The organism is Campylobacter gastrosuis (assembly GCF_030249845.1).
Classification (GTDB): Bacteria; Campylobacterota; Campylobacteria; order Campylobacterales; family Campylobacteraceae; genus Campylobacter_A; species Campylobacter_A gastrosuis.
Map to the genome: position 1 here is coordinate 1 of NZ_JANURM010000014.1, position 52,012 is coordinate 52,012.

The 52,012-nt window shown below is 38.9% G+C and carries 55 protein-coding genes, 1 other RNA gene and 1 pseudogene; 31 read left to right on the forward strand and 26 right to left on the reverse strand.

The features are described from left to right. Positions 1-124: 124 nt before the first annotated feature. Genes NYG85_RS08960 through NYG85_RS09015 form a run of 12 tightly spaced genes read right to left on the reverse strand, consistent with a single transcriptional unit; the run spans position 125 to position 10,205 of the window. Positions 125-586, reverse strand: a complete 462-nt coding sequence (locus tag NYG85_RS08960) for a nitrous oxide reductase accessory protein NosL (RefSeq protein ID WP_284938165.1) — start codon at positions 584-586, stop codon at positions 125-127. Next, entirely contained in the window at positions 583-1,410 is an 828-nt protein-coding gene (locus tag NYG85_RS08965) for an ABC transporter permease (RefSeq protein ID WP_284938166.1), read from the reverse strand. Before NYG85_RS08965 ends, NYG85_RS08960 begins: the two co-directional genes overlap by 4 nt. Further along, on the reverse strand, positions 1,407-1,826 hold the full coding sequence (locus NYG85_RS08970) for a nitrous oxide reductase accessory protein NosL (RefSeq protein WP_284938167.1): 420 nt from the start codon (positions 1,824-1,826) through the stop codon (positions 1,407-1,409). Before NYG85_RS08970 ends, NYG85_RS08965 begins: the two co-directional genes overlap by 4 nt. After that, positions 1,810-2,448 carry an ATP-binding cassette domain-containing protein gene (locus NYG85_RS08975; protein WP_284938168.1) on the reverse strand — a complete coding sequence of 213 codons (639 nt, stop codon included), beginning with the start codon at positions 2,446-2,448 and terminating at the stop codon, positions 1,810-1,812. The genes NYG85_RS08970 and NYG85_RS08975 overlap by 17 nt, the downstream gene beginning before the upstream one ends. A gap of 8 nt (positions 2,449-2,456) precedes the next feature. After that, complete coding sequence (locus NYG85_RS08980; RefSeq protein ID WP_284938169.1) at positions 2,457-3,353, reverse strand: NapH/MauN family ferredoxin-type protein; 897 nt, start codon at positions 3,351-3,353, stop codon at positions 2,457-2,459. Continuing rightward, the gene (locus NYG85_RS08985; protein WP_284938170.1) at positions 3,346-3,780 is read right to left on the reverse strand and encodes a c-type cytochrome; all 435 of its coding nucleotides are present in this window, start codon (positions 3,778-3,780) and stop codon (positions 3,346-3,348) included. Before NYG85_RS08985 ends, NYG85_RS08980 begins: the two co-directional genes overlap by 8 nt. Then, entirely contained in the window at positions 3,777-4,307 is a 531-nt protein-coding gene (locus NYG85_RS08990) for a hypothetical protein (RefSeq protein WP_284938171.1), read from the reverse strand. The genes NYG85_RS08985 and NYG85_RS08990 overlap by 4 nt, the downstream gene beginning before the upstream one ends. A gap of 9 nt (positions 4,308-4,316) precedes the next feature. Then, positions 4,317-4,928, reverse strand: a complete 612-nt coding sequence (locus tag NYG85_RS08995; RefSeq protein WP_284938172.1) for a 4Fe-4S dicluster domain-containing protein — start codon at positions 4,926-4,928, stop codon at positions 4,317-4,319. Then, positions 4,918-6,135 carry a nitrous oxide reductase family maturation protein NosD gene (gene nosD / locus NYG85_RS09000; protein WP_284938173.1) on the reverse strand — a complete coding sequence of 406 codons (1,218 nt, stop codon included), beginning with the start codon at positions 6,133-6,135 and terminating at the stop codon, positions 4,918-4,920. The genes NYG85_RS08995 and nosD overlap by 11 nt, the downstream gene beginning before the upstream one ends. Beyond that, on the reverse strand, positions 6,132-6,902 hold the full coding sequence (locus NYG85_RS09005; protein WP_284938174.1) for a cytochrome C: 771 nt from the start codon (positions 6,900-6,902) through the stop codon (positions 6,132-6,134). Before NYG85_RS09005 ends, nosD begins: the two co-directional genes overlap by 4 nt. 38 nt (positions 6,903-6,940) lie before the next feature. Further along, complete coding sequence (gene nosZ, locus NYG85_RS09010) at positions 6,941-9,505, reverse strand: Sec-dependent nitrous-oxide reductase (protein WP_284938223.1); 2,565 nt, start codon at positions 9,503-9,505, stop codon at positions 6,941-6,943. A gap of 31 nt (positions 9,506-9,536) precedes the next feature. Beyond that, positions 9,537-10,205 carry a hypothetical protein gene (locus tag NYG85_RS09015; protein ID WP_284938175.1) on the reverse strand — a complete coding sequence of 223 codons (669 nt, stop codon included), beginning with the start codon at positions 10,203-10,205 and terminating at the stop codon, positions 9,537-9,539. A 139-nt stretch (positions 10,206-10,344) separates the two neighbouring features. On the opposite strand from NYG85_RS09015, the gene map reads away from it, so the two are divergent. Continuing rightward, positions 10,345-11,103: a type I methionyl aminopeptidase gene (map, locus tag NYG85_RS09020; RefSeq protein ID WP_284938176.1), complete on the forward strand. Its 759-nt coding sequence runs from the start codon at positions 10,345-10,347 to the stop codon at positions 11,101-11,103. 109 nt (positions 11,104-11,212) lie between these two features. Here the strand turns inward: map and NYG85_RS09025 are convergent, their stop codons facing one another. Next, entirely contained in the window at positions 11,213-11,656 is a 444-nt protein-coding gene (locus tag NYG85_RS09025; RefSeq protein WP_284938177.1) for an isoleucyl-tRNA synthetase, read from the reverse strand. Positions 11,657-11,777: 121 nt separating this feature from the next. Between NYG85_RS09025 and argH the strand changes: the two genes are divergently transcribed. Further along, positions 11,778-13,166 (forward strand): argininosuccinate lyase, encoded by a 1,389-nt coding sequence (gene argH / locus NYG85_RS09030; RefSeq protein ID WP_284938178.1) that lies wholly within the window; start codon positions 11,778-11,780, stop codon positions 13,164-13,166. Between the two features lie 825 nt (positions 13,167-13,991). Here the strand turns inward: argH and gdhA are convergent. From gdhA to NYG85_RS09045, 3 genes are all read right to left on the reverse strand, one after another. After that, complete coding sequence (gene gdhA, locus NYG85_RS09035) at positions 13,992-15,350, reverse strand: NADP-specific glutamate dehydrogenase (RefSeq protein WP_284938179.1); 1,359 nt, start codon at positions 15,348-15,350, stop codon at positions 13,992-13,994. A 78-nt stretch (positions 15,351-15,428) separates the two neighbouring features. Then, positions 15,429-15,851, reverse strand: a complete 423-nt coding sequence (locus NYG85_RS09040) for a Sua5/YciO/YrdC/YwlC family protein (protein WP_284938180.1) — start codon at positions 15,849-15,851, stop codon at positions 15,429-15,431. Then, positions 15,848-18,667, reverse strand: coding sequence for an FAD-binding and (Fe-S)-binding domain-containing protein (locus NYG85_RS09045; protein ID WP_284938181.1), 2,820 nt, complete (start codon positions 18,665-18,667; stop codon positions 15,848-15,850). Before NYG85_RS09045 ends, NYG85_RS09040 begins: the two co-directional genes overlap by 4 nt. Positions 18,668-18,767: 100 nt before the next feature. On the opposite strand from NYG85_RS09045, the gene NYG85_RS09050 reads away from it, so the two are divergent. From NYG85_RS09050 to NYG85_RS09060, 3 genes are read left to right on the forward strand one after another with little or no spacing between them, the layout of a single operon-like run. Beyond that, on the forward strand, positions 18,768-19,790 hold the full coding sequence (locus tag NYG85_RS09050) for a ribonucleotide-diphosphate reductase subunit beta (RefSeq protein ID WP_284938182.1): 1,023 nt from the start codon (positions 18,768-18,770) through the stop codon (positions 19,788-19,790). Then, on the forward strand, positions 19,780-20,439 hold the full coding sequence (locus NYG85_RS09055; protein WP_284938224.1) for a carbon-nitrogen hydrolase family protein: 660 nt from the start codon (positions 19,780-19,782) through the stop codon (positions 20,437-20,439). Before NYG85_RS09050 ends, NYG85_RS09055 begins: the two co-directional genes overlap by 11 nt. Beyond that, positions 20,436-21,065: a protein-L-isoaspartate(D-aspartate) O-methyltransferase gene (locus tag NYG85_RS09060; protein ID WP_284938183.1), complete on the forward strand. Its 630-nt coding sequence runs from the start codon at positions 20,436-20,438 to the stop codon at positions 21,063-21,065. The genes NYG85_RS09055 and NYG85_RS09060 overlap by 4 nt, the downstream gene beginning before the upstream one ends. Here NYG85_RS09060 and NYG85_RS09065 read toward each other — a convergent pair. Beyond that, entirely contained in the window at positions 21,062-22,102 is a 1,041-nt protein-coding gene (locus tag NYG85_RS09065) for an AI-2E family transporter (protein WP_284938184.1), read from the reverse strand. The genes NYG85_RS09060 and NYG85_RS09065 overlap by 4 nt on opposite strands. A 108-nt stretch (positions 22,103-22,210) precedes the next feature. Here NYG85_RS09065 and NYG85_RS09070 point away from each other — a divergent pair, with 108 nt between their 5' ends. Together NYG85_RS09070 and NYG85_RS09075 are read left to right on the forward strand one after the other, a co-directional pair. After that, complete coding sequence (locus NYG85_RS09070; protein ID WP_284938185.1) at positions 22,211-22,447, forward strand: AbrB/MazE/SpoVT family DNA-binding domain-containing protein; 237 nt, start codon at positions 22,211-22,213, stop codon at positions 22,445-22,447. Beyond that, on the forward strand, positions 22,447-22,755 hold the full coding sequence (locus tag NYG85_RS09075) for a type II toxin-antitoxin system PemK/MazF family toxin (RefSeq protein ID WP_284938186.1): 309 nt from the start codon (positions 22,447-22,449) through the stop codon (positions 22,753-22,755). Before NYG85_RS09070 ends, NYG85_RS09075 begins: the two co-directional genes overlap by 1 nt. Here the strand turns inward: NYG85_RS09075 and ruvB are convergent. Both ruvB and panB read right to left on the reverse strand, forming a co-directional pair. Continuing rightward, positions 22,752-23,762: a Holliday junction branch migration DNA helicase RuvB gene (gene ruvB, locus NYG85_RS09080; RefSeq protein ID WP_284938187.1), complete on the reverse strand. Its 1,011-nt coding sequence runs from the start codon at positions 23,760-23,762 to the stop codon at positions 22,752-22,754. The genes NYG85_RS09075 and ruvB overlap by 4 nt on opposite strands. A gap of 2 nt (positions 23,763-23,764) precedes the next feature. Next, positions 23,765-24,550: a 3-methyl-2-oxobutanoate hydroxymethyltransferase gene (panB, locus tag NYG85_RS09085; RefSeq protein WP_284938188.1), complete on the reverse strand. Its 786-nt coding sequence runs from the start codon at positions 24,548-24,550 to the stop codon at positions 23,765-23,767. A gap of 84 nt (positions 24,551-24,634) precedes the next feature. Between panB and NYG85_RS09090 the strand changes: the two genes are divergently transcribed. Together NYG85_RS09090 and ssrA are read left to right on the forward strand one after the other, a co-directional pair. Further along, on the forward strand, positions 24,635-25,039 hold the full coding sequence (locus NYG85_RS09090) for an Hpt domain-containing protein (RefSeq protein WP_284938189.1): 405 nt from the start codon (positions 24,635-24,637) through the stop codon (positions 25,037-25,039). A 34-nt stretch (positions 25,040-25,073) separates the two neighbouring features. Next, positions 25,074-25,432, forward strand: a transfer-messenger RNA (tmRNA) gene (gene ssrA, locus NYG85_RS09095). A 172-nt stretch (positions 25,433-25,604) separates the two neighbouring features. Here ssrA and NYG85_RS09100 read toward each other — a convergent pair. Both NYG85_RS09100 and NYG85_RS09105 read right to left on the reverse strand, forming a co-directional pair. After that, positions 25,605-26,144: a type II secretion system protein gene (locus NYG85_RS09100; protein WP_284938190.1), complete on the reverse strand. Its 540-nt coding sequence runs from the start codon at positions 26,142-26,144 to the stop codon at positions 25,605-25,607. Positions 26,145-26,535: 391 nt separating this feature from the next. Beyond that, positions 26,536-27,081 (reverse strand): YbaK/EbsC family protein, encoded by a 546-nt coding sequence (locus tag NYG85_RS09105; RefSeq protein WP_284938191.1) that lies wholly within the window; start codon positions 27,079-27,081, stop codon positions 26,536-26,538. A 106-nt stretch (positions 27,082-27,187) separates the two neighbouring features. Here NYG85_RS09105 and NYG85_RS09110 point away from each other — a divergent pair, with 106 nt between their 5' ends. The 9 genes from NYG85_RS09110 to NYG85_RS09150 all read left to right on the forward strand — a co-directional run bounded on the left by NYG85_RS09110 (position 27,188) and on the right by NYG85_RS09150 (position 34,036). Further along, on the forward strand, positions 27,188-27,580 hold the full coding sequence (locus NYG85_RS09110; RefSeq protein WP_284938192.1) for a DUF1104 domain-containing protein: 393 nt from the start codon (positions 27,188-27,190) through the stop codon (positions 27,578-27,580). A 12-nt stretch (positions 27,581-27,592) separates the two neighbouring features. Then, positions 27,593-28,252, forward strand: a complete 660-nt coding sequence (locus NYG85_RS09115; RefSeq protein WP_284938193.1) for a response regulator transcription factor — start codon at positions 27,593-27,595, stop codon at positions 28,250-28,252. Continuing rightward, entirely contained in the window at positions 28,245-29,321 is a 1,077-nt protein-coding gene (locus NYG85_RS09120) for a sensor histidine kinase (protein ID WP_284938194.1), read from the forward strand. The genes NYG85_RS09115 and NYG85_RS09120 overlap by 8 nt, the downstream gene beginning before the upstream one ends. A 93-nt stretch (positions 29,322-29,414) precedes the next feature. Continuing rightward, entirely contained in the window at positions 29,415-30,818 is a 1,404-nt protein-coding gene (locus tag NYG85_RS09125; protein ID WP_284938195.1) for an alanine/glycine:cation symporter family protein, read from the forward strand. A gap of 78 nt (positions 30,819-30,896) precedes the next feature. Further along, positions 30,897-31,109, forward strand: coding sequence for a 30S ribosomal protein S21 (rpsU, locus tag NYG85_RS09130; RefSeq protein ID WP_284938225.1), 213 nt, complete (start codon positions 30,897-30,899; stop codon positions 31,107-31,109). A 45-nt stretch (positions 31,110-31,154) separates the two neighbouring features. Further along, the gene (locus NYG85_RS09135; protein WP_284938196.1) at positions 31,155-31,787 is read left to right on the forward strand and encodes a MerR family transcriptional regulator; all 633 of its coding nucleotides are present in this window, start codon (positions 31,155-31,157) and stop codon (positions 31,785-31,787) included. After that, positions 31,784-32,392 (forward strand): UPF0323 family lipoprotein, encoded by a 609-nt coding sequence (locus NYG85_RS09140; RefSeq protein WP_284938197.1) that lies wholly within the window; start codon positions 31,784-31,786, stop codon positions 32,390-32,392. The genes NYG85_RS09135 and NYG85_RS09140 overlap by 4 nt, the downstream gene beginning before the upstream one ends. A 1-nt stretch (position 32,393) precedes the next feature. Then, a complete protein-coding gene (locus tag NYG85_RS09145; RefSeq protein ID WP_284938198.1) occupies positions 32,394-32,852 on the forward strand; it encodes a GNAT family N-acetyltransferase in 459 nt (152 codons plus the stop codon). An 8-nt stretch (positions 32,853-32,860) separates the two neighbouring features. Beyond that, on the forward strand, positions 32,861-34,036 hold the full coding sequence (locus tag NYG85_RS09150; protein ID WP_284938199.1) for a glutathionylspermidine synthase family protein: 1,176 nt from the start codon (positions 32,861-32,863) through the stop codon (positions 34,034-34,036). Between the two features lie 81 nt (positions 34,037-34,117). Here NYG85_RS09150 and NYG85_RS12260 read toward each other — a convergent pair. Beyond that, positions 34,118-34,405 (reverse strand): annotated as a pseudogene (locus tag NYG85_RS12260) (hypothetical protein); the annotation flags it as partial. A 207-nt stretch (positions 34,406-34,612) separates the two neighbouring features. Here NYG85_RS12260 and NYG85_RS09160 point away from each other — a divergent pair. The 3 genes from NYG85_RS09160 (at position 34,613) to NYG85_RS09170 (ending at position 37,475) form a co-directional block, all read left to right on the forward strand. Next, positions 34,613-35,542: a D-2-hydroxyacid dehydrogenase gene (locus NYG85_RS09160; protein WP_284938201.1), complete on the forward strand. Its 930-nt coding sequence runs from the start codon at positions 34,613-34,615 to the stop codon at positions 35,540-35,542. Then, positions 35,532-36,029, forward strand: coding sequence for a YajQ family cyclic di-GMP-binding protein (locus NYG85_RS09165; protein ID WP_284938202.1), 498 nt, complete (start codon positions 35,532-35,534; stop codon positions 36,027-36,029). The genes NYG85_RS09160 and NYG85_RS09165 overlap by 11 nt, the downstream gene beginning before the upstream one ends. A gap of 90 nt (positions 36,030-36,119) precedes the next feature. Further along, positions 36,120-37,475: a coproporphyrinogen III oxidase family protein gene (locus tag NYG85_RS09170; RefSeq protein WP_284938203.1), complete on the forward strand. Its 1,356-nt coding sequence runs from the start codon at positions 36,120-36,122 to the stop codon at positions 37,473-37,475. Between the two features lie 732 nt (positions 37,476-38,207). Here the strand turns inward: NYG85_RS09170 and prfA are convergent. Together prfA and rpsT are read right to left on the reverse strand one after the other, a co-directional pair. Next, positions 38,208-39,275 (reverse strand): peptide chain release factor 1, encoded by a 1,068-nt coding sequence (gene prfA / locus NYG85_RS09175; protein WP_284938204.1) that lies wholly within the window; start codon positions 39,273-39,275, stop codon positions 38,208-38,210. An 8-nt stretch (positions 39,276-39,283) separates the two neighbouring features. After that, entirely contained in the window at positions 39,284-39,553 is a 270-nt protein-coding gene (gene rpsT, locus NYG85_RS09180) for a 30S ribosomal protein S20 (RefSeq protein ID WP_284938206.1), read from the reverse strand. Positions 39,554-39,868: 315 nt separating this feature from the next. Between rpsT and glmM the strand changes: the two genes are divergently transcribed. The 10 genes from glmM (at position 39,869) to NYG85_RS09230 (ending at position 50,411) form a co-directional block, all read left to right on the forward strand. Continuing rightward, complete coding sequence (glmM, locus tag NYG85_RS09185) at positions 39,869-41,209, forward strand: phosphoglucosamine mutase (RefSeq protein WP_284938208.1); 1,341 nt, start codon at positions 39,869-39,871, stop codon at positions 41,207-41,209. After that, on the forward strand, positions 41,202-41,654 hold the full coding sequence (lspA, locus tag NYG85_RS09190; protein ID WP_284938210.1) for a signal peptidase II: 453 nt from the start codon (positions 41,202-41,204) through the stop codon (positions 41,652-41,654). The genes glmM and lspA overlap by 8 nt, the downstream gene beginning before the upstream one ends. Then, on the forward strand, positions 41,647-42,009 hold the full coding sequence (locus tag NYG85_RS09195) for an NINE protein (RefSeq protein WP_284938211.1): 363 nt from the start codon (positions 41,647-41,649) through the stop codon (positions 42,007-42,009). The genes lspA and NYG85_RS09195 overlap by 8 nt, the downstream gene beginning before the upstream one ends. Before the next feature lies 1 nt (position 42,010). After that, complete coding sequence (gene hemJ, locus NYG85_RS09200) at positions 42,011-42,445, forward strand: protoporphyrinogen oxidase HemJ (RefSeq protein WP_284938212.1); 435 nt, start codon at positions 42,011-42,013, stop codon at positions 42,443-42,445. 66 nt (positions 42,446-42,511) lie between these two features. After that, entirely contained in the window at positions 42,512-43,864 is a 1,353-nt protein-coding gene (gene ccoG, locus NYG85_RS09205; RefSeq protein WP_284938213.1) for a cytochrome c oxidase accessory protein CcoG, read from the forward strand. After that, positions 43,830-44,456: a TetR/AcrR family transcriptional regulator gene (locus tag NYG85_RS09210; RefSeq protein ID WP_284938214.1), complete on the forward strand. Its 627-nt coding sequence runs from the start codon at positions 43,830-43,832 to the stop codon at positions 44,454-44,456. The genes ccoG and NYG85_RS09210 overlap by 35 nt, the downstream gene beginning before the upstream one ends. 86 nt (positions 44,457-44,542) lie before the next feature. Next, positions 44,543-45,670, forward strand: a complete 1,128-nt coding sequence (locus NYG85_RS09215; RefSeq protein ID WP_284938215.1) for an efflux RND transporter periplasmic adaptor subunit — start codon at positions 44,543-44,545, stop codon at positions 45,668-45,670. Continuing rightward, a complete protein-coding gene (locus NYG85_RS09220; RefSeq protein ID WP_284938216.1) occupies positions 45,670-48,786 on the forward strand; it encodes an efflux RND transporter permease subunit in 3,117 nt (1,038 codons plus the stop codon). The genes NYG85_RS09215 and NYG85_RS09220 overlap by 1 nt, the downstream gene beginning before the upstream one ends. Then, positions 48,779-50,131 (forward strand): efflux transporter outer membrane subunit, encoded by a 1,353-nt coding sequence (locus NYG85_RS09225; RefSeq protein WP_284938218.1) that lies wholly within the window; start codon positions 48,779-48,781, stop codon positions 50,129-50,131. The genes NYG85_RS09220 and NYG85_RS09225 overlap by 8 nt, the downstream gene beginning before the upstream one ends. Positions 50,132-50,174: 43 nt before the next feature. Next, positions 50,175-50,411 (forward strand): hypothetical protein, encoded by a 237-nt coding sequence (locus tag NYG85_RS09230; protein WP_284938219.1) that lies wholly within the window; start codon positions 50,175-50,177, stop codon positions 50,409-50,411. Here the strand turns inward: NYG85_RS09230 and NYG85_RS09235 are convergent. Beyond that, positions 50,408-51,055 carry a tRNA threonylcarbamoyladenosine dehydratase gene (locus tag NYG85_RS09235; protein WP_284938221.1) on the reverse strand — a complete coding sequence of 216 codons (648 nt, stop codon included), beginning with the start codon at positions 51,053-51,055 and terminating at the stop codon, positions 50,408-50,410. The genes NYG85_RS09230 and NYG85_RS09235 overlap by 4 nt on opposite strands. After that, positions 51,048-51,824, reverse strand: coding sequence for a 5'/3'-nucleotidase SurE (surE, locus tag NYG85_RS09240; protein ID WP_284938222.1), 777 nt, complete (start codon positions 51,822-51,824; stop codon positions 51,048-51,050). The genes NYG85_RS09235 and surE overlap by 8 nt, the downstream gene beginning before the upstream one ends. Between the last annotated feature and the right edge of the window lie 188 nt (positions 51,825-52,012).

The following is a 52,012-nucleotide window of genomic DNA, read 5'->3' on the forward strand; positions in this document are numbered from 1 at the left end:
GCCACAATTTATTGCAAATGCACTTGGGCATTCAAGCCTAAATCACGTAAATAATACCTACTCGCACCTGATTTTACAAAAATCACAGCTAAAAAAGGCACAAAAGGTGCTTGATTTTGGGTAGTTACCTTAAATAATCAATCAATTTTTTGTTGATTTGCTCAAATTTTAAGATTTTATGTCCAGAGTTTGCTAATTTAAAATTTTCTGCATCAAACTCATTTTTAAATGGTATCAAATCATCGCCTTTTGCGCTCACGATGCGACTACCAAAGACGTAAAATCCGCTACTTGCACTAAACACATCGCCACTTTTAAAATCGGTAACTAAAAGCTCTTTTATGCCAACATCGTTGTGTTTTAAGCCAACTTCATAAAAATATAAAAGCATTGATTTAACCGAGCTAAATACCAAAATTTCGCCGTTATTTAGCTCAATGTAAGCACGAAATTTTGGCATATTTGTCGTGTCAATACCAAACTGCTTACAAACCAAATCGCTATTATTTAGCCAGCTAGCGACATCTTTTTGTAAAATTTCGCCGTGCAAAAATAGCACGAAAAATAGCACGAAAAATTTTCTCACGCTAAATCCTTTTTTCTAAACAGATAAAAGCCAAAAACAAGGCAAGCTAGCCCTAAAATCACAGGATAAATGAGCGAAAAAGCAATAATACCACTGCTACCAAAGCTATCAAGCACAAAGTAAGCCGTGCTACCTAACACCGATAAATCAGGGTCAAAAAGGCTAATGGCTGAAATTCTAAACAGCTCAATTGGGTTGATTAAAGCCACGCCAAAGATGAAATTCTCACTAATATCTGTTTTGCTTAAAATTCCAATTAATGCAATATCTAAAAAAGCAAGGGCTAAAATCCACACAAAAAAGCATAGCCCAAGCCCCATTTCTTGCGATTTTGAAACGCTACAAATCAAAAAAGCAATACCTAAAAACGCCACACACATACTAAAAAGTATGCCAGTATAGACTAGACAGAGCAAAACTGGCACACTAGCACCCTTAAAAATACCAAAAATAATAGCCAAACAAAGCGATAAAAACAGCGGAGCACTCACGCCAAAAAGTCGCCCAAGTGCCTTGCCAAAATAATACTGACTTTGTGAGATTGGATAGCTTAGAAGGTATTCAAGTATATTTAAATCCCTGTCTTGTAAAATCGTCCTGCTTGTGCTAATTAACACAAAAATCGGCACGATAATGATACAAATTTGAATAAAAAGCAATAAAAGCCGTGAGAGTCCGCTAAATCCAAGCACACGAGACTCCATAACTCCGCTTATAAAAAAACTAGCCACAATGCCACTAAAAATGAAAAGATATATCAAAAACCAACGTGAGCGAAAGGACTCTTTAATGTCTAAGAGTGCGATTGTAAGTAGAGTTTTCAATGGTGTGCCTTTGAATTTTTTAAATGCTTAATTAGCTCGTCAAAATTTAGTGCCTCTTTGCCATTTAGTGGCTGTTTAAAAGCAGCGTAGCCAAACATCATCGGTGAGCCGTATCCGTGGTAAAAATATGCTGTTCTTGCCTCTATAAACTCGCCACTTTCGTAGTCATTTACGTAAATTTTCGCCTTTGAGATGAGCTCTGGATTTTGCTTAACAGCGTAGCTTACAAAGCAACCAATATCATCAAAATAGAGATTTTTGCCATTAAAAACCACATCAACGCTAAATTTATTATCGCTAATTATCATTTGGCAGTGTTTGCAAGGCTCTCTATCAAAATGCACCTTGCCGTAACTCTCGCCATCACAACCGACTAAAAATAGCAAAATCGCTAAAATTTTAAACACGTTTATCATCAACAACCCTCCCTAAATCCATATTTATTGCACGATTTATCAGCCCAGCGACCTCATCTAGTCGGTGAGAGATAAAAATAAAGCTCTTTTTGTTTTTGTAATTTGTTAGAATTTCTTTAAATTTTAGCCTTGCTTCTGGGTCAAGATTTGCCGTTGGCTCATCAAAAATCATCGTTTTTGCAGGGCGTGAAAATGCAAGTGCGATTAAAAATTTCTGCTTCATACCGCCTGAGAGTTTAAAAAATGGCTTGTGCAAATTCTCATTAATATTAAAATTTAGCTCACCACAAATTTCGTTTATGATGCTTAAATTTGCATTTGAGCTTTGCTTGGCAAACCATATCATTTCGCTTAGATTAAGCTTAAAAGGCGGTGGGGTTTGAGGCACGAAGCTGACGTTTTTTAGGGCATTTTGCCTGTCTTTAAAGGCGTTAAAGCCATTAATCTTAACAAATCCGCTACTTGCTACGTATTCGCCTAAAATCACACGCATAAGCGAGCTTTTGCCAGCGCCGTTTTGCCCTGTAAAAAGCACGTTTTCATCATCTTTGATGAGTAAATTTATATTATCAAGGACGAGTTGGTCTTTGATTTTTTTGCTTACATTTGAAATTTCAATCATAAAAAGTCCTAAATCATATCTTTTAATCTATTTTTTACACTTAATGCGTCGTGGTGACAAACATCAATACAACGCCCACACAAGGTGCAATCAACCCCACTTAGTCTAAAATTTTCGCCCTCTTTTAGCTTTGCGTTTTTCTTTGTGATTTTAAGCACGTCGCTAACAAAACAAACATCCATACAAACGCCACAATGGTCGCACTTTTGTTTATCCCACGAAATTTTATTTAGGCTAAAAAATGAGATTAACGAGTAGGTCGCCCCAAGCGGACAGAGATTTTTACACCAAAATCGCCTAGCAAAAAATATCTCAAAAATAAAAACAAAAACTACCCAAAAAATAGCAAAGCTAAATCCATAAATGATAAACCTTGACAAAATGGCAGCTACGTTAAAAATCTCAAACACCAAAAGTGAGCTAAACGCCGAAAACACAAGGCATAATGCCATAAAAATGTATCGTGTTTTTGATGAAAATACGCGCTCTTTTATTAGCTTTTTTGCGACTAAATTTGCGTGAATTTTCTCTGCAATTTCGCTAAAAATCCCGTAAGGGCAAATCCAAGCACAAAAGGCACGACCGCCAAAAATCAGGTAAAAAGCGATGATTGAGATTGAGCCAATTAGCAGGTTTGGCACTAAAATTTTATAGCTTGCTAGCACTTCAAGCGTGATAAATGGGTCTGCTAGATGAAAGCCAAAAATTCTTGAACCGCTAATATCGCCTTCTAAAATTTGCAAATTTGCATAAAACGAAAGCACAAAAACAAGATGGATAAAAATCACGCAAAAATAGCGAAAAGCACGGATACTTGGGTGTTTTTTACCCTCTTTTGTGGTGGCAAAAAAGGTGCTTAAAAAGCTCGTGTCTTTTAGCGTTTGGCGGTTTTGATACTTATTCACGTTCGCTCTTAAATTTTGAAATTTCATCGGCTAAAAGGGTTAAATTCTCATCACTAACGTTGCTTAAAATGCCATTCATCAGGCTATTTTTAACCCTGCCTTGCTTGTAATCGTTTAGTCTTGCTAAAATTTCATCTTTGCTTTTTGAGCCGATTGGTGGAGCGATTTTGCCCCTGCCGTCATCGCCGTGGCAGGGCGAACAACTCACTAAATACAGCCTAGAAACTGCAAATTCACGCTCTTTTATGCCACTATTTAGTTCGTTTAAAATTTGCTCTTCTTTGCTGATTTGTGGCTTTAAATTTTGCGGTTTTTCTTGTGCTTTTTCTTGCGGTTTTAACGGGACATTTTCTTGACTAATCATAAAAAACATAAGTCCTAAAAGCCCTAAAACTGCGATTATTGCGATGATTTTGCCACTTTTCATTGTTTTTGCCTTAGTTGTTTGTTAAACTCAAAAATTTCACTTGCAAGAGCGTTTATCTCATCATCGCTCATATTTGCCACAAGCTCTTTCATCAGCACGTTTGGCTTTTGTTTTAGCTTGTATTTTCTTATCATATCAGCAATTTGCGTATCTGTTTTTTCAAGCAAAGATGGTCCGATTATACCGTTTGCGTAGTCGTTGTGACAAGCGGAGCATTTAACGATAAAATTCCTGCTTAGCGTCTTTTTAATCAGGGCTAGGTTTATCGTTTCAAGAGGTTGTTTTGTGCGTGAGTGGGCTACGATTTGCTTTGTTGTGTCATCATTTTGGTTATTTAGCGTCCAATCAACCTTTCTAACGCCATCCATATCGTAAGCTATGAATTTATCATCGTTTTTTACGGCATTGCCAGATTTTATTGTGATTTTTGGTGTTTGGGTGCTGTTTGTTTCGCTTGATTTTTGCTTTTCATCGCTACAACCAAAAAACAGGGCTAAAATCGCAACTAAGAGTAAATTTTTTCTCATAAAATTCCTTTATTTTGGGATTACTTTTATTATTTTTGCAGGGCAAAGCTCAACGCAAACCCCACAACCAACGCAATTAGCTAAAATTTCAGGCGTGTTGTTTTCTATCTTTATGGCTTTATCTTCAAGCGGACAAAACTGCACGCATAAATCGCAAATTTTACCAACGCTTTGGCTTAGCTTTTCGTTTAAATTTCGCGTGAGTTCGTTTTTTGCCTTTTTTAAATTTACGCTACTTACATTTTGATTTTTAAACGCAAAACAAGGGCTAATCTCATCAATCACTGCCCTGCCCATAAAAACGCTCTTTACCTCGCTTACTTCGTGATTTAACGCCCCACTTGGACAGGCTAAAACGCAAGGCAACGCCTGACAAAGATAACAACCTCTATTTTCAGGGCTAATATAAGGTGCGCCAATACCAAAAATATCGCTAATATCTGAAAGTTTAATGCTATCATAAGGGCAAACTTGCAAGCACTGACCGCATTTTATGCAACTTGACAAAAACGCCCCTTCATCTAATGCGCCGGGCGGACGTAGCTTGAATTTTGTTTCGTTTGCATTTAGGCTAACGGCACAAAGTGCTATAAATTTTAAGAAATTTCGCCTAGTTTTCATCTTTTGCCTTTGTTCTTGGTCTTTCATCTTTTAAGATAAACTCTGGCTCTGAAAATGGGGCGAGTTTAGCGATGAAATTTAAAAGCGAAATGGCGTTTGAGCCGTAAAAAAATCTAACACTTGGGCGGTGCTGCCAGAGCTTATCAGCATAAGAGTAGCTAAGATATGGCGTGTCGCCAAAGCCATCCTTGTCTAAATCAAAGCCATCATAATCATCAAAGTAGTTATTGCTCCACTCGTTTTTGTTCATATTTACGCCCGGTGTGTCATTTAGGGCGACTTCAATGTTTGATTTAAAGGTGTTATCTTTAAAAATGCTCTTTTCTAAAAGTGCGTGAAACTGCACGGCAACGCTGTTGTAAGCGATTAGGTTGCCAACAAATTCATTAATTGTATTTGGCTGATAAGGCGACTGGTCTAGGTAAAATCCACGTGCGTTGTAGATGATTTTGTTGTTAATTATTTTTAAATTTGAGCTATCTTTCATACCGATTGCAACGCCGTAAGCACCGATTGAATTTTTAATTAGATTATCTTTTAGCGTGGTGTCTTTTGAAAACATAAAAAATATACCGACTTTGTTGCTATCAAATGTGTTATTTTGGATTAAATTATCGCTTGAATACATAAAATGAAGCGAATATCGGCAGTTTTTGCCGTGGTTGTTTTTGATTAAATTTTTACTTGAATACCAAAAAACGGCATCTCGTGAGTTTGTGATATTGTTATCTATTATTTTATTATCGTGGCTATACCAAAATTTTAAGGCATCGCCTTTAAACGCCGTAACGCTATCATAAGATGAAATTTCGTTGCCAATTACCTTTGCGTTATTTGATTTTAAAAATGTAACGCCAAAGAGTGTGTCTTTGATTTTATTATTTAAAATTTCTACGTTGTTTGAGTTTGTAATTTTTATGGCACTATCTTCATCGGCGTGAATTTTGCCACTATTTGTTATGGTTAAATTTTTAATCACTACATTTGGCGAAGTTATGTTTATGACGCTGCCATTTTCATCGCCTACGATTATGGCAGTTTTGTTAATGCCGTCAATCGTAAGCGGTTTATTTATCGTAATATTGCCCTTATAAACGCCACTGCCTAGCTCTATCGTGTCGCCATTTTTAGCGTTGTTTATGGCTTCTTGAAGTTCATTTGAGGCTAAATTTAAAACTATTAGCGTTAAAAATATAAATTTTCTCATTTTTGTTTTAAAAATTTAAATTTTGAAAACAACGCCAAAGCCGAAAACGCCGACAGGGCGATCATAAGATAAAAGCCAAAAGCTGGGTATGAATGAGTGGTAAATTGTGCCACTTTGCCGTCGCCAAAGGCTGTTGGCATAAATGGCTTAATCTTAAACGCACCCCACTCTTGCAAATTATGCCCAAACCAGTAAAGCCACCCAACATAACACGCCAAAAACAAAAACGGAGCGATGATAGGTAAAATCATCAAAAGTGTCTGCCCCTTGCCGTCATAATACAAAAAGGCAATCATTAAAATCGTAGCGATTATTAAATAATAAGGCGACATAGCGTGCTCAAATGCCCCACCACGCTTAACTGGATACATACCAATATAGTGATTTAGTGTATTCATCTCGCCGACATCGCCACTAAATCCATCAATATGTACATAAATTGGTATGCCGTTTGGAAACGCCTCTTTTGGGTAGTTTGGTGCTTCAAGCGAGATTTGCCACACCGGCACACTTGGTGCACCTACTTCAAATCTATTCTCCACCATTTTTAAAAGGTCGTTTTTTACCTCATCAGAGATTAGATGATTTTTGTAATAAAATTTCGTGTAAAAATTCCAAACCGCACTTGCGTAAGCTGGGATTTGTTCGCTTGTTATTTGTGAGTTTTCAATCCTATTTTGAAGTTTAAAAAATCCAAGTGTTGGGATTGTAAAAAACAGCGTCATAATCGCTAAGGCAATGAGCGTGTAAATTTTGTATTTTGGCATCTTTTATCCTTTTAAACCCCCAAAATTTGGGGGCTTTATTAATTTAGACCGGCGTTTTCGTCAATCCATTTTAAATACTCAATGATATCTTTAATCTCATTATCTTTCATATGCTGATTTGGCATACGTAAATTAAAGTAGTTTATCATTGATTTTATGTATTCATCTTCGTAAAATTTCGCTGGGTCTTTTATGAAGTCAAATACGAATTTCTCGCCGTTTTCGTGTCTTAAAAGCACACCTGTTAAATCTGGGCCTGAGCTTACTTGACCTATTACGTGGCAACCATTACAACCGCCTGTTAAATACGCCTTCTCGCCTCTACTAGCAGCCTCGCTCATCGGCGTTGAAAGCTCACGTACAAGGTTGTTTTTAGCCCTAAGTCCAACATCAGCGGTCTTAACTAAATACTGCCAAACTTGATACTCCCATAAAATGGCGTTGTTTAAGTCGCCACTCTTTGCAGCAGCGTCGGCTTTTGCCTTAACTTCGCCGATTTTGCCGTATTGATCAAGCGCGTCAATTACTAGCTCTTTTACCCTTGGATATTTCTCATAACCCTTTTCTTTTAGGAATTTAACGACCGATTGGATTACATCATCAGTGGCTTTATTTGTAGCAATTACCTTTTCATATTCGGCTTTTAGGGCGTCTGGACTTAGGGTTTTTAGTTGTGAATTTTTAGCTGATTCATACTTTTTATTTGGGTCTTTTACGTATAAATAACCCATCATTTCAAGGTGAAGTGCAGAGCAAAATTCGGTGCAATAATATGGGAAAACGCCCTCCATATCGGCGATGAAATTTACACTTGCTGTTTTACCCGGCTCAATTGAGGCGTGGATATTATAAAGGTCAATGCCAAAGCCGTGAGTCTCATCTTGTGCGCGCTCTAAATTTGTTAGATAAATCGTTACATTATCGTCTTTATTAACCTCAATATGCTCTGGATTTATGTGGCTTCTTACCACCGTGGCATAGACTTTTACGTTTTTGCCATCTCTTTCAACTCTTTCTTGACCAGCTAGTGTCATCGCTTCGTGCTGTTTGCCAGTGCGTGAGTTTGTGCCCATTTTGTAAGTCATCGCTGGTTTTAGCTTACTTGCACTAATTGAGATAACATCGTGAGGCTCGCCAAGCGGGATAGGCATATCGTAAGTTAGCTCCATTTTAGCGCCGCTAATGTCAATTAGCTGGTGGTTTTGTGGATGAAGTGGGCCAACTGGGTTAAAGCGGTCAATTGATAGCTTATCAAGCGCGATTGCGTATTTGCCGATAGGTTTTGCCGATTTACCCTCCATTGTATCAAGGTGTCCGATGTTATAATGCACATTAACTCTATCAAGCACCTTTAAATTTTTATAATCCCACTTAACGACCTGACTATCAACGTAAAGCGAAGTATAAACTATGCCATCTTTTGCGTCAAAAGTCGTGTGAAGTGGCCCAAGACCAAGCTCTACTTGTCCGTGAAGTGCCTTTTTTAGATCCAAAATCGGTATGCCAAATGGGTCTTTTGCCGCAAATTCTTTCTTATCAATCATCTGCTTAATCTTTTTAAAATCATAAACTGATGCGTGAGTATCAAGCTTACCGCCAACGATAATGTATCTGCCATCAGGCGTTACATCCACGCCGTGCGGGCTTTTTGGTTCTGGGATTAAAAATAGAGCGCCAGCATCAACAGCAGCCTTTATGCTAATAACCTTGTGTCCGTTAATTATTTTGTAGTTTTTGCTATCTTTGGCTAGTTTTTCTAAAATTTGCCAGTTATAAATATGCATAAAGTCGGTGTCGTTTCGGCTAACTCCCGCTTCAAATGGTGGCAAACCTTTCTCAATGCCTCCGGTATACATCTCTGAATTTATAGAGTTTGTAAATGCCCAGCCAAAGCTCTCGCCCTTGCCAGCGTCGCTTAAATCCTGCCAATATGGTGGTAGTTCAAGCGTAAATGAGTTTTTCTCATCAATCCTGCCGTTAGCATAATCAAACTTCCAAAGCGTAACCGCGCCACGATAAACCGCCTCGTATTCATCAATCGGATGATATTCGTTATCAAGTGGCGAGGCGTATTGAGATGCTTCAATTACGTATTCTGTATTTGGCGTTACAAAGCTACCGCCGTGTTCGCTCTTAATTACTGGGTTTGCTACGATTTGTGTCGTTTCAAAATCGTGTAAATTTATAACCGCAACACGTGGATTTGCCTTGTCATTAATGAAAAGAAAATCACCGACATATTCGCCATTTTTCTCGCTAAAATTTGGGTGATGAGTGTCGCCCCAAGTGATCTGTTTGCCCCTGATATTGCCACCTGCTAGGACTTTCTTTGACTCCTCATCATAGCCATACCCTTGCCACGGCTCTGGCGTAAAAACGCCTATGTATTTTAAAATTCTCATACTTGGCACGCCATAAACGATAACTTGACCGCTCTGACCGCCTGATGAAAACACGATAAAATCGTCCTTTCTACCGCTTGGCTGGTAGGTTTTTGCCGCTGCTAAAATGTCTTTTTCGCTTAAATTTCGCTCTTTCATTATCGTTTCAAGCTCACTTGCACCAAAAAGCACAGAGCCAAAAAACAACGAGCCAAAAAGCATAGGTTTAAAACTTTTTAACATCTTTTCTCCTTTAAAATCTTTGTTTAGTTTTATCTTTAAAAATAGCAATAAATTCGCCACTTTTTACGCTTACAAACGCAATCTCTTTTTTCGTATTTAACACCTCCTTTATGCCTTTTTCATCTTTTTTTAAAATAAAATTATCAAATACCAAAAAAATTGTCTCATCTACGCACTCTATCTGTTTTATTGGGTGTTTAAAATTCTCGTTAGAATTTATTAAATTACCATTTAAATCACCAAGCAAAACCTTGCTACAACGACCAAGTGCTGTTAAAATTACATTAAAATTTTTAGCACTAATTAGATTAAAATCATCATCATAACAGCTTAAATTTTTATCCCAGCCGACCAAACAAATCTCATTTTTTAAAATTTTAAAGTCATTAATTCGCCCAAATTTTTTATCAATAAAGGCTAAAATTTTGCCATTTTTATCTATTTTATAAAATTTATTTTTATCAAAAATTCCGTAAATTTTATCATCAAAAACAGCTATTTTGTCGGCATTTTTAAGCGTTTTATTAAAAAACAAAATCTCTTTTTGGCTTAAATTTTCATCTATTTTTACAAACAATCCAGATTTTTTTACACCAAGTAGATTTTCATAATCAACTGCCACAATCTCATCATTTGCAAATAAAAACACAACAAAACACAAAAAAAGGTAAAATCTCAAAATCACTCTTTTTAAAGACAAAATTAAAAAAGTATTTTATTGCAAATTTATTTATCATTTATTGATTTATATCAAGCCAATTTTTATAGCTTTAAAAGCAAAATTTTGATATAAGTTTGCAAAAAATCAGGATAAATTTATGGCAATAACACTAAAACGCCCACAAGAGATACAAAAGCTAAGAGAGGCAAATATAATCGTCGCAAAGACCCTTGATTACGTGCAGAGCGTGATAAAACCGGGGATGAGTTTGCTTGAAATTGATAAAATTTGCGAGGAGATGATATTATCACAGGGTGCAAAGCCCGCATTTAAGGGGCTTTATGGCTTCCCAAACGCAGCTTGCATTAGCCTAAATGAGGTCGTAATCCACGGCATACCAGATGATACGATTTTACAAGAGGGCGATATTGTTGGCGTTGATATCGGCTCAAATTTGGGCGGATTTTTTGGCGATTCGGCACGAACTTTTGCAGTCGGCAAAATTTCAAAACAAGATGAAGCACTAATCGCTTGTGCAAAGGACGCCCTAGATTTTGCTGTGGATTTTATCAGCACAAAAATTCACTTTAAAGAGCTTTGCTTTGAGCTTGAAAAATTTATAACCGCTCGTGGATTTGTCCCACTTCGTGGATTTTGCGGACACGGCATAGGTCGCAGGCCGCACGAAGAGCCTGAAATCCCAAACTACCTTGAAGGCACAAACCCAAAAGCTGGTCCAAAAATCAAAAATGGTATGGTCTTTTGCATTGAGCCGATGATTTGCCAAAAGGACGGCACACCAGTCATCGGAGCTGATAAGTGGAGGGTCACATCAAAGGACGGGCTTAGGACAGCGCATTATGAGCATTGCGTGGCTGTTATTAACGGCAAGGCTGAAATTTTAAGTATCGTTTAGCGTTTTTGTTTGCAAAAAATTGCGTTCGATTTAGTTTGCGTGGTGATTTGGCAGTTTTGATTTTGCGTTTTGTTGCGAGAATTTTGCATTTATCAAATTTATTAAAAATTTAAATGCCAGTTTTTTGGCGTTTTAACACCACGCCATCATCTTTTAAAAAATACAAAAACTCACGCCCCTGATACAAAATCACGCCGTCCGCCCAAACGGCGACCTTGTCTTTGTAGCCAACAATCATCTTTGATTTTTGGCTAAAAATTTCAAATCCAAGCCAAAGTCCGACATCTTTTTGCCAAGTCAAAGCCGAAACAATTAATGCTAAAAGGTAAAAAATCCTAAAAATTTTACGAAATTTAGCGTAAAGCAAAAGGTAGCCCACCACCACGCCAAAGCCCATTAGAGCGTAGAAATTTAGATTATCAACAAAAATTGCGTTAAAATACTCATTTATCTTAAAATTTTCAAAATAGTTAATTTTAAGTCCGACAAAAACATTAAAAACGACCGCTAAAACAAACAAAAATCCAGCAAAAAACGAACCAAAAATTCTCATCGCAAACCTTTTTTGTGCCATTTTAGCATTTTTAAACAAAAAGTAAGCAAAAAATATCTGCTACCACTTTTGTTTTTCAGCGCAAATTTTATAAAATCACAAAAAAATAAAAGGATAATTTATGAAAAAAATGTGGTCGGGTCGTTTTAGCGGCGAAAGTAGCGAGCTTTTAGAGGCGTTTAATGCTTCAATTATGTTTGATAAAAATTTATACAAGCAAGATATCGCTGGTAGCACTGCACACGCTAAAATGCTAGCAAAACAGGGCATTTTAACGCAAGATGAGTGCGAAAAAATCGTCGGTGGTTTGGCTGAAATTTTAGCGCAGATTGAGCGTGGGGAGTTTGAGTTTAGGCTTGAAGATGAGGATATTCATATGAGCGTGGAGAAGCGTTTAAGTCAGCTTATTGGCAAAGAAATAGGCGGCAAACTTCACACAGCAAGGAGCCGAAATGACCAAGTCGCACTTGATTTTAGGCTCTTTTGTCAAGAGGCGTTTTTGCAAATTAGGGGCGAAATTTTAAACCTAATCGCCACGCTAAATGAGATAGCAAAAGCTCACAAAAACACGCTAATGCCGGGCTTTACGCACCTACAACACGCCCAGCCAGTAAGCCTAGCCTTTCATCTACTTGCCTATGCTTTTATGTTTGTGCGTGACGCCAAACGCCTAAAAAGTAGCTACGAACGAAATAATCTAAGTCCGCTTGGCTCAGCAGCCCTTGCTGGCACACCTCATAATATTGACCGAGAATTTGTAGCACGTGAGCTTGGGTTTGGTGGTGTAACGCAAAATGCGATGGATAGCGTGAGTGACAGGGATTTTGCATTAGAGCTACTTTTTGATATTAGCGTGATTTTTACGCACACATCAAGGCTTTGTGAAGAGCTGATTTTATGGAGCTCGCAGGAGTTTGGCTTTGTTAGCATTAGCGACAGCTTCTCAACAGGCAGCTCAATAATGCCTCAAAAGAAAAATCCAGATGTTTGTGAGCTAATTCGTGGCAAAACAGGCAGAATTTACGGCAATTTAATCGCTCTTTTAACCACGCTAAAAGCCCTGCCACTAGCCTACAACAAAGATATGCAAGAGGATAAAGAGAGCGTTTTTGATAGCGTTAGCACGGCACTAAATTCGCTAATAATCCTAAATCAAATGCTAAAAGAGGCGAAATTTAACGAGCAAAATCTAGCAAATGCCTGCAAAAAGGGGCATTTAAGCGCGACTGATTTGGCTGATTTTTTGGTGCGTGAAAAGGGCGTGGCGTTTAGGACAGCTCACTTTATCACTGGCAAATGCGTGGCTAGGGCTGAGGAGCTTGGTAAGGATTTAAGCGATTTAAGCCACGATGAGATTAGTGATATTGATGAAAATATCACGCCAGAAGCGATGAAATTTTTAAGTCTTGAAGCATCAAGAGAAGCAAGAAAATCGCAAGGTGGCACAAGCACACAAAGCGTGAATGAGCAAATTAGGCTTTTAGATGAGTGGCTGGGGCGAAATGCATAAAAATTTTGATGAAAATTTGTAGTTTGTAAATAAATTTTTTGTTTGATTTATAGTAGAACTTCGCTTGAAATTTAAAAAGTATTGTTTGTTTTTCTTTAAGGGAGAAGGAGGCTTGAATTGCGAAGTCGCCCCCTTCTCCCTTAACAACCCACAACCCCGACAACGCTCTATCGTTGCTGTGCTTCGCACAGGTTTTAACTGCCGACAAGTCGGCTTTTACGTTCTAGCGTTTTTGAAAATTTTTATTTTTAAAAGTCAAACAATCTAAAAAATGGCAAAGCGAAGTAGGGTCGGCCCACTTCTCCCTTTGTCATAACTCGCAGACCACAAAAATGGTATCGTAATACCATTTTTGTTACCGTCTGCTCCCCTACGACAACGCTTCTAAGGTGGCGAACATCTGCCGATTAAAATCGGCGTTCGCAGGTTTGAATTTTTTACGTTTTAACAGTTTTAAAATTTTGTGTTTTTTGCAAAAAATTTCGCCATTTACCAAGTAAAAACGCTCTTTTATTGCTGTGCTTTTGCAGGTTTTAACTGCCAACAAGTCGGTTTTTACATTTTAGTATTTTTGAAAAATTTAATCAAAAAGCAAAAACTTACAAACTAAAATTTATATGGCTTTTTTACGAGTAAAGCAAAGCAAAGTCGCCCAGCGTTTAAAAATCAGCGTTTGCGGTTTAGATTTTTTACGTTTTATCATTTTAAATTTTAATCCAAAAACGCCATTTACCGCAGTTTTTACTTAAAATTTTATGCTAAAAAGTTAAAAGTTAGTAGTTTAATGTCAAGCAGGATAAAATTTAGGGGCAAAAGCCCCTAAATTCACACGTATCCTTGGTCAATCATAGCGTCAGCTACTTTTCTAAATCCAGCGATATTTGAGCCAAGCACTAAGTTGCCAGCTTCGCCAAATTCAACGCTAGTTTCATAAGATAGCTCAAAAATGTGTTTCATAATGCCTTTTAGTTTGCTATCAACCTCATCAAAGCTCCAGCTTGTCATACCAGCATTTTGCATCATTTCAAGTCCGCTTGTAGCCACGCCGCCGGCATTTGCAGCCTTTGCTGGGCCAAAGTAGAAGTCCTTTTTAGAGAGCATAAACTCAATAGCTTCAAGTGTGCTTGGCATATTTGCACCCTCGCTTACAAAGCGGCAGCCGTTTGCATAAAGAGTTTTGATATCTTCTAAATTTAGCTCATTTTGTGTAGCACTTGGGAATGCGCCATCACAAGGCACGCTCCAAACGCCGTTTGTGCCGGGCTTATATTCGCTTACTGGTGTGTATTTTGCGTTCGGACGAGATTTTACGTATTCGCTAAGTCTTGCACGTTTTACCTCTTTTAGCTCTTTTAAGAGTGCTAAATCAATGCCATCAGGGTCGTAAATAAAGCCGTTTGAGTCTGAAACGGTGATAGCTTTTGCACCAAGCTGGGCTAGTTTTTCAACGGTGTAAATCGCCACGTTGCCAGAGCCTGAAACTGCACATTTTTTGCCCTCTAAGCCAAGTCCGGCTTTTTTTAGCATATTATCTATAAAATATACCGCTCCATAGCCAGTAGCTTCTGTTCTAGCAAGGCTACCGCCCCAGTTTAGCCCTTTGCCAGTTAAAATTCCATCATAAAGTCCAGTTAGCTTTTTATACTGCCCAAAAAGATAACCAATCTCACGACCGCCAACGCCGATATCGCCGGCTGGGACGTCGGTTGTGTTGCCGATATGGCGGTAAAGTTCAGTCATAAAATTTTGGCAAAATCTCATTATTTCATTATCGCTTTTGCCCTTTGGGTCAAAGTCAGATCCGCCCTTGCCACCGCCGATAGCCACGCCAGTTAGCGAGTTTTTAAAGATCTGCTCAAAACCTAGAAATTTTAAAACGCCAAGATCAACGCTCGGGTGAAATCTAAGTCCGCCTTTGTATGGTCCGATAGCCGAGTTAAACTGCACGCGATATCCATTATTTACCTGCACTTTGCCGTTATCATCTACGTAAGTTACGCGAAAGCTAATGGCTCTTTCAGGGATTGTGATACGCTCTAAAATAGCGTGTTTTTCATACTTACTCTCTTTGTCAAGTAGTGGTTTAAGGCTAAAAAGCACCTCAGTTGCCGCTTGGATAAAGACATCTTGACCGACACACGACCTTTTAAGGTTGTCTAAAATCCTATTTACGTAGTTGCTCATACGCTCTCCTTTTGTTAAATTGTAGTTGGATTTTAACACGGCTATAATTTTTTTTAGTTTAAAGTTAAATTAATAATTTTATCTTAGGCGTTTGATGTTACGATTTGAAACTTTTAGGATTTTTGAGGCACCATTTTGGCTAAAATTTTCATCAACGACGACATCAGCCACGCCCCTTGCCCACGCTTCATCAAAATTTTTGCCGTGCAAATTTGCCGAAGTTGAGTAAAGCCAGTCAAATTTAGCTAAAAATTTCTCGTGTCTTTCATCTTTTATCACGCGAATTGCCCTTTTGTTTTTGTATAAAAAGGTCGTTTTTGTAGCTTTTCTAACCCTATTTTTAAAAATTTTTGGCACACGAGTTAGGTTTAAAAGCTGTGAAAATTTTGCGGTTGTGATTAGGCAGGGCTGATTTAGTGGGCGATTTTTAATGGCATTTAGGGCTTTTAAATCCTTGCTTAAAAGCCCAGCTGTCGTGTCGGTTTGTGCTAAAAATATCATAAAGTCGCTTCATTAACTAAATATACGATATTTTTAAACTCAATGCCACCATAGGCGTTTAGCCCGATCTCACAAGTCCCGCTCGTGCTTACGCCAAAGTCGTAGTTTTGGGCTTCAAATTTCAGATCCCTTGTTGAGCTTTGATTTAGCTCTGGCGTGAAAAAGCCCTTATTACCAGCAAATCCACAGCATTCAAAGCTCTTAATCACGTCCGCTTTTTTTACGCACATTTTGGCTAGTTTTTCAATAAAATCGGCTTTTTTAGCACGTTTTAAAAGGCAGAGTTTGTGGATTAAAACGCTTTTATCAAGGACTTTAAAGCTTAAACGAGATGAAATTTCAAACAAAAACTCAGATATGTCAAGAATTCTTAGCCCCTCATTTTCTAGCGTTTTTGCCGTTTGATAAAAACAGCTTGAATGATCCACGACTACTGGATATTTGCCGTTTTGGCTCGCATTTAAAAGCTCGGATTTTAAAAATTCTCTGTTTGTTTTTAAGATATTTTCATAATCAACAAACATCTTGCCACAGCACATTTTTTCAAGCGATTTTGGATAAATTACCGAAAATTTCGCCTTTTTACACACGCTCTCAAAGACCTCTTGAATGTTTCGCTTATCGCTCATTTTTGCGTTTGGCTTAAACATTCTATTTGTGCAGGCTGAAAAATAGACGACTTTATCGCTAAATCCTAGCTTGTCGCTAAATTTAAAATCGTTTGAGCGTGGCATAAATGGCGGAGTAAAAGGGATATTTACGCTAAAATTTCTAATCGTTTTTGTTAGATTTGAAACGCCCTTTTCGCCGATGATTGCCGAGCCAAAGCCGTATAAATTTAGCCCAAATTTTGCGATTTTTGTTACATTGGCAAAGTTATTGTAAATTTTTGTAGCGGTGTTTAGGGTTTTATCACTTATCGCTTTTCTTAGCTCGGTTGCGATATTTGCGGTATTTATGCCAAGCGGACACAGCTCAAAGCACTCGCCACAGGTAGCACAGGTTGAGATACCATAATACTCATATTGAGTTAAAAGCTCGTTTGCTTTGTCATTTTCATTTTGTGCTAAGAGCCTTGAAATTTCACGCAAAACGGCGATTCTTTGGCGTGGGGTTAGGGTTAAATTTTTGCTTGGGCAGTGCTTTTCGCAAAATCCGCACTCCATACAGCGATTTATAATCTCGGTGTTATCTGGGATATTAAAGAGATTTTTTGGCATCGCTTTTAGGTTTTTTTTGTAAATTTCAGGGTCGTCGCTGATGATTACATCTGGATTTATTAGGCGTTTTTCATCAAATAAATTTTTAATGGCACGATTTATCGCATACGCCTTTTTGCCCCATTCAACCTCAACAAAAGGCGCTACCATTCTGCCAGTGCCGTGCTCAGCCTTGGCGCTACCGCCCATATTTGGGACGTCGTTGCTCATATCTTTTACGAGATTTGAGAAATTTTCATACTCTTTTGGGTCGTTAAAATCTGGCGTGATATTAAAGTGTAAATTCCCACTTAAAGCGTGTCCAAAAATCACGCCCTCAAAGTTATGCTTTTTAAAAAGCTCCTGCAAATACGCAACGCCGTCGCAAAATTTCTCAATCGTAAAGCAGATATCTTCTGTTACAATTGTCGTGCCTTGCTTTCTTGCCCCAGCCACAATTGGTAAAATTCCCTTTCTGATACGCCACCACGAGCTAAACTCGGCCTCGTCGGTTGAGTAAAGCGGAGTAAGTGGCATAGAGATATCGCTTAGCTCGGCTTTTATGCGTTCTAAATTCTCATTTAGCTTAGCTTCATTCTCGCTCTCGCTTTGGATTAAAATGGCTGTGTAGCCCTCTTTACACTCTTTAATAATTGAAGGCACACCCTCAATCTCTTTTGTAGCGTTTAAACAAGCATAATCCATCATTTCAGCCGCTACAACGACATCTCGCCCTAAATTTGCTAGTTTTACGACCGCCTTTGAAGCTTGTGCTAAATCATCGTAAAATAAAAGCCCACAGCCCTTAAATTTAAAGTCATCAACGGCAAAATAACGCACTTTGCTAACAAAGCCAAGAGTGCCTTCGCTACCGACAAAAATGTGATTTATAATATCTCTAATATCGCTAAAATCAAGCAGAGAATTTATAGAGTAGCCAGTGGTGTTTTTGATTTTGTATTTACGTTTTATTAAACTAACAAGCTCATCGTCGGCTAAAATTTCATCTCTAAGTTTAAACAACCCATTTGCAATGTGTTTATGCGTGTTTAAAAAGCTCTCAACGCTCTCATCACTAGCCGTGTCAATAATCGTGCCGTCAAGCAAAATCGCCCTAATTGAGTGAATTGTGTTGTAGCTATTTTGTGCCACGCCACAGCACATACCGCTTGAATTGTTATTTAAAATTCCACCAATTAAAGCCGTAGTAATCGTAGCTGGATCTGGTCCGATTTTTTTAGAAAATGGCTTTAAGGCGTTATTTGCTTCGCTTGCTATGACGCCACAATCAAGCTCAATCACACTTGCATCATCATTTATCTTTATGCCTTTAAAGCCGTCGTTTGCGATGATTAAGACCTTATCTGAGCTACACTGCCCAGAGAGCGAACTACCAGCTGCCCTAAATGTAACTGGCGTTTCGTATTTAGTGGCAATCTTTAAAAGCGAGATAATTTCATCTTCATTAACCGCCTTAACCACGACCCTTGGCGTGTAGTTGTAGCAACTTGCATCAATGCCATAAGCGTATCTTAAAAGATAACTCTCAAAGACACGATTTGGACAAATTTTATTTGCCTCTTTGATAAAATTTGCGTAATCTTCGCTCCATTTCATTAAATCCCCTTTAAAAAGTAGTGTCAAAATTATACCCAAAGATAGGTGAAAAATTTAGCTTTTATTTGGTAAAATCCATTAAAAATTACAAAGGCAAAAAATGCAAAGAAAACGAATTTACAACCCAAGCTCAAATGAAAATTTAACCGACAGGCGCGTTTTTAACGGTAATCCGCACGGAATTTTAAATTTTACAAAGGCAAAATACGAGTGGGCGTTAAAGCTTTGGGATTTAATGGAGGCGAACACGTGGTTTCCAAAAGAAGTTGATACGACCGATGATGTGCGCGACTACGCCTACAACCTAACCGAAGCCGAGAAGCGTATGTATGATCTAGTTTGGAGCCAGCTTATCTCAATGGATAGCTTTCAGACAAACAACCTAGCCGATAACATAAATCCCTATATTACAGCACCTGAGATAAACGCCTGTTTGGCGCGTCAAGCCTATGAGGAGGCAAATCACAGCAAATCTTATGCGGTTATGGTTGAAGCGATTTGTGATAACACTGACTTAATCTATGAAATGGAGAAGCACGATGACGTTTTACGTGAGAAAAACGACTACATTTCAAGCGTTTATGAAGAGCTTGCCGGCGAGGTAACGGACGAAAAACTGCTTCTTGCAATGGTGGCAAATCAAATTTTAGAAGGGATCTATTTTTATAGCGGATTTACGGCGATTTATGCTTTGGCACGCGCTGGTAAAATGCTTGGCAGCGCGCAGATGATACGCTTTATCCAGCGCGATGAAATCACTCATCTTTTGCTCTTTCAAAATATGATAAACTCAGTCCGCAAAGAACGCCCAGACCTTTTTACGCCAGAGGTTGAGGCTAAAATTTATGATATGTTTAAAAAGGCTGGTGAGCTTGAAATAAAATGGGGCAGATACATCACGCAAAACCAAATTATGGGCTTTACTGATGATATCATCGGCGAGTATATCCACTATCTGATAGACCAACGCTTGGTGGCGATCGGACTAAATAGAATTTATAACGCAAAGCACCCGATAAAGTGGGTTGATGACTTTGCGAAATTTAACGACCAAAAGTCAAATTTCTTTGAAGCAAAGGTTACAAACTACTCAAAAGGGAGCATAAGTTTTGATGATTTCTAAAATTTTACACCCAATTACACTAACTGGCACAAGCTACGATGAGCGTGTAAATAGCCTTTTAGCCGAGATTAAAAACGCACCAAATGGCTCACTAATCCTAGCTGGCGAGCTTTGCCTTAGCGGATACGAGCTTGTTGTTGATGATGATTTGATAGCAAAAATTTCAAGCGTGGCTGAGGATAGAGTTGTTGGATTTTCAAGAATTGTAAAAAGCCGCGAAATTTACAACGAATTCGCCCTTGTTTCAAGGGATGGCATAATTTACAGACAGGGCAAACACAAGCTATTTTTGCCAAATAATGAGCATAAATTTTTTAACGCCGTGGCTGATAATATCAAGGTTTTTGAGCTAAATGGCATTAAAATCGCCGTTTTAATCTGCTTTGAGCTTAGATTTTTAGACCTTTGGCAGCGACTAAAAGAGGCTCAAATCATACTTGTGCCAGCAATGTGGGGCAGCGCTCGTGGGGACGTTTATACCACGCTTTGTAGGGCGTTAGCGGTGAGTAATTTCTGCTACGTTGTAGCATCAAGCGACCTTGATTTTAAATACAAAGCCGTTTTTAAACCAAACGGCGAAATTTGCGAAAGTTGCGACTTTGACTCCACTTTTGGGGCAAAAGTCAAGCGAAGTTTGGCGATTTTATGACAAATTTAGAAAGAGAAAGGTGCAAAGCCCTTGCCGTTGAAATCGGCGATTTTGTTACGCTAACCCCAGCCGTTTTTAGGGCATTTTGCGAAACCGAGCGTGAAATTTTTGTCCCATTTAGCAACCACGCTTACAAGCTTGACGCTCAGCCAATTAGCGATGACCAGTGGATTAGCTCGCCTTTAACGGTAGCAAAAATGACCCTAGCCTTAGAGTGTGAAAATGTGGATAATATCCTAGAAATCGGCTGTGGCAGTGGCTATCAAGCGGCGATTTTATCAAAACTAGCACACAGAATTTTTAGCGTGGAGCGGATACAAAATTTAGCAAACGAAGCCAAAAAACGCTTTGAAATTTTAAATATCAAAAACATTCACGTTCGCTTTGATGATGGCAATTTTGGCTTAAAAAGCTACGCACCTTACGACAGAATCCTGCTCTCAGCTGCCACAAACGAAGTGCCAAAAACCCTGTTTAATCAGCTAAAAATTGGTGGAATTTTAGTCGCACCAGTGGGGCAAAACAAGCAGTTCATCACAAAATTTATAAAACACAGCGATGAAAATATAGAAAAAATCGTCCTTGATGAGTGCCTTTTTGTGCCACTTTTAAGTGGCAGGGCTTAAAGTCGCTCTCGTAGCAGGGTATAAAGCTTAATCGTTGAGAGAAAAAACGTAACGATAGCTGGGCCAAGGATTAGCCCCCAAAATCCAAATGTGCTCATACCAGCAATCATCGCAAAAAATATCAAAAGCTCGTTGATTTTGGTTGGAATTTTAACGAGTTTTGAGTTTATAAATTTTATGATTAACGGCTTTAAAAATGTATCGGCGATGACTGAAATTACGATGATTGTATAAAGCGAAATCGCCACAGCAGCAGCGGTGTTGCCGTTTGCAAACTCATAAAGCGAGAGTGGCAACCACATTAAAACTCCGCCGACAACTGGGATAAGTGAGCTAAATCCAAATAAAATTCCCATTAAAACCATATCATAGCCGTAAATTCCAGTAATAATAGCAAACAAACACCCCTGAAAAACGGCGTTTATGATGACTGAGTAAAAGACCACGCTCATTACGTTTGCCACTTCACTTAAAATAAACTCGCTCTCATCGGCTCTCATCGGCAGTGCGTTTTTTAGGTAGCTTACAAGCTCGTTGCCGTATAAATTCGCAAAAAAGAAAAAGACAAGGATAAATGCCATATCCATCATAAATTTAGCACTTAATTTGCCAAGACTTGCTAGATTTGAAGCCAGATTTGAAGCAAAGACTTTAACATCAATGTCAGAGATGAACTCCTTAAATTTTGGCTCTAAAAACGCAATGCTTGTTGGCAGTTTTAAATCGTAGTTTTTAATGTATTCAAAGGTCGCTGTGGCTGAGTTTATATCAAAGTGTGCCGCTTGTTTTGCAACGCTAATTACGGCGTATAAAAACGGCGCAATAAAGAGCAAAAACAGCGTAGCGGTCGTGAGCGTAGCAGAGAGCGTCTTTTTGCCTTTGCTAATGCTTAGAAATTTTACGTTGATATTTGAAGTAGCGACCGCTAAAAGGGCAGCGATGAAGATATTTAGCAAAAACGGCTTAAAAAGATACAGCACAAGCGAAAGTGCAAAAAGCACGAAAAATCCAAAATAAATCCGACCCTGACTTAGCATTTTTATCCTTTAAAAAAGTGCAATTATAGCAAAATTTGCTTCATTTGAAATTTTAATTAAAGTCAAATTTTATAGTAATTACTTTATAATTACAAAAAAAGGCTAAAAATGACTACAAATTTAATACAAATAGGCAACTCGCAAGGTATAAGACTACCTAAAAGCATAATTGAGCAGTTTGGGTTTGATAAAATTTCACTTGAAATTTTAAAAGAGGGGGTTTTACTAAAACCAGTTAAAGAAGACGACATAACTGACTGGGATACGCCAGAGCTAAGAAAGGCTGCCAGTGATGAAAAAACGTGCGATTTTGGCACAATAGATTTAGATGAGTGGGAGTGGTAATGAAACGATATGAGATATACTTTGTCGCCCTTGACCCAACAATAGGAGCCAAAATACAAAAAACTCGCCCCTGTGTCATCATCTCACCACCAGAGCTTGACTATCTGCAAACTAGGCTAATAGCACCAATAACCAGCAAAGGATTTGAGGCACCATACCGTATCAAAATCAAACTACTTGACAAAGACGGACTTATCTTGTGTGACCAAATCAGGTGTGTTAGCACAAGTAGGCTCGTTTCAAAAATCACAGAGCTTGACGCAAAAAGCATCAAAGCCCTAAAATCCGTGTTAAAAAAGATGTTTTAATCAAAAAGTCCTTTTTCATCACTAAATTTCAGGTTAAAAATCTCATACGCCTTTGCGCTTGCTATCCTACCACGAGCCGTTCGCTCAATGTAGCCATTTGCAAGCAAATAAGGCTCCAAAACGTCCTCAATCGTCCCTTCATCCTCACTCATCGCAGCCGCAATCGTGCTAAGCCCCAAAGGACGCCGTTTTGCTTCAAGCAAAATTTGCAGATATTTTATATCCATTTCATCAAATCCGAGCGAATTTACACCAAGTGCGTCAAGGGCTTCTTTGCTTCGCTCGTGCGAGATGAAATTTTCATCATTTATCTCGGCAAAATCGCGAATTCGTTTTAGTAGCCGTAAAGCGATACGTGGTGTGCCTCGCGAACGCCCAGCGACTTCAAGAGAGGCGTTCTTATCGCACTCTTTGCCAAGTTTGCTTGAAGCGATTTGCACGATACGACTTAGCTCATCGGCTGTGTAAAACTGCAACCTAAAATCCATACCAAAGCGATCACGAAGCGGTGCTGATATCATACCGGCGCGAGTGGTGGCGCCAATTAGCGTAAATTTTGGCAGGTCAATCTTAATCGTTTGAGCAGCAGGTCCAGAGCCAATGATAATATCTAGCCTAAAATCCTCCATAGCTGGATACAAAACCTCTTCAATGGCTGGGCTAAGGCGATGAATTTCATCAATAAAAAGCACATCGCCCTCTTGGAGATTCGTTAAAATCGCAGCCAAATCGCCGCTTTTTTCTATCATCGGCGCAGCTGTCATCTTTATCGCCACGCCCATTTCGTTTGCGATTATGTGTGCAAGTGTCGTTTTACCAAGCCCTGGTGGCCCATAAAAAAGCACGTGATCAAGGCACTCAGAGCGTTTTTTCGCCGCTTTTATAAATACGTTTAAATTTTGCTTTATCTTATCCTGACCGATGTAATCATCAAATCCGCTAGGACGCAGGCTGACCTCAAAATCGCTCTCAAAACTTACTTTTTCTATCTCAACAATTCTATCCATTTTCACGCCTTGTAGCTAAATTCATCGGTTGGGAATTTTTGGCTTTTTACCTCGTTCGCGTAGGTTTTTACGGCGTTTTTGATTAAGGTTTTGCCGTCTAAATACTCTTTTACAAATTTTGGCTTAAAGCCCTGATAAAGCCCCAGCATATCGGAAAACACAAGCACCTGTCCGTCGGTATCAACGCCAGAGCCAATGCCGATAGTCGGGATTTTTAGGGCGTCTGTGATCTGTTTAGCGGTATCTGAAATCACACCTTCAAGCACAATGGCAAACGCCCCAGCCGCCTCTAAATTTAAAGCCGCCTCGGTTAGCCGTTTAGCCTCGTCATAGCCCCTGCCCTTTATCTTATAACCGCCCTCAAACCGCACATTTTGGGGCATAAGTCCGATATGTCCGCACACGGCTATGCCCTCGCCGGTTAGCTTTTTTATGATTGAGATAGCCCTATCTTCGCCCTCTAATTTCACGCAATCAGCGCCGCTTTGTTTTATAAATTTCGTGGCGTTTTTTAGGGCTTGTTTCTCGCTTTGATAGCTACCAAAGGGCATATCAGCCATTAAAAGTGCCTTTTTTACGCCGTTTCTTACAGCTTTTGTGTGATAAATCGCCTCGTTTATGCCAAGATTTAGCGTGTCTTTTTGCGCGTTAAAGCTCATATTTAGGCTATCTCCGACCAAAATAATATCTACAAACTCATCAAAAAGCGAAGCAAAAAGTGCGTCATAAGCGGTGATTGCCACGATTTTTTCTCTGCCTTTTTTGCCTAATATTTGCGTTATACTCATTTGGTTTTTGCCTTTTTTTAAAATTTGTGCTAATTTTAGCAAAATTTTGATACAATTAGCCCTTAATGTTTTTAAGGATATAAAATGGGGATGCTTAGGAATTTAGAGATTGATTATTCGCTTGACATTGTTGAAGAGTTTTTATCTCACTACTCGCTAATGTGCGACATCATTGAGCCTTTGGTGATAAATTTAAATCGCCCAGAAAAGTATCAAGAAAACATAAAAGAGCTGTTTAGAATTTATCACAATATCAAGTCAGCTGCTGGTTATATGCACCTTGACCCTATCGTAAAACTCGCAGCCCTTGCAGAAGAGGTTTGCACGGAGGCTAGGGACATAAGAGGCCCTGCAAATGATAAATTCATAGACTGGTTGTTGCTTGTTGCTGACCAGTTTTCAAAATACAAAGATGATTTAGAGAGTGACAGCGAGTATTTTAGCGTGCTTGAACCGCTAATCATAAATATCCCGACAAAGCTTGACTAAATCCAAAAATCGCTGTAAAATAGCACTTCTTTATGGGAGCGACTTGGCTTCGACAGGAGCAGAGTGGTCGTGGTGGCATACCGCTTTTGGCAAAGCGTAAAAAGCCTAAATTAAAATTAAACGCAAATAACGTTAAATTCGCTCCTGCTTACGCTAAAGCTGCGTAAGTTCAGTTGAGCCTTGCACCTTTTGATACTATCTAAAAAGGTCTGCGAGTAATCCAGGTAGTGTAGTTTTGGGGTTTGACGAGCCTTGAAGCGAAGCTTAGTCTTAGTCTAAATTTTGGTTTTGGGAAGTGAGCCTTTTTAGATGAAATTTTCACTTCTGCTAAGTATGTAGAGGCTGCGGTTGTTTTGTTTTTGGACAGGGGTTCGATCCCCCTCGCTTCCACCAGTTTTAATCTTTGCAAAATTATGATTAACAAACTCTGTAAAACATTTTATTTCTTATTTAATCAATTGTAAAAAATGGCATTAAGTTTTATATGAATTATTTCTTAATTTAATGTGTAAAATTTTTAATAAAAAGAGTTAGAAAAACGGCTATTTCTAGCCGTTTTATAGGTTTAGAATACTACGCCCATACCGCCGACTTGGATAAGACCTTTATTCGCTTCTGTTACTTTTGAACCATCGCTTTTTGTAATTGTAGAAGTAAATAAATCACTAATGCCTTTATTTTTATAAAGTTTAGCACATATATCAGCTGTTGATTCGCTACCTTTTGATAGTTTTATGTGAGAAGGCGTTGTAACTGTTGTTTGAGTTGAACCAGCACCAGTTGTCGCATCGCTTGATTTTACTAATTCAATTTCAAAGCATTTTTTGCCAGCGGCTTTTATAATGCCTTTATTTTTAGCGCCATTTTCATCAAATTGCACAGCAGTCATTGCCTTGATATCTGCAACATTACCATCTTGCGCAAACTGCCCCTGAGAGGTATAGTAAGCCGTAATATCAGATATTAGCGTAGTAAGATTTGTTGCGGCCTTAGCCATTTCTGCATCATCACGTGTAGCTGTAAGTCTAGGCACGGCAACAGCAGCTAAGATACCTAAAATAACGATCACGAAGATCAACTCAATCATTGTAAAACCCTTTTTCATAGGTTACTCCTTAAAATAAATTTCACTTTACATACACTTAGGTAAAATTTATTTCTAAAACACCCAAAAATCAAGCGTTTAAAACGAAATTTTTAAGCAGAAAAATGATTTTACATTATAAATTTAAGCAGGATAAAGACTAAAAAGCTTTTGAATTTTAAAGAAACGTGGATAAAAACGTTAAAGATTGGTTAGAAGTGTTAGTCGCTCCGCCTTTCGTGTAATTATAGATGAAAATTTATTTAAACCTTTATGAGATAGAAACGATAAAAGCAAGAGGTAAAAAGATAGAATAGGGGCTTAGCCCCCTTTTAAATGATATATCCGTTTATGCTTAAATTTTTAGAGTAATACCATACGCCGTTAAATCGTATCTTTGTGAAATTTTAAATCAAAGGCTGGGGGTTTTATCCGCAAAATCAACAAGCTTTGGCTTTACGATACGCAGGTAATCTTCGGCGTTTAAAACGATTGAGCGGTCAAGCAATCCAGCGTTAAAGGCAATCTCGCTAAACCTGCCAAAAAGCTTCTTATCTACGACCAAAAGCAGCCGTTCATCAAAGCTAAATGGCGGTATTGAGCCAAAGACGCAGTCCGTTAATTCTGTAACTTCGGCTGGACTTGCTAGGCTTGCCTTTTTTGCACCAAAAACTGCCGCAAGTCGCTCTAAATTCGCACTATGATCGGCTGGTAAAATCGCAATTACATTGACTTTTACGCTCTCTTTTTGGCTTAAAATACCAAAATTTTCAGCCAAAAATGAGCCACTCACGCCCTTAATCGTGCAAACTAACGCCTTTGCACCTTGCCCTAAATGCGTCCCACGAGCGGCTGCTACGCTCTCTGAGGTGCCTGCACTCTCGTGATTTATCACACGAAATTTCGCCCCATTTTGCGATAAACACTCATAAATTTTATTAAAAATCGCCTCTGACATAAAAATCCTTTTAAACATTTATAAAATTATTACCAAAAGCAACTTAACATTTACTTCACAAAATTTATTTAAAATCCCAGCACAAATTCACTAAAAAGGATAGAAAATGAAAAAGTTAGGTTTGGTATTTTTATTAGCTGGTGCTTTATTTGCAAACACGCTAAAAAACCGCACAAATGATGAGCTAATGGCGATGATAGCCACGGCTGACGCTAAGACGATGAGCGAGATCTCGTTTGAGCTTGATAAGCGTGCTGGGGTTTTAATGGAGCAAGCGCGAAAAATCAAGGGCGATTTTAAGGATAAAATGCGAGATAAAATTTCAAAGCTAAGCGATGATGAGCGTGAGAAATTTATGGGCGATTTTAGGCAAAATTATGAGAAAAAGCTTGAAAATTTAAGCGTAAAAGATGCTAAAAATTTTGGCTTTTTTGGCAAAAAAGATAGGCAAAAAAATGGCAACTGCAAAAATTTAGATAAAATGCCAAAAAAGAGTTAAAAAGGCGTTAAATTGGCAAAAATTTTAGTCGTTGAAGATGAGGCTATGCTAAATGAGATGATGTGTGAGTATCTTGGTCAAAAACACGAAGTCGTGGGCGTAAAAAGCTACGATGAGGCGATTGATTTAGCGTATGAAAACGCATTTTCACTTTGGATTTTTGATGTTAAAATCATCGGCAAGGACGGCTTTACGCTTCTTAGCGATTTAAGGCGGAGCGGACGGCTCACACCTTGCATTTTTACGACCTCGCTAAACACGATTGATGACGTATCAAAGGGCTTTTTAAGCGGTTGCGATGACTATTTAAAAAAGCCTTTTGAGCTAAAAGAGCTAGATTTACGGGTGCAAAATTTGCTAAAACGCACCTTTTTACACAGCGATAGCTCGCTTTTAAAGCTAGATGAAAATTACAGCTTTGATCTAGCACAAAATACACTTTATCAGGGGCAAAATTTAATCTCAATGCCTAAAAAACAGGCTTTGCTTCTTTCTTTGCTTTTAAAAAATCGTGATAGATTTGTTACTCACGATGAAATTTTTAGCCAGATTTGGAGCTTTGATGAGATGCCTAGCGAAACTAGTCTTCGGGTTTATATCGCTGAAATACGCAAAATTTTGGGCAAAGAACGAATAATTAGCCAGTCAAAATTAGGCTATAAATATGTCTAAATATCGCCATATTTTACCGATTTTTTTGCTCTATTTTTTAACCAGCACGGCGTTTTTGGGCTTTTTTGGCTACCTTTTTTACGAGCGTGAGCGTGGATTTTTAGAGCAAAAGGAGAAAATGGCAGTCCGTGAGATTAGGCACGAGCTTCAAAACAGGCTAAAATTTAACGGCTTTTTAACTGGGGCGGATTTGGGCGAATTTAACGCCACGATCGTAAAAAGTGGCAGTTTAGAGCGTCAAAATTTTAGCGACATTCGCCACTTTGTGCTATTTGATAAAAGGCGAAATTTAGAGCTATTAGTAAGCGTAAAACTAGGCGATTTTAACGCCGTGCTTTTTGAGCTAAAAGTGAGAATTTTAGCGGTTTTAGCCCTGCTTTTGTGTCTGATTTTACTCATCGCATTTTTCATAATTCGCCTATCAATTCGCCCACTTTATGAGAAAATTGAGCTTTTAAACGCCTTTGTAAGGGACACCACGCACGAGATAAACACCCCAGTAAGCGTGATTTTAATGAGCGTTGAGATGTTTAATTTAAATCCGCAAAAATACCTAAATAACATAAAAACAGCCGCCTTGACGCTTTCAAATTTATATGATGATTTGGTGGCTTTTTCGTTGCTTAAAAACACGCAAAAAAGCGAAATTTTAAGCCCTAGCGATGTCGTTAGCGAGCGGATTTTATACTTTGAGGCAATGGCAAAAAACAAGGGGCTAAAAATCACTAGCGAGATTGAAAATTTTAGCCTAAACACGAACCGCATAAAATTTACAAAAATCGTGGATAATCTTTTAAGCAACGCCATAAAATACAGCGATGAAAACGGCGAAATTTTGGTGCGTTTGGGGCAAAATGAGCTTGTGATAAAAAATGGTGGCAGCGGGATTAAAAGAGAGAATTTAGAGGCGATTTTTAAGCCATTTACGAGATTTGATGATAGAAACGGCGGACTTGGGCTTGGACTTAGCATTGTTAAGAAATTTTGCGATGAGCTTGGCTTTAAAATTAGCGTAAAAAGCGATGAAAATTTGACTGAGTTTAGCGTGAAATTTAACCAAAATGCATAAAAATTTTAAAATCTAGCAAAAATTTATAAATTTTCATTATTTTTTTAGTAATTTTTAAGTAAATTACTCCATTTGCTTTTTAAAGGGGATTTTGTGGAGAGTTTTACGCAGATAATTAACGACATAAACGGCTTTATTTGGGGTCCTTATTTTTTAATAACCCTGCTTCTTGGCACTGGAATTTACTTTACTTTTCGTTTAAAATTAGTTCAAATTTTTAAATTTAAAATCGCCTATCGTAGGCTTTTTGGTAGCTTTTCACTTCACGGAGAGGCAGCTGGTAAAGATGGTATGAGCTCGTTTCAAGCCGTTGCTACATCGGTAGCAGCACAGGTTGGCACGGGCAATTTAGTCGGCGCTTCAACGGCGATTATTATGGGCGGGCCGGGTGCGATTTTTTGGATGTGGGTGGCTGCATTTTTAGGTATGGCGACCAATTTTGCTGAAATTTGCCTAGCTCAAATTTATAAAAGCAAAGACGACACCGGACACGTCATCGGTGGCCCAGCCTTTTACATTTCGCGTGGGCTTGGCGGTAGATTTGGCAAAATTTTAGCTGCATTTTTTGCTGTGGCTATCATCTTAGCACTCGGTTTTATGGGTAATATGGTTCAGGCAAACTCAATTTCAGATGGCTTTGCAAGTGCCTTTAACGTGCCAAAGTGGTTTAGCGGTGCGGTTTTAGCACTCATTTGCACGATTGTTTTTATCGGTGGCGTGAAGCGAATTACAAGGGTGGCCGAGAAGGTCGTCCCTATAATGGCAATTTGCTACGTTTTGGTAGGGCTTATCATAATCGGCTCAAATTACAAAGAAATTCCAGATGTCTTTTTTCTAATTTTTAAAGCCGCCTTTAACCCAGATGCCGCTTGGGGCGGTGCTACTGGTGCTACAATCGCCGCTGCGATGAGATACGGCATAGCTAGGGGGCTATTTTCAAACGAAGCTGGTATGGGCTCAACCCCACACGCACACGCCGCCGCAAAAGCAAAACACCCAGTAGAACAGGCGGTTTTAGGCGTGATGAGCGTGTTTATTGACACCTTTGTCGTGCTAAACATCACTGTTTTTGTTATCCTAACCTCTGGCGTGGTGGAGTTTAGTGCGGTCGGTAAGCCAGTTTTTGAGGGCATTGGGCTAGTTCAGCACGCATTTTCATCACTGCTTGGAGCTGGTTTTGGATACGCATTTATCGCAGTTTGCCTATTCTTTTTTGCATTTACGACAATTGTTGGCTGGTATTATTTTGGCGAGATAAATATCCGCTATCTTTTTGGCAAAAAGGGGATAAAATACTTTCAAATTTTAGTCGTTTTATTCGTATTTTTAGGCAGTATTTTAAAGGTCAAGCTCGTTTGGGAGCTAGCTGATATGTTTAACGGACTTATGGTTTTGCCAAACTTAATTGCGATTTTAATCCTAAGTCCAATTGTCGTGAAGCTTTTAAGGGATTATGATAAGGGCGTGGAGTATAAACAAGATAGCTATTTAAAATAAATTTTAAAACAAAAAATAAATTTAAGCTTTTTTAGGCTATAATCAGGCTTTTATCTTAAACGAAAGGTGGTGAGGACGTTGCCGGGTATTAAGGTGCATCCTAATGAGTCTTTTGACGAAGCTTACAGAAAATTCAAAAAGCAAGTTGATCGTAACCTAATCGTAACAGAAGTTCGTGCTAGACGCTTTTTTGAGCCGATGACTGAGGTTAGAAAAAAACAAAAGATCGCTGCTAGAAAGAAAATGCTAAAACGTCTATATATGCTTAGACGTTATGAGTCAAAGCTCTAAGCCATACAAGCCGATGAGCTTTCATCGGCTTTTTTAGGGGATTTTATGAAAAGATTGCCCGTTTCAGAAGTCGCTTTGATTTTGGGAATTTCAAAAGAAGCTGTTTATAACAGAATCCGCCGAGGCTCGTTAAAATCGGTTGAAAAAGATGGCGTGAAATTTGTCCTGCTTGATGATGATGAAAATGACAAAGCCGATGAAAAGCCAAAAAAATCCACACAAAAACCGCAGATAAATCAAGATAAATTCATAGAATTTTTACTAAATGAACTAAGCGAATTAAAGACAAAAAACGAAAATTTACAGGGTGATAAAGAGCGACTTTTTAAAGAAAAAGAGCAGATGCTAATTGACAGCAAAAACGAAATTTCGCAAATTTACAAAGAGCGCGACGAGAAGCTAATGGCGTTTTTAAACGCTATGCAAAAGCCAATTTTGCAGGGCAAAAGCGAGATAAAAGAGGGCGTGATTGAGGCTGAGATTGATGATATTAGCGAGAGAAAATTTATAAGTCTAAGCGAGTTTTTACGCACACTAAATTTAAGCCAAAGTGAGCTAAAAAAGGCACAAAAAAAGATAATCAAACGCACAAATCGCTCAAAATTTATAAAATTTAAAGATGGCGTGATTTTGGTTAAAAAAGATAAAAGTTTAAAACAAATTTTAGGAGATTTATGAAACACATTAAAAAAATAGCAACTTACGCCGCTATTGGCGGATTTGGAGCGGTGGTTATGGCTGGACTTGCTGGGTGTGGCGAAAGCACGAGTGAGCAGAGCCAAAATGTAGCGGTCAAAGAGGGTGCTTTTGTCGTCATTGAGGAGACTGCACCGGGCAAATACAAGGTGCTTGAAGAGTATCCAAGTAGCGAAACTAGGGTGGTTTTAAAGGATCTTAACGGCGTTGAGCGGGTGCTTAGTAAGGACGAGATTGATAAGCTAATCGCCGAAGAAAACGCCAAAATTGATAACGGCACATCAAATCTGACAAAGTCGCCAGACGCACAGCTAACAAGCGGTGGGCTGGGGCTTGGCGAGACGCTTTTGGCTTCGGCTGCTGGTGCGATTTTGGGTAGCTGGATAGGTAGCAAACTCTTTGGCAACCAAAATTTTCAAGCCAACCGCCAAACAAGCTACAAATCGCCAACTGCCTACACAAGAAGCGTTGATAGCTTTAACAAAGCCAAAACTACGGCAAATTCGCCAAAATCAACTAGTGGTAAGAGCGGATTTTTTGGCGGAGCGGATAAAGGCACACAAAGCACGCAGTCAAGCGGTGGCTGAGATGAAAATAGTCGGTTATGACGCTAAATTTAAAAATGATTTTATCCGTTTAAATTTGGCTTGGATATCTTTGATGTTTAAAGTTGAGGATGAAGACATAAAAGAGCTTGAAAATATAGAGCCATATATAAAAAATGGTGGCAATATATTTTTTGCCTTAGATGATGATGAGAGTGTTATGTCTTGCTGTATGATAGCCCCAAGGGATGACGGCGACTGGGAGATTATGAAATTTGCTACAGATGATAAGTATAAGGGTTTTGGTGCTGGGAGTGCTTGTTTGAAGGCGTGTATAGATTACGCAAAAAGCCTTAAAATCGGTAAAATTCTCATCGTTTCAAACACAGATTGCACCAGTGCTGTGCATTTGTATCAAAAATTTGGCTTTAAGCAAATTCCAGTTGATAAGAAAAAATTCCCATTTGAAAGGGCAAACATAGCCTTTGAGCTAAAATTTTAGGATAAAAGATGAAATTAAAAAAAATACAACCTTTAACAAACGAATTTATGGAGCAAATCGGCTTTTCGTGGCACACGGACTCTGACGGCACGGCTTATGTGGCTGATGAGATAGTTGCTGTCACTAGCGATGAGTGTGAGGCGTATTACGAGGCGGTAAATGAGCTATACGATATGTATGTAGCCGCCGCCCAGCACATAATAGATAACAACCTTTTTCACGAGGTCGGTATCCCGTTTAACTTAGTTGAGCTTATTAAAGATAGCTGGCAGAGCGATGTTCATTGGCATTTGTATGGGCGTTTTGATTTAGCGGGCGGGCTTGACGGTAAGCCTATAAAGCTCATTGAGTTTAACGCCGATACGCCAACTGCTGTTTTTGAAACAGCAATTATTCAGTGGGCGATGCTAAAATTTAACAAAATGGATGAAAACAGCCAGTTTAACGACCTTTACGCTGGGCTTGTTGAGAATTTCAAACGCCTTGTCACGCTTGATGAGAACACCGATGATTTTGCAAAATACTATGAGGGTTGGAGAATTTTATTTAGCTCGGTTGCAGGTAGTATTGAAGATGAAAAGACGACAAAACTACTTATGGCAGCGGCAAATGAGGCTGGATTTGGGTGCGATTTTGCTTATGCTGATGAGGTGGTTTTTAGCGATGAGGACGGCATTTTTAAGGATAATGAAAATTACGAATACTGGTTTAAGCTAATCCCTTGGGAGGACATCGCCGTTAAAGAGGGCGAACTTGCGTTAATCCTTAAAAATATCGTGCAAAATCACAAGGCGATAATCCTAAATCCAGCCTACACGCTACTTTTTCAAAGCAAGGGCATACTTAAAATTTTGTGGGATTTATACCCAAATCACCCGCTGCTTTTAGAAACAAAAGATGAGCCACTAGCTGGTAAAAAGTGCGTGAAAAAGCCGATTTTTGGGCGTGAGGGCGCAAATGTGGCAATCCTTGGTGAGAGCGGTAAAATTTTAAGCCAAAATGATGGCGAATACGCACAAAATAGGGCGATTTATCAGGAATTTTACGAGTTTAACAAAGATGAAAAAGGCGAGTGCTATCAAGCTGGTGTGTTTTTTGCATTTGAGGGGTGTGCATTGGGATACAGAAAAGGTGGCGAGATTTTAAATAACGCTTCAAAATTTGTAGGGCATTACATAGAGTAGGGGCAAATGCCCCTTTGTGACTACTTTTTTGTTAGTCTGATTTTGTTTGATGAGATTTTTTCTAACTTATAATCTCTGAGTTTATTTAAAACGCCAACCCCACCAGCAGCGACTGCAATGCTTATGGCGGGCGGTCGTTGCACCAAGCCCTAAAACGCCAACAGCAGGCACGAGAGCCGCGCTACTTGCTATACCAGAAACCCCAGCTGTTGCTAGCAAGGCTAGGATTAAGGCAAAACCAATGCCAATCGCACCTATGACAACCAACCAAACAATGGCACCAACGGCTTTGATTTTTATGGTTTTGGTTGCTAAATCGCCCTCTATTTCTATTTGATTTTCATTGCTTTCTACTGCTCTTGCTAGTTCTTTTTTTGTTTCTTACGACCATCACAGCTCCTTTAAAATTTCACGTATTTTACCACGCCCCCCCCCCGTTATCAATACCCCCCCCCATTGTCAAGGCTAAAATTTCATATCGTAACACGCCGTGATTTTTATGCTTCAAATTTATTAATATTGCAAAATTTTTGGGTAAAATAAACACAATTTAAATCAAATTTAAAGGGGGTAAAAATGAAAATTGTCTGTCTTGATGCGGCGACACTTGGCGATGTTAATCTGGATGTCTTTGCGAAATTTGGGGAATTTGTAAGCTTTGATATGACAAATCCAAGCCAAACGATTAGTCGTTTAAGCGGTGCTGATGTCGTGATTACAAATAAAGTTTTAATCACAAAAGAGGTTATGGACGCTACAAATTTAAGGCTAATTTGCGTGAGTGCAACTGGCACAAATAACATTGATATGGCTTACGCAAAAGAAAAAGGCATACCAGTAAAAAATGTCGCTGGTTACTCAACGCCAAGCGTCGTCCAGCAGACCTTTGCTTCGCTTCTTTCGCTGTTAAACGAAGTTAGATATTACGATGATTATGTCAAAAACGGCGAGTGGGTAAAGAGCGAAATTTTTACGAATTTAGACCGCTCAATTTTTGAATTAAGTGGCAAAAATTTTGGCATTATCGGACTTGGCGAGATAGGCAAGAGCGTGGCAAAAGTCGCAAGTGCCTTTGGTGCAAATGTCTGCTACTTTTCGCCAAGTGGCAACACGCAAGATGTGATTTATAAGAGATTTGGGCTTGATGAGATGTTACAAACCTGTGATATTGTAAGCATTCACGCACCGCTAAATGAGAAAACAAAGGGGCTTATTGGCAAACGAGAGCTTGATTTGATGAAAAAAGGCGCGATTATCTCAAATTTTGGTCGTGGCGGGATTGTTGATGAGAGTGCGCTTGCGGCTGCGATTGATGAGCGTGGGCTAAAAGCCGTGCTTGACGTGCTTGAATGTGAGCCGATGAACGCTGATAATGCGCTTTTAAACGTCAAAAACAAGCAAAATTTAATCATCACGCCACACGTGGCTTGGGCGAGTTTTGAGGCTAGGATTAGGCTTGTAAATTTAATGGTAAAAAATATTGAGGATTTTATAAATGGCGAGTGAGCATAGCTTTGACGTATCGGCTAGTGTTGATATGATGGAGGTTAAAAACGCTCTTGAAACGGCTAAAAAAGAGCTTTCAGGGCGTTATGACTTTAAGGGCGTTGTGGCAGAAATTGAGCTAAATGAGAAGGAGAAATTTATAAGCCTTTTAAGTAGCTCTGACGCTAAGATTGACGCTTTAAAAGATATCGTAATCTCAAAGATGATTAAGCGAAATATCCCACCAGTAGCACTTAGCGAGAGTAGGCGAGAGAGTGCAAGTGGCGGTAATATTAAGGCGATTTTAAAGCTAAATGACACGCTTGATAGCGAAAATGCCAAAAAAATCACAAAAGCCATAAAGGACGCAAAACTAAAAGTAACGCCTAGCATTCGTGGCAATGAGGTCAGGGTGGTCGGCAAAAGCATTGATGATTTGCAAGAGTGCATAAAGCTAATTCGTGGGCTAAATTTGGAGTTACCACTTAGTTTTAAGAATTTAAAATAGCATAAACTTTGCGTAAAATTCGCATTTATAAGTGAATTATTAGCCATTTTTGGCTATTCTTGCGGATTAATTTTACGCAAAGGGGTTGTAATGGGATTTAACAGCATTTTTGAGAATTTAGCGGTCAGATACGCTCATAAAAGTATCCAAAAGTCCCTTTACAACGAGTTTAATATCAAAATTTTAAACAACGAAACTTACGATAAAAAGCCAGAATCAAACAAAAGTTATATGCTTTACGCTCACGTGCCGTTTTGTCACACATTTTGCCCGTATTGCTCGTTTCACAAATATCACTACGAGCAGGAGTTAGCTAAAATTTACTTTGAAAATTTACGCACTGAGATGAGGCAAATCAAAGAAGCTGGATTTGATTTTAGCTCAATGTATGTCGGCGGTGGCACGACTTTAATTAACGAAGCCGAGCTTGAAAAGACACTAATTTTGGCAAAAGAGCTTTTTGGCATAACTGAAATTTCAGCCGAGAGCGACCCAAATCACATTGCCCCAGAGAGCCTAAAACGCTTTCGTGGCTTGATAGACCGCCTAAGTGTCGGCGTGCAAAGTTTTGATGATGAGATTTTAAAAAAGGTCGGCAGATATGAGAAATTTGGTAGCTCAAAAGAGGTGCAAGAACGCCTAAAAAACGCACTCGGCGTCTTTAAAACACTTAGTATTGACCTTATTTTTAACCTGCCAAATCAAACCAAATCCCAGCTACTTAATGACATAAATATCGCAAAAAGCATTGAAGCAGAGCAAATCACATTCTATCCGCTGATGAAGTCAAATCTCACAAGAGAGGCGATAGCTAGGACGCTTGGGGTTTCAAATGTGGATAACGAGCGTGAATTTTACGAGCTGATTTGCGAGAATTTTAGCGATTATCATCAAAATAACGCTTGGGCATTTTCTAAAAATGTTAGCGATTTGCGTGATGAGTATGTCGGCTCAAATGCCGAATATGTCGGCGTCGGCAGTGGTGCGTTTAGCTTTTTAAACGGCGAGCTTGTTATAAATGCGTTTAATTTGCTTGACTACGGCAGGCGTGTTAAAAGTGGCAAAAGTGCGGTCATCGCAAAGTGCGGATTTAGCAAAAAAGAGCAGTTAAAGTATAAATTTTTAGTCAAACTCTTTGACGGGGCTGTGGATATTGCTGACTACAACGCCCAAAATGGGGCGAATTTACGCAAGGATTTGGCGTTTGAGCTATCAATGTTAAAGTTGGTCGGTGCGATAAAACAAAGCGGTGGCGTGGTCAAACCGACACGATTTGGCAGATATCTTTGCGTTACTTTAATGCGTGATTTTTACGCTGGTATGGATAGGGTCAGGGCGATTTTTAAGGATGACGCAAAGATAAAAAGTGCTAAAAATTTACGCATAATGAGCAAGGATTGCGACACCAAACCACAGCAAAACGAGCCTTTATATGGGGCAATGTGATTAAAATAATCGCTAAAACGTAAAGCCTAAAAATCGGTGCTTTTGGCAAACTTTTGGTTTTATCGGCGTGGTTTGTGAATTAAAATTTTAAAAACGCTAAAATGTAAAAATCTAAACTTGTGAATGCCGATTGAAAATCGGCAAGTGTTCGCCACCTTAGAAGCGTTGTCGTGGGGGAGCAGACAGCAACAAAAATGGTATTACGATACCATTTTTTTGCTCTGCGAGTTACGGCAAAGGAGAAGGGGGTGACCCTACTTCGCTTTGCTCGTTCTAAAAGTAGAACGTAAAAAGCCACCTTTTGCCTTAAAAACAAGAGACACTTTTAAATTTCAAACAAAGTTCTACTTCAAGCCACAAAATTTTATATTAAAAAAGGACATCTTTATTTTATTCTCGCCAAAAATCATGCAAATTTTTAATAAAAAACATAAAAATGTTAAAAAATCAGCAAATTTATGGCTTTATTGACGTAATTTTTAGATTAAAATTTCAAAAATGTTAAAACGTAAAAAAATAAAAACTTGCGAATGCCGACTTTAATCGGCAAGCATTTGCACGAAAGGGCAATTTGCTTCGCTTTACTTGTGTTAAAAATTAAGTTAAAAATTTTAGAATTAAAGTAACTCTATATTATAAACTAAACAAAAATTTTATTTTTAAATCTATGGCAGGAGCGACCTTGCCTATAAAAATTTACCATTAAACAGCAAAAGCGATTTAAAGATACTTTTATAGCCCAGCTTCAAGCAGTGCTTCTGACTGAGCGTGTGCGATAAGTGAGTCAATAATCTCATCAAAAAGCCCAGCCGTCATTATCGCGTCAAGGCGGTAAAGCGTGAGATTTATGCGGTGGTCGCTGATACGATTTTGTGGAAAATTGTAGGTGCGTATGCGACCACTTCTATCGCCGGTGCCGACCTGCTCTTTTCTATCTTTCATCTCTTTTTCAAGGCGTTCGCTCTCTTGCATCTCATAAAGCCTAGCTTTTAGCACCTTCATCGCCGCCTCTTTGTTTTTGTGCTGAGATTTGCCGTCTTGGTTGGTTACTACGATACCTGTTGGTATGTGCGTGATTCTAACGGCGCTATCGGTCGTATTTACGCTTTGTCCGCCGTGCCCAGAGCTTCTCATTACGTCAATTCTAAGGTCGTTTGGATTTATCTCAATCTCGCTATCTTCAACCTCTGGCATAATGGCGACCGTGACCGCCGAAGTATGCACGCGCCCCTGAGATTCGGTCTCTGGCACACGCTGGACGCGATGAGTGCCACCCTCAAATTTCAGGCGTGAGTATGCGCCCTTGCCCTTAATTAGCAAGATTATCTCTTTAAAACCGCCGACGCTACCTTCGCTTTGGCTAACGATTTCAAATTTATACCCTCTGGCGTCTGCATATCTAATGTAAGCGTTAAATAAATCGCCCACGAACAACGCCGCCTCATCGCCACCAGTGCCAGCACGAATTTCTAAAAAGATGTTTTTATCATCGTTTGGATCTTTTGGTAGGAGCAGAATTTTTATCTCGTTTTCAAGCTCTTCTTTACGAATTTGTGCGTTTTTTAGCTCATCTCGTGCCAGCTCGCCAAGCTCACTATCATCAAGCAAAGCCCTGTTTTCTTCAATATCATCAAGGGTTTTTAGGTAGTTTTTAGCCGCATTTGTTATCTCTTCAAGGTTTGACTGCTCCTTTGAGAGTTTCGTCATTTTCTCAATGTCATTTACAATGTTTGGATCGCTAAGAAGCGATGAAATTTCATCATAGCGATCCAAAAATGGACGAAGTTTGTCGGCTAACATTTAAAAATTTATGCGATTTTTAGTGAATTTACAAGTTTTGCAAGGCGACTTACACGGCGTGAAGCTGTCTGTTTTTTCAAAAAGCCCTTGCTTACGAAGCTGTGAAAGCTTTTGTTTGCTAGTTTTAAAGCCTCTTCTGCTTTTGCTAAGTCTTTTGCTTCAACAGCTACCACAACGCCTTTTGTGATGTTTTTAAGTCTTGTGCGGTAAAATCTGTTTCGCTCTGTTCTTTTGATTGTCTGTCTTGCTCTTTTTTCAGCAGATTTGTGATTTGCCATAAATTTACCTTTTTTGGATTTAATTTTAAATTGCCGATTTTACTAAAAATATATTTAAATGACACTTAATTTAAGTGAGGTTTAATTAAAACAAAAATTTAAGTGGATTTTGATAAAATCAGCGAAAATTTTGCCCTAGTTTTTAAAATTTCATAACTCAGCATAGAACGCAACGCCCTATCGGCACAAGAATTCCTTTTTTCGCAAGGCTCAAAAAGGTTTCTTGGTGCGATATGCTTCGTTATGAAATTTTAAAATTTAAAACAGAGCAACAAAGCATAAACGAAAAAGACAAACAGAAAAAGGATAAAAATAATGAAACTATTTGGCACTGACGGCGTTCGTGGCAAAGCTGGTGAGAAAATTTCAGCTCAAACGGCAATGAGATTAGCAATGGCGGCTGGAATTTATTTTAGAAAGCATTCAAGCACGAATGTGATTTTAGTTGGCAAAGACACTAGAAAATCGGGCTATATGATAGAAACGGCAATCGTTGCTGGGCTTACGGCTGTGGGGTATAACGTCCTGCAAATTGGCCCTATGCCGACCCCTGCTGTGGCGTTTTTGACCGAAAATATGCGTTGTGACGCTGGGATTATGATAAGTGCTAGCCATAATCCATATTATGATAACGGCATTAAATTTTTTGATTTTAACGGCGATAAGCTTGAAGAGGCTGTTGAGAGCGAGATTGAGGCGATTTTTTACGATGATGAGATGATAGAAAATGCTCAAAAAACAATGACTGAAATTGGCTCAAACAAGCGGATTGATGATGTTATGGGACGCTACATTGTCCAGATTAAAAATTCCTTCCCAAAACAGCTAAATTTAAAGGGGCTTCGTGTCGTTCTAGACGTGGCAAACGGCGCTGCTTACAAGGTCGCTCCGACTATTTTTAGTGAGCTTGGAGCCGATGTTATCGTGATAAATGACGAGCCAAATGGCTCAAATATCAACCAAAGCTGTGGCGCGCTTCATCCTGAAAATTTAGCCAGTGAGGTTAAAAGACTTCGTGCTGATATTGGCTTTGCGTTTGACGGCGACGCCGATAGGCTCGTGGTCGTTGATGAGTGTGGGGCGGTTATTCACGGCGATATTTTGCTTGGTGTTTTAGCGACATTTTTAAAAGAGCAAGGGCTTTTAAAAGGCGGTGCTGTCGTGGCTACAATAATGAGCAATGCCGCGCTTGAAGACTATTTATCAAAGCACAAAATCAAGCTTTTACGCTCAAATGTCGGCGATAAATACGTGCTTGAAATGATGAAAAAAGAGGGCGTAAATTTTGGCGGAGAGCAGAGCGGACACGTGATTTTTAGCGACTTTGCAAAGACTGGTGACGCACTTGTAACAGCGATGCAGGTTGTTGCTATGCTTTTAAAAAATAGCAAAAAAGCGAGTGAAATTTTTAGTCAAATCACGCCGTATCCGCAAATTTTGCTAAATTTAAAGGTCGTTGATAAAAAGCCACTGGATAAAATTGCAGGTTTAAGTGAGCTTGAAAACAGCCTAAAAAAAGAGGGAATTCGCCCATTATTTCGCTACTCAGGCACTGAAAATTTAATCCGCCTTTTGCTAGAAGGCAAAAATCAGGTCTTGGTTGAAAAGCGTATGGCTGAGGTTGAAAAATTTTTCATAAAAGCCTTAAATGCGTAAAATTTTAACTATTTTTGCACTTTCGTTTTTTGCTGTTCTTGTGGCTGACCAAGCGGTGAAGTGGTTTTTTGTGGCTACAAATTTTCATGCAAAAAGCGAGTTTATAGACCTTGTGCTTACATATAACAGGGGCGTGGCTTTTTCTATGTTTGCCTCTCTTGGCGAGTGGCTAAAATTTATTCAAATTTTGCTGGTTTTGGCTGCGTTTTCGTATCTTTATTATGAGAAAATTTTACTTGGAGAGTACCCGATTGAGCTTGGGGCGATTTTTGGTGCTGGGTGCTCAAATATCATTGACCGCTTTATGCACGGCGGTGTCGTGGATTACGTATTTTGGCACAAGTGGTTTGAGTTTGCTATCTTTAATCTAGCAGATGTTATCATTAATGTCGCCGTTTTTGTGCTGATTTTAAGGGGTTTTGTTAAAAGGAGAGTGCGTGAATAACGTATATATCGCATATGGGCTTTGGTTTTTTCTAGGCTGGTTAGGGGCTCACAGGCTCTATCTTGGTAAATTTATAAGTGGCTTTTTGATGATGGGGCTTTGGTTTTTAGGCTCTGCTACCTTTGTATTTTTAGTCGGCTGGTTTTTTTGGGCGATTTGGGGCATTTGGTGGATTATTGATGTGTTTTTAGTCGGTAAGATTGTTGATGAAAATTTACAAAAAACTAAGCTCAAAGACGAGCTAAAAATCAGAGATAAAGCCGATGATTTAAGGGAGCTTTACGAGCTTTTTGAGCGTGGCGAGATTAGCAAGGCAGAGCTTGAAGCTAGAAAAGAAATTTTATTTAGGAGCTAAAATGGCAGAATACTACCTTTATTTTAAATTTTTACACTACATTTTTTTCATTTCGTGGATGGCAATGCTTTTTTATCAGCCACGACTTTACGTCTATCACGCTGAGAATATGGACAAGCCAGATTACGTTAAGGTCGTTGAGGTTATGGAGTTTAAAATGTATAAATATATCGGCTATCCAGCGATTATTGGCTCGTTTGCTACGGGCATTTTAATACTTCTTGCAATGCCAGATTTATTAAAAACCGGACACATTCATCTTAAAATTTTAGTCGTTGTTTTAATGGCAGTTTATCATTTTAGCCTTGGCGTGTTTATGAAACAGCTAAAAAACGGCACTTGCAAGAAAAATGGTATGTTTTTTAGGGCTTATAACGAGGTGCCAACAATCGCAATGTTAATCATTATTTGGGTGATGATAGTAAATCCTTTTTAGGCACATTTAAGCTAGATAGGACTAAAATTAGCCCTTGTGTTTCAAATTTTCACAAAAGGCTGTTTAATGTATGCAAAAAAACGATATTTAGTATTTGCTCTAATCACCTGTATTGCGATGTTTTTACCATTTTTACAGATAAACGCAACGCATTTTTTCTTGCTAAGCTTTGATAAAAAGGAGCTTCACCTATTTTTTGTGCGTTTTGATATGCAAGAGCTTTACTTAATGCCGTTTTTATTCATATTTTTGTTTTTGTTTATCTTTTTTATGACTACGCTTGGCGGTCGCGTTTGGTGCGGTTGGAGCTGTCCTCAAACGATGTTTCGCGTGATTTACAGAGATCTAATCCAAACAAAAATTTTAAACATTAGAAAGAGCATAAAAAATAAGCAAACCCCAGCACAAGACGGCTTTAAAAAGGCATTTGGCGTTGGAATTTGGGCTGTTGTTTCATTCATTGCTGCTTCAAATTTTATGTGGTATTTTGTGCCACCAGAGGATTTTTTTAACTACCTATCAAACCCAGCCGAACATAAAACATTAATAGGAATTTTGTTTTTCATCACGCTTTGGCTTATCTTTGATATTGTCTTTTTGGCTGAGAAATTTTGCGTTTATATCTGCCCTTACGCTAGGGTTCAGTCGGTTATGTTTGATAACGACACAATGCAGGTAATTTATGATGATAGCCGTGGCGGTTTGGTTTATAAAAACGGACATAAATTTGAAAAAACCGAGCTAAAAAACAGCCTAAAAGAGTGCATAAATTGTGAGGCCTGTGTCAAAATTTGCCCAACTCACATTGATATTAGAAAGGGTATGCAGCTTGATTGTATTAACTGCCTTGAATGTGCTGACGCCTGTTCTGTCGTGATGGGGCGACTTAATAAGCCATCGTTAATTAGCTGGACTAGCGAAAATTCTATCCTGACAAAAGAGAAGGTAAAATACGCTAGATTTAGGACGATTGCTTATTTTATCGTGCTTTGTGTGGCTGGTGTGGCTCTATTTTTAATGAGCGGCAAAAAGGAGAATATGCTTTTAAATATCAACCGCTCAACCGAACTTTACGAGATAAATCAAAATGGCAATGTTGAAAATAACTACATATTTTTGTTTCAAAATACCGATAAAAACGCACACTCTTACTTTTTTGACACAAACGACACAAACATTAAAATTTCATCGCCAACCGAGCCAGTTGATATAAAAGCTGGGGCAAAAAAACGTGTAGTCGTAACGCTTGAATCTAAAAATTTAGGGCTAAGCACACAAAAAGATACGCCGATAAAAATCACAATAAACGCTTATGCCGTTGATGAAAATGCAACAATTAGAGCAAAGCGAGAGGCGATTTTTGTCTATCCTAAAAAGCGCAACATTGAAAATTTCAAAAAAGGGCGAAAAAAGGCGTGATGTATTTGTAGAAACGGCATTGGAGCTGTTTTTACAAAACGGCTATGAAGGCACTAGCCTTAGCGATATCGTGCAAAAAAGTGGTGGCTCGCTGGCTAGCATTTATAAATTTTTTAACAACAAAGAAGGGCTGTTTAGCGCGGTTTTGGATAAGAAATTTAGCGATTTTTACGACCAGCTTAACTACGATGAAAACCTAAAAAACACCACCGATTTGCGTGAGTTTTTATACAAATTCGCACTTGCTTACATTGAAATTTTTTACAAACCGCAAAATATCGCCTTTGCTAGAATAATCATCTCAGAAAGCTACAAAAATAAGGAGCTGGGCGAGATTTTATTTAAGAGCATAATCTCAAAAATTATGCAAATTTTAATTGACTTTTTTGAAAAAGTTGAGATTAAAAAACAGCTAAAAAATCTAGCAAGTAGCGAACTTCTAGCACATAAATTTTGTGCTTTAATCAGAGAGCCACTTCATATAAGTGCCTTATTAATGGGCGAAAGTAGCATAGCACCAGCCACAAAAGAGCAAAAAGAAAAAGATATTAGTGCTATGGTTGAGCTATTTTTGGCTGGAATTTGTAAATAATTTAACATTTATTTCACAATTTTAATGTATAATCCAGCCTTTAAAAAGTGTAATCTAAGATACAAATAAAAAATCAGGAGAATTTTATGAATGCAAATTTAGGCAAAATCGCCTTAGCTGGGCTTTTAGCCGTAGCGTTTAGTGGTTGTGATTTGTTTGAGAAAAAGGCACAAACAGCTCAAACACAGCAACAAATGCCACCAGCACCAGTTGATGTGTTGGTCGCAAAAAAGGCAAATAATCCGATGAGCTTTGAGTATCCAGCAAGGCTTGAAAGCACCCAAGACGTCGTGCTTACGCCAAAGGTTTCAGGCACACTCACGGCTCAAAATTTCAAAGCTGGTGATTATGTAAAGCAAGGCGACGTGCTTTTTGTGATTGAACAGGATAAATTTAACGCAAACTACGATGTCGCAAAGGCAGCGATCGCACAAGCACAAGCATCGCTAAAATCTGCAAAAAACGAGGTTGAGCGTGTTAAAAAGCTCTACTCACAAAGTGCCACAAGCCAAAAAGAGTATGACGCAGCCGTTTCAAACTACGAAAACGCAGCCGCAAGTTTAGCTAGTGCAAAGGCAAACGCAAAATTAGCTGAGCTTGACCTAGAATATTCAGAGGTTAAAGCCCCATTTAGCGGTGTTGTTGGCGAGAATTTAGTAGATGTCGGCGCTTATGTGAGTGCTAGTGCTACCCAGCTTGTAAGGCTAAGCAAGACTGATGTGGTTGAGGCTAGGTTTTATATCGCTGATAGTGCAAATCTTGATAGGATAAATAATCTTGAAAACAGCACGTGGGTGCAGCTTGATACGAATGCGACCTTGCTTTTAAACGGCGAAAATTTCAGTGGCAGGGTAAAATTTATAGATAATTTAGTTGATACAAACACGGGCAGTGTTTTGGCAAAAGCCGAGTTTAAAAACGACAGCGGTAAGCTACTGCCGGGCTCATTTGCTAAAATTTTAATGGACGGCTTTGTGCAAAAAGATAGCTTTTTACTGCCACAAATTGCAATCAAACAAGACACGACAACCGCTTATGTCCTAGTCGTAAGCGAGGGTAAAGTGGCTAAAAAGCCGATAAAAATCGCATATCAAACCTCAATGAACGCCATTATTAGCAGTGGTATTAACGACGGCGATCAGGTGATTTTAAACAATTTTAGCAAAATCGGCGTTGGCGCACCAGTAAATGCTACGATTAAGGACGGCAAGTAATGTTTTCAAGATTCTTTATAAATCGCCCGATTTTTGCTAGTGTTATCTCTATTATCATAGTTATCGGCGGTTTTATGGCGATGAGAGGTTTGCCAGTTGAGGAGTATCCACAGCTTACGCCTCCACAAGTTAGCGTAAGTGCCACCTACACTGGTGCAAACGCCGACGTCATCGCAAACACCGTTGCTTCTGTGATTGAAGATCAGGTAAATGGCGTTGAGAATATGATCTATATGCAAAGCGTTTCAAGCTCATCTGGCTCAATGAGTTTAAGTGTCTATTTTAAAATCGGCACCGACCCAAAACAGGCGACAATTGATGTAAATAACAGGGTTCAAGCCGCACTTTCGCGTTTGCCAGATGAAGTTCAGCAAATTGGCGTTACCGTGCGTGAGCGAAGTGGCTCAATTCTTGGCGTTGTGGCATTTACAAATCCAAATATGAGCTCAACCGAGCTTTCAAACTACGTGATTTTAAATATCGCCGATGAGATTAAGCGTGTTAAGGGCGTGGGTGATGTCAATATCGTTGGCAACAAAGATTATGCGATGAGAATTTGGATTAAGCCAGATTTGCTCTCAAAATATAGCCTAAGCATTTCAGAAGTGCTAAGTGCCATAAAGGTGCAAAATAGCCAATACGCAGCCGGCAAAATCGGCGAAGCACCAATGCAAGGCGAAACACCATATGTTTATAGTATCAAAGCAGACGGACGTTTTAAAAGTCCAGAGCAGTTTAATAACATAATCCTTCGTGCCGATAACGATGGCAATATCTTGCGTTTAAAAGATGTTGCCGAGATTGAGATAGGTTCTCAAAACTACTCAACGCAGTCGTTTTTAAGCAACGAAACAATGGCGCCAATGCTTTTAAATTTACAAAACGGAGCAAACGCCGTTGAAACAATGGGACTTATAAGGGCTAAGCTTGATGAGCTAAGCAAAAACTACCCAGCCGGACTAAAACACTACGTTTCATACGATACGACAAAATTCGTTGAAATTTCAATTGAAGAGGTCGTTAAGACATTCTGTGAAGCTATGCTTTTGGTTTTAATCGTAATTTATATGTTCTTAAAGAGTTTTAGGGCGACTATTATCCCTATGCTTGCCGTGCCGGTTTCAATTATTGGCACATTTGCTGGATTTTACGCACTCGGATTTAGTATAAATCTAATCACGCTTTTTGCCCTAGTTTTGGCAATTGGTATTGTTGTTGATGATGCGATTATTGTTATTGAAAACGTTGAGAGGATTATGCACGAAGAGCCAAATTTAAGCGTAAAAGAGGCGACAATAAAGGCAATGGAGGAGGTTACCACGCCGGTAATTTCAATCGTGCTTGTGCTTTCAGCGGTCTTTGTGCCGGTGTCGTTTATGGAGGGCTTTGTTGGCGTTATTCAAAAGCAGTTTGCACTTACGCTTGTTACTTCTGTTTGTATCTCTGGATTTGTCGCACTCACGCTCACGCCAGCACTTTGTGGAGTTATGCTAAAACGCCAACACTCAGAGCCGTTTTGGTTTGTCAAGAAATTTAACGACTTTTTTGATTGGAGTACTGGTGTTTTCTCGACCGGTGTCGCAAAGGTCTTACGCCACGTAATCCCAAGCCTTATCATCGTTGGCGTTATTATTTGGTCAATGGTTGGGCTATTTAAAATTCTACCAAGCTCGCTCGTGCCTTATGAAGATAAGGGCTATGCTATGGCGATTACTTCGTTGCCGTCGGCATCTTCATCTCAAAGGACGATTAAAGAGATGCAAGAAATTTCAGCTAAATTTTTATCAAATGAAAATGTAAAAAGCGTTACGGCGATTGCTGGTTTTGATATGCTCTCATCAGTGCTTCGTGAAAATGCTGGTATTGCATTTATTGAGCTTAAAGATTGGAGTGAGAGAAAGGCGCCAAAGGATCAAATTTTTAGCCTTGTTGGACCATTTAGTGGTATGTTAGCACCGAGCAAAGAGAGCCTTAGCTTTGTTATGAATTTACCGCCGATTATGGGATTATCAATGACTGGCGGTTTTGATATGTATTTGCAAAATAGAAGTGGTAAAAGCTATAATGAGATAGAACAAGACACGCTAAAAGTGGTCGCTGCTGCAAATGCACGTCCAGAGCTAACTCGTGTTAGAACCACGCTAGATACGACATTTCCACAATATGACATTCACATTGATGAGGATAAGGCAAATTTGCTAGGCGTTAGCAAAAGTGATATTTTCTCAACAATAGCAGCGACAATTGGTGGATATTATGTCAATGATTTTTCAATGTATGGCAAGACTTATCGGGTTTATGTCAGAGCAAAAGAGAGTTTTAGAAATTCAGCCGATGATATAAGAAATATTTTTATTAAAAATTCCAAAGGCGATATGGTGCCACTAAACGCAGTCGCCACGCTTACAAGAAGTATGGGTGCGGATTTGGTTGAGAGATTTAACCTCTTCCCAGCTGCAAAAATTATGGGCGAACCAGCACCTGGTTATAGCTCTGGCGACGCATTAAACGCCATTGAAGAGGTTGTTAGACAAACGCTAAGTCCAGATGAGTATGCAGTGGCTTGGTCTGGCACGGCTTATCAAGAAAAGGACTCAACCGGTGCTGGCTCAACGGCATTTATCTTTGGTATGATATTTGTTTTCTTAATCCTAGCAGCCCAGTATGAGAGGTGGCTAATCCCACTTGCGGTTATTACAGCCGTGCCTTTTGCGGTTTTTGGCTCACTTGTGGCAACCTACGCAAGAGGACTAGAAAATGATATATATTTTCAAATCGGATTGTTACTTTTAATCGGACTTTCGGCTAAAAACGCCATTTTGATTGTTGAGTTTGCAATGGCTGAGCGTGAAAAGGGCAGGGCGATTTTTGATGCTGCCATAAATGCTGCTAGACTTCGCTTTCGCCCTATTGTGATGACATCTATTGCATTTACACTTGGAATTTTCCCAATGGTTATTTCAAGCGGAGCAGGTGCAGCATCACGCCACTCACTGGCAACTGGACTAATTGGCGGTATGATAGCAGCGACTACGATAGCGATATTTTTCGTCCCGCTATTTTATTATTTACTTGAAAAGCTAAACGCAAAATTTAAAGGGGTAAAAGATGCGTAATTTTATAGTTTTTTTACTGGCTTTGTTTGTGGCTGGTTGCTCGTTTCGTCCTGAAATTCCAAGTGTTGATACGAGTTTTGAATATAAATACGAAACAACGCAAATTAGCGATAAATGGTGGCAGAGTTTTGGCGATGAGAGATTAAATTCTCTTGTTGAAGAGGCACTAAAAAACAATATAGATTTAAAGGTTGCTTATATAAATTTGCAACAAGCAGAGCTTAGTCTTAAAAATTCAAAGGCTGATTTATTACCAAATTTAGGTCTAAACGGACAAGCTACAAGGTCAGCAAATGGTGTTGATACCAACTCAAAAGCTGGCTTTTCGCTAAATACGGCGTTAAATTACGAGATTGATTTATGGGGCAGGGTAAGAAATACAATTGCTTCAAATAATGCACTTTTAAAGGCAAGTGAATATGACTATAACGCTTCTAAATTAAGTATTGCTTCAAATACGGCAAATAGCTATCTTTCGCTAGTCGCCCTAAAAATGCAAGAAGCGGTTTATATTGACTCTTTAAAAAGCTATGAAGATACGATGAATTATCGCAAAAAACAGCTTGAAGTTGGCTCAATCACGCAAGATGTTTATCTACAAAGCGTAGCTTCAGTGCAGAGTGCAAAAATCGGCTTAAATGAGGTAAGAACATCAATTACGCAAACGGCAACTGCACTTGCAATTTTAGCCGGCAAAAGCAACGATGAAATTTTAAAAGCGGTTATTAAAACTACTGAAAATTTACCAAACGCACCACAAATTGACGCCGACATTAGCTCAGATGTGCTTTTAAAACGTAGTGATGTAGCAAGTGCTTATGAAAATTTAAAAAGCAAAAATGCCCTAGTTGGCGTTGCAAAAGCCGCTTATTTTCCTACACTTTCGCTAACTGGTATGTTTGGTTACAGCTCAAATGAGCTTGATAGGCTTTTTATACCGAGTGCGAGTGCGTGGTCGCTTGGTGGCTCACTTGCTCAGACGATTTTTGATTATGGCAAGACATCAAATAATGTAAAACTAGCTAAACTTAGTCAAGATATTAGTCTTTTAACTTACGAAAAAGCAGTAAAAACGGCACTTAGCGATGTTAAGGTCGCACTTGATACGCGAAAAAATGCCGATGAAATTTTAACCCACCAAAACGAGCTTTTATCATCTCAAAGTCAAATTTACGATCTTATAAACGCTCAATACAATGCTGGTTACATTGATCATCTAAATTTGCTTGATGCTCAGCGAAATTTGCTAAATGCAAAAATTAGTCAGATTAATGCAAAGTTAAACGCAAATCAGGCTGCCGTTGGCGTGTTTAGAGCATTTGGTGGCGGTTTTAAGGTAAATTAAAATGGATTTTTTATAAAATCCTTAAAATTTTTGGAGGTTTTTTATGTGTAGATTCATATTTTCACTACCATTTTATGTGTTTAGCATAGCACTTGGCGTAGGGCTTTGGTTTTTAATTGATTATTTAGAGCAGTTTAGGCTTTACTCAACACTGGCTGATTTAAGTGTTATTTTTGCGATGGCAGCGGTGTTTGGTATCGTTTTTTACGTAGCGATTGCAACCATAGTAATCCCATTAAAGGGATTTTTTGGTTGTTCTAAAAGTTGTCAAAATAGCTAAATTTTAAGTAGTTTTTTTACAGCTAGACTTGCTAGGTTTAGCCCAAAAACGGCAGTTACACCCATAAAACTGCCAAGCACTTTACAGCGTGGCAGTTCGGTTGAGAACACGACTTCAAAATCGCCTTTAAAACCCGATTTTTTAAGCTCGTTTCTAAATTTTCTAGCCAAAGGGTCGCTGTGAGTTTTCCACACCGAAGCTACCTTTATGGCGGTGGCGTCAATGCGTTTTGCACCGCCCATTGAGGCGATGAGCTTATGGCTTACTTTGTTTGCAAGAGCAACCTTTGCAGTCATATCATCAATGGCGTCAATAACCAAATCAAACTCGCTAAAATCAAAATTCTCAATAAATTCCGGCGTGATAAGCTCACGAATTGCACTCACGCTTTCGTAGCGTTTTTCAAATTCGCCGACCTTGACACTACCGACTGCTTCGCTGTAAATTTGGCGATTTTGATTTGTGATGTCAAAAACATCCTTATCAATCGCAACAATCTTACCGACCCCAGCACGAGCAAGCGCGTCAAGGCACATACCGCCAACGCCGCCAACGCCACAAACTAAAATTTTTGCCTGTTCTAACCTTGTAAAATCATCGCCAAAAAGCCAACGCGAACGTGTAAATCTGTCAATTTTATCCATTAAATGCCCTTTGTAAATTTTCTAAACTTTCATATGCTGTTAAATCAAGTTTTATCGGCGTTAGTGTGGCAAAACCAGCGTTTATCTCGCTTAAATCGCTCGGCTCATCTTGTGCGATAAAATCAAGCCTAGCGTTGCCAAGCCAAAAATACTCAACTCCACGCGGATTTCGGTTTAAAACCGCCTCGGTGCCGTATTTTCTAAGCCCAGCTTTTACCACACGAAAGCCCTTAAAATCGGCTTTTGCGACGCTTGGGATATTTACGTTTAAAAACTGCCTATTAAGGAGCGAAATTTCGCCACTAATTACCTTTTTAACGACTTTTTTAACGACATCACGAGCCAAATCAAAACCAAGCTCGTTTAGCGAATTATTTTTGTAAAACTGCGAAAATGCAATGCTTTTAACGCCCTGCAAAACCCCTTCCATACACGCCCCACACGTCCCAGAGTAGGTGATATCCTCGCCTAAATTTGCGCCGTGATTTATGCCAGAGATGATTAAATCTGGCTTTTTAACAAAGAGTGCGTGAAGCGAAAGATAGACACAGTCGCTTGGCGTGGCGTCATCAAGTTTGAAAAAATCATCATCAACCTTAATAAATCTAAGCGGTTTTGTAAGCGTCAAAGAGTGCCCACAAGCCGATTTTTCAGTGCTTGGAGCGACTATTGTAACGTGCGTGTTTGGAATTTCTAAAAGTGCTTTTTTAAGCTCTAAAAGCCCTTGTGCCTCATATCCATCATCGTTTGTGATTAAAATTTCTATCAATTTTGTCCTTTAAAATTTTGCAAAATTCTAGCCAAAAATAGTTAAAAATTTTATTTTTGCAAATTTTACTTACATTATATATATTTAACCCTCCCTCCCCCACCCAAAAAAATCTTTTTTAAAATTTTCTCATTTTTTCTAATAAATTTAAGCGTTATTTAAGCATTACTCTTATATAATTCCAGCTC

Excerpts from the sequence above, each read along its gene's own strand:
- NYG85_RS09220 (WP_284938216.1), top strand. The coding sequence starts at position 45,670 with ATGTTTTCAAGATTCTTTATAAATCGCCCGATTTTTGCTAGTGTTATC.
- NYG85_RS09145 (WP_284938198.1), top strand. The coding sequence starts at position 32,394 with ATGAAAATAGTCGGTTATGACGCTAAATTTAAAAATGATTTTATCCGT.
- NYG85_RS09170 (WP_284938203.1), top strand. The coding sequence starts at position 36,120 with ATGGGATTTAACAGCATTTTTGAGAATTTAGCGGTCAGATACGCTCAT.
- ccoG (WP_284938213.1), top strand. The coding sequence starts at position 42,512 with ATGTATGCAAAAAAACGATATTTAGTATTTGCTCTAATCACCTGTATT.
- NYG85_RS08995 (WP_284938172.1), bottom strand. The coding sequence starts at position 4,928 with ATGAAAACTAGGCGAAATTTCTTAAAATTTATAGCACTTTGTGCCGTT.
- NYG85_RS09060 (WP_284938183.1), top strand. The coding sequence starts at position 20,436 with ATGACAAATTTAGAAAGAGAAAGGTGCAAAGCCCTTGCCGTTGAAATC.
- glmM (WP_284938208.1), top strand. The coding sequence starts at position 39,869 with ATGAAACTATTTGGCACTGACGGCGTTCGTGGCAAAGCTGGTGAGAAA.
- NYG85_RS09055 (WP_284938224.1), top strand. The coding sequence starts at position 19,780 with ATGATTTCTAAAATTTTACACCCAATTACACTAACTGGCACAAGCTAC.
- NYG85_RS09135 (WP_284938196.1), top strand. The coding sequence starts at position 31,155 with ATGAAAAGATTGCCCGTTTCAGAAGTCGCTTTGATTTTGGGAATTTCA.
- panB (WP_284938188.1), bottom strand. The coding sequence starts at position 24,550 with ATGAGTATAACGCAAATATTAGGCAAAAAAGGCAGAGAAAAAATCGTG.
- NYG85_RS09140 (WP_284938197.1), top strand. The coding sequence starts at position 31,784 with ATGAAACACATTAAAAAAATAGCAACTTACGCCGCTATTGGCGGATTT.
- hemJ (WP_284938212.1), top strand. The coding sequence starts at position 42,011 with ATGGCAGAATACTACCTTTATTTTAAATTTTTACACTACATTTTTTTC.
- NYG85_RS09160 (WP_284938201.1), top strand. The coding sequence starts at position 34,613 with ATGAAAATTGTCTGTCTTGATGCGGCGACACTTGGCGATGTTAATCTG.
- NYG85_RS09120 (WP_284938194.1), top strand. The coding sequence starts at position 28,245 with ATGTCTAAATATCGCCATATTTTACCGATTTTTTTGCTCTATTTTTTA.
- NYG85_RS08975 (WP_284938168.1), bottom strand. The coding sequence starts at position 2,448 with ATGATTGAAATTTCAAATGTAAGCAAAAAAATCAAAGACCAACTCGTC.
- NYG85_RS09100 (WP_284938190.1), bottom strand. The coding sequence starts at position 26,144 with ATGAAAAAGGGTTTTACAATGATTGAGTTGATCTTCGTGATCGTTATT.
- NYG85_RS09110 (WP_284938192.1), top strand. The coding sequence starts at position 27,188 with ATGAAAAAGTTAGGTTTGGTATTTTTATTAGCTGGTGCTTTATTTGCA.
- rpsT (WP_284938206.1), bottom strand. The coding sequence starts at position 39,553 with ATGGCAAATCACAAATCTGCTGAAAAAAGAGCAAGACAGACAATCAAA.
- NYG85_RS09230 (WP_284938219.1), top strand. The coding sequence starts at position 50,175 with ATGTGTAGATTCATATTTTCACTACCATTTTATGTGTTTAGCATAGCA.
- NYG85_RS09090 (WP_284938189.1), top strand. The coding sequence starts at position 24,635 with ATGGGGATGCTTAGGAATTTAGAGATTGATTATTCGCTTGACATTGTT.
- NYG85_RS09075 (WP_284938186.1), top strand. The coding sequence starts at position 22,447 with ATGAAACGATATGAGATATACTTTGTCGCCCTTGACCCAACAATAGGA.
- NYG85_RS09165 (WP_284938202.1), top strand. The coding sequence starts at position 35,532 with ATGGCGAGTGAGCATAGCTTTGACGTATCGGCTAGTGTTGATATGATG.
- prfA (WP_284938204.1), bottom strand. The coding sequence starts at position 39,275 with ATGTTAGCCGACAAACTTCGTCCATTTTTGGATCGCTATGATGAAATT.
- NYG85_RS09225 (WP_284938218.1), top strand. The coding sequence starts at position 48,779 with ATGCGTAATTTTATAGTTTTTTTACTGGCTTTGTTTGTGGCTGGTTGC.
- NYG85_RS09235 (WP_284938221.1), bottom strand. The coding sequence starts at position 51,055 with ATGGATAAAATTGACAGATTTACACGTTCGCGTTGGCTTTTTGGCGAT.
- nosZ (WP_284938223.1), bottom strand. The coding sequence starts at position 9,505 with ATGCTTTTTGGCTCGTTGTTTTTTGGCTCTGTGCTTTTTGGTGCAAGT.
- argH (WP_284938178.1), top strand. The coding sequence starts at position 11,778 with ATGAAAAAAATGTGGTCGGGTCGTTTTAGCGGCGAAAGTAGCGAGCTT.
- ruvB (WP_284938187.1), bottom strand. The coding sequence starts at position 23,762 with ATGGATAGAATTGTTGAGATAGAAAAAGTAAGTTTTGAGAGCGATTTT.
- lspA (WP_284938210.1), top strand. The coding sequence starts at position 41,202 with ATGCGTAAAATTTTAACTATTTTTGCACTTTCGTTTTTTGCTGTTCTT.
- NYG85_RS09040 (WP_284938180.1), bottom strand. The coding sequence starts at position 15,851 with ATGATATTTTTAGCACAAACCGACACGACAGCTGGGCTTTTAAGCAAG.
- NYG85_RS09065 (WP_284938184.1), bottom strand. The coding sequence starts at position 22,102 with ATGCTAAGTCAGGGTCGGATTTATTTTGGATTTTTCGTGCTTTTTGCA.
- nosD (WP_284938173.1), bottom strand. The coding sequence starts at position 6,135 with ATGAGAAAATTTATATTTTTAACGCTAATAGTTTTAAATTTAGCCTCA.
- NYG85_RS08985 (WP_284938170.1), bottom strand. The coding sequence starts at position 3,780 with ATGAAAAGTGGCAAAATCATCGCAATAATCGCAGTTTTAGGGCTTTTA.
- NYG85_RS09050 (WP_284938182.1), top strand. The coding sequence starts at position 18,768 with ATGCAAAGAAAACGAATTTACAACCCAAGCTCAAATGAAAATTTAACC.
- NYG85_RS08990 (WP_284938171.1), bottom strand. The coding sequence starts at position 4,307 with ATGAGAAAAAATTTACTCTTAGTTGCGATTTTAGCCCTGTTTTTTGGT.
- map (WP_284938176.1), top strand. The coding sequence starts at position 10,345 with ATGGCAATAACACTAAAACGCCCACAAGAGATACAAAAGCTAAGAGAG.
- NYG85_RS09105 (WP_284938191.1), bottom strand. The coding sequence starts at position 27,081 with ATGTCAGAGGCGATTTTTAATAAAATTTATGAGTGTTTATCGCAAAAT.
- NYG85_RS09150 (WP_284938199.1), top strand. The coding sequence starts at position 32,861 with ATGAAATTAAAAAAAATACAACCTTTAACAAACGAATTTATGGAGCAA.
- NYG85_RS08970 (WP_284938167.1), bottom strand. The coding sequence starts at position 1,826 with ATGATAAACGTGTTTAAAATTTTAGCGATTTTGCTATTTTTAGTCGGT.
- gdhA (WP_284938179.1), bottom strand. The coding sequence starts at position 15,350 with ATGAGCAACTACGTAAATAGGATTTTAGACAACCTTAAAAGGTCGTGT.
- NYG85_RS09215 (WP_284938215.1), top strand. The coding sequence starts at position 44,543 with ATGAATGCAAATTTAGGCAAAATCGCCTTAGCTGGGCTTTTAGCCGTA.
- NYG85_RS09045 (WP_284938181.1), bottom strand. The coding sequence starts at position 18,667 with ATGAAATGGAGCGAAGATTACGCAAATTTTATCAAAGAGGCAAATAAA.
- NYG85_RS09025 (WP_284938177.1), bottom strand. The coding sequence starts at position 11,656 with ATGAGAATTTTTGGTTCGTTTTTTGCTGGATTTTTGTTTGTTTTAGCG.
- NYG85_RS09005 (WP_284938174.1), bottom strand. The coding sequence starts at position 6,902 with ATGCCAAAATACAAAATTTACACGCTCATTGCCTTAGCGATTATGACG.
- NYG85_RS09070 (WP_284938185.1), top strand. The coding sequence starts at position 22,211 with ATGACTACAAATTTAATACAAATAGGCAACTCGCAAGGTATAAGACTA.